The organism is Caballeronia sp. INML1, from assembly GCF_023631085.1.
GTDB lineage: Bacteria > Pseudomonadota > Gammaproteobacteria > Burkholderiales > Burkholderiaceae > Caballeronia > Caballeronia turbans.
The window spans coordinates 1-57,671 of record NZ_JALQDT010000048.1 but is presented as its reverse complement, the minus strand read 5'-3'; the positions used below and the strand labels follow the sequence as shown (position 1 = coordinate 57,671).

General features: G+C 64.1%; 45 protein-coding genes (1 of these 45 running past the window's edge). 25 read left to right on the top strand and 20 right to left on the bottom strand.

Going from position 1 to position 57,671, the window contains the following annotated elements; all coding sequences use genetic code 11:
- The 4 genes from folE2 to NCR38_RS14600 all read right to left on the bottom strand — a co-directional run.
- On the bottom strand, positions 1 to 41 hold the 5' portion of the coding sequence (gene folE2, locus NCR38_RS14615) for a GTP cyclohydrolase FolE2 (protein ID WP_061118304.1). Its footprint begins 766 nt before the window's first position; 41 of the gene's 807 nt are visible here — the first part of the coding sequence; its start codon is at positions 39 to 41; the stop codon falls past the left edge of the window.
- 146 nt (positions 42 to 187) lie between these two features.
- Positions 188 to 2,104, bottom strand: a complete 1,917-nt coding sequence (dxs, locus tag NCR38_RS14610) for a 1-deoxy-D-xylulose-5-phosphate synthase (RefSeq protein WP_061118305.1) — start codon at positions 2,102 to 2,104, stop codon at positions 188 to 190.
- An 85-nt stretch (positions 2,105 to 2,189) separates the two neighbouring features.
- The gene (locus NCR38_RS14605; protein WP_061118306.1) at positions 2,190 to 3,077 is read right to left on the bottom strand and encodes a polyprenyl synthetase family protein; all 888 of its coding nucleotides are present in this window, start codon (positions 3,075 to 3,077) and stop codon (positions 2,190 to 2,192) included.
- A complete protein-coding gene (locus tag NCR38_RS14600; protein WP_061118307.1) occupies positions 3,074 to 3,409 on the bottom strand; it encodes an exodeoxyribonuclease VII small subunit in 336 nt (111 codons plus the stop codon). The genes NCR38_RS14605 and NCR38_RS14600 overlap by 4 nt, the downstream gene beginning before the upstream one ends.
- Positions 3,410 to 3,720: 311 nt before the next feature.
- Here NCR38_RS14600 and NCR38_RS14595 point away from each other — a divergent pair, with 311 nt between their 5' ends.
- Complete coding sequence (locus NCR38_RS14595) at positions 3,721 to 4,827, top strand: aromatic ring-hydroxylating dioxygenase subunit alpha (protein WP_061118308.1); 1,107 nt, start codon at positions 3,721 to 3,723, stop codon at positions 4,825 to 4,827.
- Positions 4,828 to 4,928: 101 nt separating this feature from the next.
- A complete protein-coding gene (locus NCR38_RS14590; protein WP_061118309.1) occupies positions 4,929 to 5,798 on the top strand; it encodes a sulfurtransferase in 870 nt (289 codons plus the stop codon).
- 6 nt (positions 5,799 to 5,804) lie between these two features.
- Here the strand turns inward: NCR38_RS14590 and NCR38_RS14585 are convergent, their stop codons facing one another.
- From NCR38_RS14585 to polA, 3 genes are all read right to left on the bottom strand, one after another.
- On the bottom strand, positions 5,805 to 6,680 hold the full coding sequence (locus tag NCR38_RS14585; protein ID WP_061118310.1) for a dienelactone hydrolase family protein: 876 nt from the start codon (positions 6,678 to 6,680) through the stop codon (positions 5,805 to 5,807).
- 192 nt (positions 6,681 to 6,872) lie between these two features.
- Positions 6,873 to 8,237, bottom strand: a complete 1,365-nt coding sequence (locus NCR38_RS14580; protein WP_061118311.1) for an NAD(P)/FAD-dependent oxidoreductase — start codon at positions 8,235 to 8,237, stop codon at positions 6,873 to 6,875.
- A gap of 163 nt (positions 8,238 to 8,400) precedes the next feature.
- Positions 8,401 to 11,139 carry a DNA polymerase I gene (polA, locus tag NCR38_RS14575; RefSeq protein WP_061118312.1) on the bottom strand — a complete coding sequence of 913 codons (2,739 nt, stop codon included), beginning with the start codon at positions 11,137 to 11,139 and terminating at the stop codon, positions 8,401 to 8,403.
- 1 nt (position 11,140) lies between these two features.
- Here polA and NCR38_RS14570 point away from each other — a divergent pair, with 1 nt between their 5' ends.
- Together NCR38_RS14570 and NCR38_RS14565 are read left to right on the top strand one after the other, a co-directional pair.
- On the top strand, positions 11,141 to 11,890 hold the full coding sequence (locus tag NCR38_RS14570; protein WP_061118313.1) for a TIGR00730 family Rossman fold protein: 750 nt from the start codon (positions 11,141 to 11,143) through the stop codon (positions 11,888 to 11,890).
- A 326-nt stretch (positions 11,891 to 12,216) separates the two neighbouring features.
- Positions 12,217 to 13,062: a hypothetical protein gene (locus NCR38_RS14565; protein WP_143756333.1), complete on the top strand. Its 846-nt coding sequence runs from the start codon at positions 12,217 to 12,219 to the stop codon at positions 13,060 to 13,062.
- A gap of 48 nt (positions 13,063 to 13,110) precedes the next feature.
- Here the strand turns inward: NCR38_RS14565 and NCR38_RS14560 are convergent, their stop codons facing one another.
- The gene (locus NCR38_RS14560; protein WP_061118315.1) at positions 13,111 to 14,637 is read right to left on the bottom strand and encodes an AMP nucleosidase; all 1,527 of its coding nucleotides are present in this window, start codon (positions 14,635 to 14,637) and stop codon (positions 13,111 to 13,113) included.
- A gap of 232 nt (positions 14,638 to 14,869) precedes the next feature.
- On the opposite strand from NCR38_RS14560, the gene NCR38_RS14555 reads away from it, so the two are divergent.
- The 5 genes from NCR38_RS14555 to NCR38_RS14535 all read left to right on the top strand — a co-directional run bounded on the left by NCR38_RS14555 (position 14,870) and on the right by NCR38_RS14535 (position 18,315).
- Positions 14,870 to 15,280, top strand: a complete 411-nt coding sequence (locus tag NCR38_RS14555) for a hypothetical protein (RefSeq protein ID WP_061118316.1) — start codon at positions 14,870 to 14,872, stop codon at positions 15,278 to 15,280.
- Between the two features lie 118 nt (positions 15,281 to 15,398).
- Positions 15,399 to 16,367: a homoserine kinase gene (locus tag NCR38_RS14550; protein ID WP_061118317.1), complete on the top strand. Its 969-nt coding sequence runs from the start codon at positions 15,399 to 15,401 to the stop codon at positions 16,365 to 16,367.
- A 9-nt stretch (positions 16,368 to 16,376) separates the two neighbouring features.
- Complete coding sequence (locus tag NCR38_RS14545; RefSeq protein WP_061118318.1) at positions 16,377 to 17,198, top strand: BPSS1780 family membrane protein; 822 nt, start codon at positions 16,377 to 16,379, stop codon at positions 17,196 to 17,198.
- A 103-nt stretch (positions 17,199 to 17,301) separates the two neighbouring features.
- Positions 17,302 to 17,763 (top strand): MarR family winged helix-turn-helix transcriptional regulator, encoded by a 462-nt coding sequence (locus NCR38_RS14540; RefSeq protein WP_061118319.1) that lies wholly within the window; start codon positions 17,302 to 17,304, stop codon positions 17,761 to 17,763.
- A gap of 132 nt (positions 17,764 to 17,895) precedes the next feature.
- Positions 17,896 to 18,315, top strand: a complete 420-nt coding sequence (locus NCR38_RS14535; RefSeq protein ID WP_061118320.1) for an organic hydroperoxide resistance protein — start codon at positions 17,896 to 17,898, stop codon at positions 18,313 to 18,315.
- Between the two features lie 101 nt (positions 18,316 to 18,416).
- On the opposite strand, the gene NCR38_RS14530 is transcribed toward NCR38_RS14535, so the two are convergent.
- Both NCR38_RS14530 and NCR38_RS14525 read right to left on the bottom strand, forming a co-directional pair.
- Positions 18,417 to 18,590 (bottom strand): DUF3563 family protein, encoded by a 174-nt coding sequence (locus tag NCR38_RS14530; protein WP_086961054.1) that lies wholly within the window; start codon positions 18,588 to 18,590, stop codon positions 18,417 to 18,419.
- A 139-nt stretch (positions 18,591 to 18,729) separates the two neighbouring features.
- A complete protein-coding gene (locus NCR38_RS14525; protein ID WP_061118321.1) occupies positions 18,730 to 19,890 on the bottom strand; it encodes a PHB depolymerase family esterase in 1,161 nt (386 codons plus the stop codon).
- 332 nt (positions 19,891 to 20,222) lie between these two features.
- On the opposite strand from NCR38_RS14525, the gene NCR38_RS14520 reads away from it, so the two are divergent.
- On the top strand, positions 20,223 to 20,909 hold the full coding sequence (locus NCR38_RS14520; RefSeq protein ID WP_061118322.1) for a phosphatase PAP2 family protein: 687 nt from the start codon (positions 20,223 to 20,225) through the stop codon (positions 20,907 to 20,909).
- Between the two features lie 30 nt (positions 20,910 to 20,939).
- Here NCR38_RS14520 and NCR38_RS14515 read toward each other — a convergent pair whose 3' ends face one another.
- Positions 20,940 to 21,764 carry a TOBE domain-containing protein gene (locus NCR38_RS14515; RefSeq protein ID WP_061118323.1) on the bottom strand — a complete coding sequence of 275 codons (825 nt, stop codon included), beginning with the start codon at positions 21,762 to 21,764 and terminating at the stop codon, positions 20,940 to 20,942.
- 44 nt (positions 21,765 to 21,808) lie between these two features.
- Positions 21,809 to 23,347 carry a CHAD domain-containing protein gene (locus NCR38_RS14510; RefSeq protein WP_250477281.1) on the bottom strand — a complete coding sequence of 513 codons (1,539 nt, stop codon included), beginning with the start codon at positions 23,345 to 23,347 and terminating at the stop codon, positions 21,809 to 21,811.
- A gap of 173 nt (positions 23,348 to 23,520) precedes the next feature.
- Here NCR38_RS14510 and NCR38_RS14505 point away from each other — a divergent pair, with 173 nt between their 5' ends.
- Together NCR38_RS14505 and NCR38_RS14500 are read left to right on the top strand one after the other, a co-directional pair.
- On the top strand, positions 23,521 to 25,107 hold the full coding sequence (locus NCR38_RS14505; RefSeq protein ID WP_061118325.1) for an inorganic phosphate transporter: 1,587 nt from the start codon (positions 23,521 to 23,523) through the stop codon (positions 25,105 to 25,107).
- Between the two features lie 325 nt (positions 25,108 to 25,432).
- Positions 25,433 to 25,591 carry a DUF3309 family protein gene (locus tag NCR38_RS14500; RefSeq protein ID WP_040050372.1) on the top strand — a complete coding sequence of 53 codons (159 nt, stop codon included), beginning with the start codon at positions 25,433 to 25,435 and terminating at the stop codon, positions 25,589 to 25,591.
- Between the two features lie 83 nt (positions 25,592 to 25,674).
- Here NCR38_RS14500 and NCR38_RS14495 read toward each other — a convergent pair whose 3' ends face one another.
- On the bottom strand, positions 25,675 to 25,983 hold the full coding sequence (locus NCR38_RS14495; RefSeq protein WP_061118326.1) for a hypothetical protein: 309 nt from the start codon (positions 25,981 to 25,983) through the stop codon (positions 25,675 to 25,677).
- A 17-nt stretch (positions 25,984 to 26,000) separates the two neighbouring features.
- Positions 26,001 to 26,225, bottom strand: a complete 225-nt coding sequence (locus NCR38_RS14490) for a hypothetical protein (protein WP_061118327.1) — start codon at positions 26,223 to 26,225, stop codon at positions 26,001 to 26,003.
- A 267-nt stretch (positions 26,226 to 26,492) separates the two neighbouring features.
- On the opposite strand from NCR38_RS14490, the gene NCR38_RS14485 reads away from it, so the two are divergent.
- The 3 genes from NCR38_RS14485 to NCR38_RS14475 all read left to right on the top strand — a co-directional run bounded on the left by NCR38_RS14485 (position 26,493) and on the right by NCR38_RS14475 (position 28,027).
- The gene (locus tag NCR38_RS14485) at positions 26,493 to 26,765 is read left to right on the top strand and encodes a DUF2866 domain-containing protein (RefSeq protein WP_086961056.1); all 273 of its coding nucleotides are present in this window, start codon (positions 26,493 to 26,495) and stop codon (positions 26,763 to 26,765) included.
- A gap of 93 nt (positions 26,766 to 26,858) precedes the next feature.
- Positions 26,859 to 27,296, top strand: a complete 438-nt coding sequence (locus tag NCR38_RS14480; RefSeq protein ID WP_061118328.1) for an MbcA/ParS/Xre antitoxin family protein — start codon at positions 26,859 to 26,861, stop codon at positions 27,294 to 27,296.
- On the top strand, positions 27,296 to 28,027 hold the full coding sequence (locus tag NCR38_RS14475; protein WP_061118329.1) for an RES family NAD+ phosphorylase: 732 nt from the start codon (positions 27,296 to 27,298) through the stop codon (positions 28,025 to 28,027). The genes NCR38_RS14480 and NCR38_RS14475 overlap by 1 nt, the downstream gene beginning before the upstream one ends.
- A gap of 22 nt (positions 28,028 to 28,049) precedes the next feature.
- Here NCR38_RS14475 and NCR38_RS14470 read toward each other — a convergent pair whose 3' ends face one another.
- The 5 genes from NCR38_RS14470 to NCR38_RS14450 all read right to left on the bottom strand — a co-directional run bounded on the left by NCR38_RS14470 (position 28,050) and on the right by NCR38_RS14450 (position 33,710).
- Complete coding sequence (locus NCR38_RS14470) at positions 28,050 to 29,369, bottom strand: DNA topoisomerase IB (protein WP_061118381.1); 1,320 nt, start codon at positions 29,367 to 29,369, stop codon at positions 28,050 to 28,052.
- Positions 29,370 to 29,452: 83 nt separating this feature from the next.
- On the bottom strand, positions 29,453 to 30,190 hold the full coding sequence (locus NCR38_RS14465; protein ID WP_061118330.1) for a metallophosphoesterase: 738 nt from the start codon (positions 30,188 to 30,190) through the stop codon (positions 29,453 to 29,455).
- A 153-nt stretch (positions 30,191 to 30,343) separates the two neighbouring features.
- A complete protein-coding gene (locus tag NCR38_RS14460; protein WP_061118331.1) occupies positions 30,344 to 31,573 on the bottom strand; it encodes a cytochrome c in 1,230 nt (409 codons plus the stop codon).
- A complete protein-coding gene (locus NCR38_RS14455) occupies positions 31,570 to 33,165 on the bottom strand; it encodes a GMC family oxidoreductase (protein ID WP_061118332.1) in 1,596 nt (531 codons plus the stop codon). The genes NCR38_RS14460 and NCR38_RS14455 overlap by 4 nt, the downstream gene beginning before the upstream one ends.
- Positions 33,166 to 33,209: 44 nt before the next feature.
- The gene (locus NCR38_RS14450) at positions 33,210 to 33,710 is read right to left on the bottom strand and encodes a sugar dehydrogenase complex small subunit (protein ID WP_061118333.1); all 501 of its coding nucleotides are present in this window, start codon (positions 33,708 to 33,710) and stop codon (positions 33,210 to 33,212) included.
- An 85-nt stretch (positions 33,711 to 33,795) separates the two neighbouring features.
- On the opposite strand from NCR38_RS14450, the gene NCR38_RS14445 reads away from it, so the two are divergent.
- The 10 genes from NCR38_RS14445 (at position 33,796) to NCR38_RS14400 (ending at position 57,206) form a co-directional block, all read left to right on the top strand.
- Positions 33,796 to 34,452: a DUF1345 domain-containing protein gene (locus NCR38_RS14445; RefSeq protein WP_061118334.1), complete on the top strand. Its 657-nt coding sequence runs from the start codon at positions 33,796 to 33,798 to the stop codon at positions 34,450 to 34,452.
- A gap of 294 nt (positions 34,453 to 34,746) precedes the next feature.
- Positions 34,747 to 36,402, top strand: coding sequence for a glycogen synthase GlgA (glgA, locus tag NCR38_RS14440; RefSeq protein ID WP_061118382.1), 1,656 nt, complete (start codon positions 34,747 to 34,749; stop codon positions 36,400 to 36,402).
- A 347-nt stretch (positions 36,403 to 36,749) separates the two neighbouring features.
- A complete protein-coding gene (locus NCR38_RS14435) occupies positions 36,750 to 40,154 on the top strand; it encodes a maltotransferase domain-containing protein (protein WP_086961058.1) in 3,405 nt (1,134 codons plus the stop codon).
- A gap of 82 nt (positions 40,155 to 40,236) precedes the next feature.
- A complete protein-coding gene (gene treS, locus NCR38_RS14430; protein ID WP_409219287.1) occupies positions 40,237 to 43,635 on the top strand; it encodes a maltose alpha-D-glucosyltransferase in 3,399 nt (1,132 codons plus the stop codon).
- Complete coding sequence (gene glgB / locus NCR38_RS14425) at positions 43,622 to 45,847, top strand: 1,4-alpha-glucan branching protein GlgB (RefSeq protein WP_061118336.1); 2,226 nt, start codon at positions 43,622 to 43,624, stop codon at positions 45,845 to 45,847. Before treS ends, glgB begins: the two co-directional genes overlap by 14 nt.
- A 252-nt stretch (positions 45,848 to 46,099) precedes the next feature.
- Positions 46,100 to 48,325: a glycogen debranching protein GlgX gene (glgX, locus tag NCR38_RS14420; RefSeq protein ID WP_061118337.1), complete on the top strand. Its 2,226-nt coding sequence runs from the start codon at positions 46,100 to 46,102 to the stop codon at positions 48,323 to 48,325.
- Positions 48,326 to 48,390: 65 nt separating this feature from the next.
- Positions 48,391 to 50,289: a malto-oligosyltrehalose trehalohydrolase gene (gene treZ / locus NCR38_RS14415; protein WP_250477280.1), complete on the top strand. Its 1,899-nt coding sequence runs from the start codon at positions 48,391 to 48,393 to the stop codon at positions 50,287 to 50,289.
- Positions 50,286 to 52,502, top strand: coding sequence for a 4-alpha-glucanotransferase (gene malQ / locus NCR38_RS14410; protein WP_061118339.1), 2,217 nt, complete (start codon positions 50,286 to 50,288; stop codon positions 52,500 to 52,502). Before treZ ends, malQ begins: the two co-directional genes overlap by 4 nt.
- Entirely contained in the window at positions 52,499 to 55,441 is a 2,943-nt protein-coding gene (gene treY, locus NCR38_RS14405; protein WP_250477279.1) for a malto-oligosyltrehalose synthase, read from the top strand. Before malQ ends, treY begins: the two co-directional genes overlap by 4 nt.
- Positions 55,442 to 56,333: 892 nt before the next feature.
- Positions 56,334 to 57,206, top strand: coding sequence for a hypothetical protein (locus NCR38_RS14400; protein ID WP_250477278.1), 873 nt, complete (start codon positions 56,334 to 56,336; stop codon positions 57,204 to 57,206).
- A gap of 112 nt (positions 57,207 to 57,318) precedes the next feature.
- Here the strand turns inward: NCR38_RS14400 and NCR38_RS14395 are convergent.
- Positions 57,319 to 57,671: RHS repeat domain-containing protein (locus tag NCR38_RS14395; RefSeq protein WP_250477277.1), on the bottom strand; the 353-nt coding region annotated here is incomplete at its 5' end.

Below are 57,671 nucleotides of genomic sequence, written 5' to 3'. Positions count from 1 at the left end.
TGGACATCGGGCATCACGAAGGCGGGATTCATCTGATTCATTTGTTTTGTCCTTATGCGCCGCGCGTCCCGAATGACGCGAGCGGTTCGAAACGTTCAAGCGCACACGGCGCGGGACGATGCCCGCGCCGTGTGCCAAAGCGTTGATGCACGGCGCACCCCGAGCGCGCCGTTCGAGCGGTGCGTCGTCAGGCGACGCGCTTGGTCAGCTTCTCTGCGTGCGCGCTTTCGACGGCGTCGATGAAGCGCTCGCGAATCGACTTGACGATGCCAGCGGAGTCAAGGCCGACGCTCGCGAGCAGCTTGGCCGGATCGCCGTGATCGATGAAGATGTCGGGCAGACCGAGCTGCAGAACGGGCTTCACGATCGAGCTGGCGAGCAGCGCTTCGACGCACGCGGAACCCGCGCCGCCCATGATCGCGCCTTCTTCGATCGTCACGATGGCATCGTGCGTCGCGGCGAGTTCGCGCAACAGATCGGCGTCGACCGGCTTTACGAAACGCATGTTGGCAACCGTCAGATCCAGCTCTTCAGCCGCGGCGAGCGACGGCGCGACCATCGTGCCGAACGCGCAAATCGCGATGCGCTTGCCCGAGCCGAGCTTCTGCGACGACTCGCGGCGAATCTCGCCACGGCCGACGGGAATCGCGGTCATTTGCTTGACGGTTGCGACGCCGGTGCCCGCGCCGCGCGGATAACGCACGGCTGTCGGGTTCGGCTGCTGCAGCGCCGTGTAGAGCATCTGGCGGCATTCGTTTTCGTCCGATGCCGCCATCACCGTCATATTCGGGATGCAGCGCAGGAACGCGAGATCGTAGTTGCCCGCGTGCGTCGCGCCGTCCGCGCCGACGAGGCCCGCGCGATCGATCGCGAAGACCACTGGCAGATTCTGCAGCGCGACATCGTGAATCAACTGATCGTATGCGCGTTGCAGGAAGGTCGAATAGATGGCGACGACGGGCTTCATGCCGTCCGCCGCGAGACCGCCCGCGAACGTGACCGCGTGCTGCTCGGCGATACCGACATCGAAATAACGGTCCGGGAAGCGCTTCTCGAATTCGACCATGCCGGAGCCTTCGCGCATTGCCGGCGTGATGCCGACCACGCGCGAATCCTGCGCCGCGGCGTCGCACAGCCACTCGCCGAACACCTGCGTGTAAGTCTTCTTCGAAGGCGCCGTCGACGGCTTGATGCCTTCGGCCGGATTGAACTTGCCCGGGCCGTGGTACAGCACCGGATCGGCTTCGGCGAGCTTGTAGCCCTGGCCTTTCTTCGTGACGACGTGCAGGAACTGCGGGCCGCGCAGTTCCTTGATGTTCTGAAGCGTCGGAATCAGCGAATCGAGATCGTGACCGTCGATCGGCCCGATGTAGTTGAAGCCGAATTCTTCGAACAGCGTGGCCGGCACGATCATGCCCTTCGCGTGCTCTTCGAGCTTGCGGGCGAGATCGAGCACCGGCGGCGCATGACGCAGCACGCGTTCGACACCCGCGCGCGCCGCAGCGTAGAAACGGCCCGACATCAGACGCGCGAGATGGCGATTCAGCGCGCCGACCGGCGGCGAGATCGACATGTCGTTGTCGTTGAGGATGACAAGCAGCGGCACGTCGTCGGCGACGCCCGCATTGTTCATCGCCTCGAAGGCCATCCCCGCGGTCATTGCGCCGTCCCCGATCACCGCGATCGAATAGCGGTTGTCGCCCTGCAGCTTGTTGGCGATCGCCATGCCGAGCGCCGCCGAAATCGACGTGCTCGAATGCGCGGTGCCGAACGTGTCGTATTCGGACTCGGCGCGGCGCGGGAAGCCGGAAATGCCGCCCCGCTGGCGCAGGCCCGGCATCTGATCACGGCGGCCCGTGAGGATCTTGTGCGGATACGTCTGATGACCGACATCCCAGACGATGCGGTCATTAGGCGTATCGAACACATAGTGCAACGCGATCGTCAGCTCGACCGTGCCCAGATTGGACGACAGATGGCCGCCCGTCTGGGACACGCTGTCGAGCACGTAGGCTCGCAGCTCGTCGGCCAGCGGTTGCAGTTGGCGGCGATCGAGGGCGCGTAAATCGGCCGGATCGTCGATGGTTTTCAGCAAGTCGTACATCGTCGTCCCATTTTAGGAAAACTGGCGTGAATCGTTCGGCGCGATTATTGCTTATCGCGCCGTGGGGTTCGTCACGCGTTCAACATCAATTCACCCGGTTCACGACCAGGTCGGCAAGCTCGGCCAGGCGTTGGCCACGCGCGCCGAACGGCTGGATGGCGGCGTGCGCGTCGCGGCCGAGCTGCGCGGCCAGTTCGCGCGATGCATCGAGCCCGATGATCGACACGTAAGTCGGCTTGTCGTGCTGCGCATCTTTTCCGGCGGTCTTGCCGAGCGTGGCGGAATCGGCGGTGACGTCCAGGATGTCGTCGACGACCTGGAATGCGAGGCCGATCGCGGCGGCATAGTGGTCCAGCGAGGCGAGCGCGTCCGCGCCCGGATCCGTGCCCGCGAGCGCGCCCATGCGCACCGATGCGCGCAACAGCGCACCCGTTTTCTTGCGATGCATCGTCTCGAGCTCGGGGCGCGACAGCTTGCGACCGACGCTTTCGAGGTCGATCGCCTGGCCGCCCGCCATGCCGAGCGAACCGCTCGCGACGGCGAGCTCGCGCACCAGCGCGGCTTGCTGGCCATCGTCCAGACCATTGCGTTCGGCCGTCAACGCCACGAACGCCTGCGATTGCAGCGCGTCGCCGACGAGCAGTGCCGTCGCTTCGTCATATTGGATGTGTACCGTGGGCTTGCCCCGGCGCAGTGCGTCGTCGTCCATGGCGGGCATGTCGTCATGCACCAGCGAATAGACGTGAATCATCTCGAGCGCCGCGCTCGCCGCTTCCACGGCCGGCGCGCTCGCGCCGGTCAGTTCGCCCGCCGCGTGGACGAGGAGCGGTCTCACGCGCTTGCCGCCGCCCAATACCGCATAGCGCATGGCCTCATGCAGGCGCGCCGGCGCGATGTCCGTGTCCGGAAGATAGTGTTCGAGTGCCGTCTCGACGCGATCGAGCGTCGCGCGCATCCATTGTTCGAAGTTCATAGGTCGTCATCCCCGTTGTCGTTTGTCGCTCCGGCACCCTGGGTGGCGCGCTGTACCTCGGCGGGCAGCGGCTTGAGCGTCTCGCCATCGAGAACGCGTACCTGCTGCTCGACTTTTTCGAGCTGCTGTTGGCAAAAGCCCACAAGCGCCGCGCCGCGGCGATAAGCCGCAAGCGACTCCTCGAGACTCAGCGCGCCCTCTTCCATGCGCGCGACGAGCGATTCGAGTTCTGCCAGCGCCGCCTCGTAATTCTCCGGAAGCTGCGCGGCGTCCGCGCTTTGCGCGTCGGCGCCGGTATGCTCGCCTGTTTCCTGGACAGCGGTCTTCGCCATGAATCGTGGATGTGCAATTGAATTTTTGGAACCAAGTCGCACATTCTACGGCAAAAGACAAATTTTCGACCCGCATCCCGTCCGCGCGGAACGCCCAAGACTGCGTTGCGGGATTGTCCGCCGATCGTCGCGGACCGCGCCGTCCGCGCTCTTTTGCCTGGCGATCGCGAGGAACTCTCGCGACAATTTATACCCAAATCAAGACCTTAAGTACCCCAAGGAGGGGGATTTCGGTATAATCGCGGGCTCCCTAAATCGAATCTTCGATGGTTGGGTTGTTCACTGCTTTCACGTTTTCATCGGGAGTGGGAATGTCCAATCTGAGCAATGCATTGCAGCTGAATGCCATTCACAGTCAGCTGCCAGTCACGGCTTACTTTGACGAAGCGCTTCTTACGCGCGAAATCGACACACTTTTCAAGCAAGGTCCACGCTACATCGGGCACGAACTCATGGTTCCCGAAGCGGGAAACTATTTCGCGCTCCCCGGCGAGCGCGAAGGGCGCGTGCTCGTCCGTAATCAGCAGAACGATATCGAGCTGCTGTCGAACGTGTGCCGCCATCGCCAGGCGATCATGCTCAATGGCCGCGGCAGCGCGGACAACATCGTCTGCCCGCTGCATCGCTGGACCTACGATCTCAACGGGCAACTGCTCGGTGCGCCCCATTTCGCGGACAAGCCCTGCCTGAACCTCGGCAAGACTCCGCTGCAGAACTGGCAAGGCCTGCTTTTCGAATCGGAGGGCCGCAACGTCGCCGCGGATCTCGCGAGACTTGGCACGGCGCGTCATTTCGACTTTTCGGGCTTCATGTTCGATCACGTCGAAGTGCATGAGTGCAACTACAACTGGAAGACCTTCATCGAGGTCTATCTCGAGGACTATCACGTCGCGCCGTTCCATCCGGGACTCGGCAGCTTCGTGTCGTGCGACAACCTCGAGTGGGAATTCGGCGACTGGTACAGCGTCCAGACCGTCGGCGTCCACAAGAATCTGGAAAAGCCGGGCAGCCCGACATACCGCAAGTGGCACGACGAAGTACTGCGTTTCCGCAACGGCACGCCACCCGAGTTCGGCGCAATCTGGATGGTGTATTACCCCGGTCTGATGATCGAGTGGTATCCGCACGTCCTGGTCGTGTCGTGGCTGATTCCGCACGGCACGCAGAAGACGACGAACATCGTCGAGTTCTATTATCCCGAGGAAATCGCGCTCTTCGAGCGTGAGTTCATCGAGGCCGAACGTGCCGCCTATATGGAAACCGCGCGCGAGGACGACGAGATCGCCGAGCGCATGGACGCCGGCCGCCGCGCGCTGATGTCGCGCGGCGAGAACCAGGTCGGTCCGTATCAAAGCCCGATGGAATCCGGCATGCAGCACTTCCACGAGTTCCTGCGACATCAACTCGGGAGCATCTGAACGCGGTTCAGTCATCGAGAAAAGACGGGCTTTCGAGCCCGTTTTTTCTTTTAGACTATTGGCTCATCCCCGCATCAAAAAGCGCCGCTTCAGGAGCCGTCATGCCGCACACCCACTACACCACGCTCATCTCGGCTGCGAATCTCGCCGAACGGCTGGCCGCCGCGCCCGGCAGCATCCTCGTCTTCGATTGCCGCTTCGATCTCGCCGCACCCGAGTCGGGCGAAAAGGCCTACGCGCAAGGACATATTCCCGGCGCCCACTATCTCCATCTGGACCGCGATTTGTCCGGCGTCAAGACGGGCACGAACGGGCGTCATCCGCTGCCCGAACGCGCCGCGCTCGTCACGAAGCTCGCGAGCTTCGGCCTGAACGAGGGGCAGCAAGTGGTTGCATACGATGCGCAAGGCGGCATGTACGCCGCGCGTCTGTGGTGGCTGCTGCGCTGGCTCGGTCACGATTCCGTCGCGCTGCTCGACGGCGGCCTGCAAGCGTGGGAAGCCGCGGGCAATTCGCTCGACAGCGCCGTACCGGCGAAGTCTCAGGGCACGTTCAAGGCCGGCGCCCCGCTGCAGGTGACCATCGACGCGCAGGCGATCGAGCGCAGCATCGGCACGCGCGACCATCTGCTGATCGATGCCCGCGCCGCCGACCGCTATCGCGGCGAGAACGAGACGATCGATCCCGTCGGCGGGCATATCCCCGGCGCGCTCAATCACTTCTTCAAAAACAACCTGACAGCGGAAGGCCGCTTCAAAACCGCGCACGAACTGCGCGAAGCGTTCGGCTCGCTCGTCGGCACGACACCGGCGGACCGCATCGTGCTGCAATGCGGATCGGGCGTGACGGCGTGCCACAACGCGCTCGCGATGGAAATCGCGGGCCTGCACGGCGCGGCGCTATATCCCGGCTCATGGAGCGAGTGGAGCGCCGATCCGGGCCGCCCGGTCGCGACCGGGCCGAATCCCTGAACGTCGTTATCTGACGCCGTGCTCGCGGAACCACGCGAGCGCGCGCTTCCAGCTGTCTTCCGCATCGGCCTTGCGATAGCTCGGACGATAATCCGCGAAGAACGCATGCCCCGCGTCGTCGTAGACGACGAACTGCGAGTTCTTTGCGGGCGGCGGATCGTTGGCGAGCGCCTGTTTCATTTGCTCGATGGTGTCCTGCGGAATGCTCTGATCCTGCCGCCCATAAAGGCCGAGCACCGGCACCTTGAGTTCACTCGCGAGATCGAGCGGATTGTTCGGCGTCATCTCCGTCTTGTTGCCGACGAGCCGCCCGTAAAACGCGACCGCCGCCTTGAGATTCGGGTTGTGCTCCGCGTACAGCCATGAGTACCGCCCGCCCCAGCAGAACCCGATGACGCCCGTGCGCTTCGTATCGCCGCCGTGCTCGCCCGCCCATTTGATGGCCTGATCGATGTCGGAGATCACCTGCGAATCCGGCACTTTCGACACGACCTGCTCGTTTAGCTGCTGTATCGACGAATACGCCTTCGGATCGCCCTGACGCGTGAAAAACTCCGGCGCGATCGCGAGATAACCCTGCTTCGCGAAGCGCCGGCAGACGTCGGCGATATGCTCATGGACCCCGAAAATCTCGTGGATCACGATGATGACAGGCAGATGCGTCTTGCCCTTCGGTTGCGCGCGATACGCGGGCACGAGCGTGCCGTCCGCACCGCGTATGCCGATGGCGCCCGCTTCGAGCCCGTCGGAATCGGTATGAATGGTCTGGGCGGACACCGGCAGCACGGCGGCCGCGAAGCCGGTGCCGAAGGTCGCCTTGATGAAGGTGCGTCGATCGAACGGAACGTGCGGAACGAGGCTGTCGACTTCAGGGTCTAGCATGGAAAGCTCCCGCGGCGGAGCCGTCGCATCATGTTCGCGATCGAGTGCGACGGCGTGGATCCTCGGAACCGCGCGACGTGCTCGAGGCTGCACGCAGCGCGGCGCTGCACGACGAAGAACGCGCGCCGTGGATCGGGCGCGCCGCCCATTCTAAACAGCTTTGAACGAATGGCGCAGGCGTTCTATTCCGTGTCAGTGCAGCTTCACGCGCGGCGCGGTGGAGCGGCGCAGCCAGTGCGCGACCGTATCGAGCATCATGCGCGCATAGCCGTGCAGCGCGGCGATGTGCAGCCGGTAAAGCGACATGTACATGAAGCGCGCGAAAAGTCCTTCGATCAGCATGTTCCCGCCGATCAGCCCGCCCATCAGATTGCCGACGGCGCTGTAATGCCCGAGCGACACCAACGAGCCGAAATCGCGATATGTGTACTCGGGCAGCGGCTTGCCCTGCAACATCCGCTCGAACGATTTGAACAGAAAACTCGCCTGCTGATGCGCGGCCTGCGCGCGCGGTGGCACGTTGCGCTCGTTGCCGGGCCACGGACACGCGGCGCAATCGCCGAGCGCGAAGACGTGGTCGTCGGTTTCGGTTTGCAGCGTGCGGCGCACGACCAGCTGGCCGAGGCGGTTTGTCGGCAGACCCTCGAGACTGGCGAGGATCGCGGGCGCTTTGATGCCCGCCGCCCAGACCGTGAGATCCGCACGAATCGTCTTGCCGCTCGCCGTGCGGATCGCATCGCGCGACACCTGCGCGACCGTTTCGCCGGTCATGAGCTTCACGCCGAGCTTGGCGAGCAGTTCCGCCGTCGCGATGGACACGCGCTCCTGCAGCGCGGGCAGGATGCGCGGCCCGGCTTCGATCAGCACGATGCCGATATCGTGCTTCGGGTCGAGCTTGTGCAATCCGTATGCGGAAAGCACTTGCGCGGTATTGCGCAGTTCCGCCGACAATTCGACACCCGTCGCGCCGGCGCCGACGATCGCCACCTGGATGCGCGGCACCGGATCGACACCCGGCTCGTCCTCGCCGTTCTCCACGCCCGCCGCAACCGGTTCCGGCGCGAAGTGCTCCGCGCGCATGCAGGCCGCGATGAGGCGCTTGCGAAAAAGCTCCGCCTGACCGACCGTGTCGAGCGCGATCGAGTTCTGCTGCGCGCCTTCGACGCCGAAGAAATGCGTCGTGCTGCCGATCGCGATGACGAGCGTGTCGTACTCCAGCTCGCGCTCGGGCAGAAGCTCGCCGGCTTCTTCATCGCGTAACGCGCCGATCGTGATGCGCCTCGCCGCGCGATCCAGCCCGACGAGTTCGCCCTGCTGAAACTCGAAGCCGTGCCATAGCGCTTGCGCCGCGTATTCGAGTTCCTGCGTGAACGGGTCCATGCTCCCCGCCGCGACTTCGTGCAGGAGCGGCTTCCAGATATGCGTCGGATTGCGGTCGACGAGCGTGACTTGCGCTTTTGGCGGCGTCTTGCTATCCGTCGAGCCGAAACGGTCGCCGAGACGAGTTGCGAGTTCGAGGCCGCCAGCCCCTCCGCCGACGATAATGAAGCGATGCATGGAACTCTCCCTGTGCTTTTATATTGGATCGGCCTTCGTGCGTATCTTCCTCGATCGGCTCATTGTGCGTGAGCTTCAATGACAGTCACAAGCGCGTCACCAGCATGTCGGGCATATGCGACATCCGCCGCATATGCCTTGCGCAAAGAATTTCAGCGCGCGCTCAATGCGCTTCTTCCCAGTTGTTGCCGACACCGACTTCCGCCACCAGCGGCACCTTCAGCTTCGCGACGCCGCACATCAAATCAGGTAAGCGCTTCCTGACCTCGGGCAGCGCTTCCTCGGGCACTTCGAGCACGAGTTCATCGTGCACCTGCATGATCATCTTCGCGCCGATGCCCGAACTTTCGAGCCAGTCCTGCACCGCGATCATCGACAACTTGATGAGATCGGCGGCCGTGCCCTGCATCGGCGCGTTGATCGCGGCGCGTTCCGCCGCCTGACGGCGCGGCCCGCTGCCGCCGTTGATCTCGGGCAGCCACAGACGCCGGCCGAATACCGTCTCGACGAAGCCATTCGCCTTCGCGCTGATGCGTGTGTTCTCCATATACGCCGCCACGCCCGGATAACGCGCGAAATAGCGGTCGATATAAAGCTTGGCCGCATCGCGCGTGATGCCGAGATTCGACGCGAGCCCGAACGAGCTCATGCCGTAGATCAAACCGAAGTTGATGACTTTCGCGATGCGACGCTGATCGTTATCGACTTCGAGCGGCGTGACGCTGAACACTTCAGATGCTGTCGCGCGATGCACGTCCTCGCCTTCCTTGAACGCGCGCATCAGCGATTCATCGCCGGAAATATGCGCCATGATGCGCAGTTCGATTTGCGAGTAATCCGCCGACACGATCTTGCGGCCCGGCGGCGCGATGAACGCTTCACGAATGCGCCGCCCTTCGCCCGTGCGCACCGGGATGTTCTGCAAGTTCGGCTCGTTCGACGACAGGCGCCCTGTCACCGCGACGGCCTGCGCATAGTTCGTGTGCACGCGTCCCGTCGATGCATTCACCATGCGCGGCAGCTTGTCCGTATAGGTGGACTTGAGTTTCGACAGCCCGCGATGCTCGAGCAGCACCTTCGGCAACGGATAGTCTTCCGCCAGCTTTTGCAGCACTTCTTCATCGGTGGAAGGCGCGCCGCTCGGCGTCTTTTTCACGACCGGCAATTGCAGCTTCTCGAAGAAGATCTGGCCGATCTGCTTGGGCGAGCCGAGATTGAATTCGCCGCCCGCGAGTTCATAGGCTTGCGCCTGCAAATCGATTAGACGCTTGGCGATTTCGTTGCTCTGTTTATCGAGCCGTTCGCGATCGATCAGTACACCGTTACGTTCCATCTTGCGCAGCACGCGCGACGTCGGCATTTCGATGTCGCGATACACGTGCAACAGGCCTTCCTCCTGCGCCACTTGCGGGTAGAGCGCGTGATGCAGGCGCAACGTGATATCCGCGTCTTCGGCTGCATAGGCCGAGGCCTTGTCGAGCGGCACTTCGTCAAAACCGATCTGCGACGCGCCCTTGCCCGCGACGTCTTCGTACTTGATCGTCTTCACGCCGAGATGACGCAACGCGAGGTTGTCCATGTCGTGCGGCCGGTGCGACTCGAGCACATACGATTGCAGCAGCGTGTCGTGCTCGACGCCGCGCATTTCGATGCCGTAGTTGGCGAGCACCTGCTCGTCGTACTTCAGGTGCTGACCGACCTTTTTCTTCGATGCGTCTTCGAGCCAGGGCTTGAGCTTCGCGAGCACTTCATCGCGCGGCAACTGCTCGGGCGCATCCGGACCGCGATGCGCGACCGGTATGTAGGCCGCATGGCCGGGCTCGGTCGACACCGACATGCCGACGATCTGCGCGGTCATCGGATCGAGCGATGTGGTCTCGCTGTCGAAGGACGTGATCTCCGCTTCGTTGATGCGCTTGAACCAGGCGTCGAACTGCTCCCACGTCTGTACCGTCTCGTAGTGATGCACGATTTCGGTGACTTCCGCAGGCGGCGTATCGGTGGGGCCTTCGACCGCATCGGCGATGTCGATTTCGCGCAGCCACGTCTTGAAGCCATGACGCATGAACACGTCGCGCAGTTCGTCGCGCGACTCGGGACGCGTGACGAGCGTGCCGTCGATCGACTCGATCTGCGAAGTGAGGTCGCATTCCGTGTGCACGGTGACGAGCTTTCTCGCCATCGGCAGGAAGTCCAGAGCCTTGCGCAGATTGTCTCCTACCGCACCCTTGATCTCGCCGGCATGTTCTACGATGCCATCAAGGGTTTCGTATTGCGTGAGCCATTTGAGCGCTGTCTTGGGGCCACACTTCTCGACGCCCGGCACGTTATCGACGGTATCGCCGATGAGCGACAGATAGTCGACGATTCGCTCCGGCGGCACGCCGAACTTCGCGAGCACGCCGGCGCGGTCGAGCGTTTCGTTGGTCATCGTATTGATGAGGGTGACATGATCCGTCACGAGCTGAGCCAGATCCTTGTCGCCCGTCGACACGATCACCTTCATGCCGCGCTTCTCGGCAACGACTGCGAGCGTGCCGATGACGTCGTCGGCCTCGACGCCTTCGATCATGACGAGCGGCCAGCCGAGCGCGCGCACGGCGACGTGAATAGGCTCGATCTGTCTGGAGAGGTCTTCCGGCATGGAGGGCCGGTTGGCTTTGTATTCGGCGTACCAGTCGTCGCGGAAAGTCTTGCCTTTGGCATCAAATACGCACGCGCTATACTCTGCATTGATTTCGCGCCGCAAGCGCCGCAGCATGTTGATCATCCCATACAGAGCGCCGGTGGGCCCGCCGTCGGGGCCTCGCAAGTCCGGCATCGCATGGTAGGCCCGGTACAAGTAGCTAGAACCGTCGACCAATAGCAGGGTCTTACCTTCAAGACTTAGTTCTTCAGGCATTATGAACAAGAGAAAAGTGATTCCGAGTCTGCGATCACTCGCAGATCAAGAGCGCGCGACGGCCAAGAAGGCTCGCGCATCGTGGCAGATGTTCACGATTATGGCAGAGTTTATCGAGGCGACCGAGTACCTCTCGGAGATTCGCCCTGCCATCAGCATCTATGGTTCGGCGCGTCTGAAACCGGAGTCGCCGTACTATCAGCTCACGATCGAAATCGCGCAGAAATTCTCCGACGCGGGCTTCGCCGTCATATCGGGCGGCGGGCCGGGCATCATGGAAGCGGCCAATAAAGGCGCGCATGCGGGCAAGTCGCCTTCGGTGGGTCTGAATATCGAACTGCCGCACGAGCAATCGGGCAATCAGTGGCAGGATATCTCGCTGCGCTTCCGGCACTTCTTCACGCGCAAGGTGACGTTCGTGAAGAATTCGGATGCGGTCGTGGTGATGCCGGGCGGCTTCGGTACGCTGGATGAACTTGCCGAAGTGTTGACGCTGATTCAGACCAAGAAGTCGCGTCACGTGCCGATCGTGCTCGTCGGCGCGGAGTTCTGGGCCGGGCTGCTCGACTGGTTCAAGAACACGTTGCTTACCAACGGCGTGATCAGCCCGAAAGATCTCGATCTGATGCAGGTGATCGATGATCCGGATCAGGTGCTGGATGCCGTGTTGCGGTTCTATGAAGACCGCGAAGACTCGGTCGAGCAGCCGGCGGAAAGCAAGTCGGATGAGGATCGGATGTTTTATCTTTGACGCGGTAGCACCAACCGTGCGAAAGGCCGTGTGCGCACACGGCCTTTGAGCTTGAAATTGTTGTAGCGCGCTTCTCATATCCCGGCACCGCAATGCCGCGGCATCACACATTTCCACAAAATATAGTTATCCGAAATGTATCCTAGCGCCCCGCGCGGGCAGTTAGCCCTGCGTCTTGGCGCTCGCCATCGACACCCGCATACGACAACTGGCACCGGTCGATTTTTGCGTTTGTCGATAGCTTTCACTAATTAAATCTGGCTTTTCGAGATAGCGCCAATCGGAACGCCGTTGCCTTTGCCAGAAATGGCAAGCCCGGACCCAACATGAAACATTTGTCGAATCGACCATTGCGGCTAGCCGCCGCCGCAGCCATGGTCATCTCACTGCTCGCCGCCTGCGACCAATCGAAAAGCCCTTCGAATTCCGTACCAGCCTCCGCCCCCCAGGACGGCAGGATCGCGCTGCTCAAGGACATCTCCGGCGTATGGACTCCGACCGCGACTCCCGGCCTGACCACGATCTACTACGCGGATAATCGCTTGCAAATCCTTCAGGGCGACACGCCGCTGGCCGTCACCTTGGGCGACGTGGACCCCGGCGAGGGAACGGTCAACGTCAACACAGTGGCGCGCGGCAAGGAAGAGATTCTCACCATCCGCAAACAGTGGAACACCGACCACACCGCCTACAACCTGTCGATGACCGGCAGCGATGGTTACCAGGAGACACTTGGCTTCGTGCGTCGAGTCAGCAATGACGATATGAACAGGATCAGCAGGCTCACTGTGGCAAAGACGCCTGTGCCGCAGCCTTCGCAGCCCGTCGAAACATCGCCCGCTTCCACCGTTCCGAGCGATCGCGGCGTCATCGATATGTGGCTGGGCGGCATCGACATGAATCTGCGCTCGTGCCCCGGCTCGACGTGCGCGGCCGTCATCGTCGTGCCGAAAGATTCGAAAGTGAACGCCGACACGTCAACGATTCGCAACGTCACCGAGTCGTCGGGTGCGAATACGCCTTGGGTACGCGTCACTTACGAGGGGGCATACTGCACGCCGGCCGAACTGGACCAACAGACCGGCTGTACACCGTCTCACGGCACCGAAGCGCCTGTCACTGGCTGGATGAACTACAGCCGGCTGCTGGCGGCCCCGCGCGCGCAGCAATAAACGCTTGGCGGGCGGCATCTTGCGCCGCCCTCCTGTCATTAAGCGGCGTTACTGAAACGCCACCTCCGCGAAACTTCGCAACTTGCGGGAATGCAGCTTCGACAACCCGTTCTCGCGCAGCAATTCCATCGCTTTAACGCCGATCTGCAAGTGCTGATCCACTTGCGCTCGATAGAACTGATCGGCCATCCCGGGCAACTTCAGTTCGCCATGCAGCGGCTTGTCCGACACGCATAGCAACGTCCCGTACGGCACGCGAAAACGGAACCCGTTCGCCGCGATAGTCGCGCTTTCCATGTCGAGCGCCACCGCCCGGCTCTGCGACAGCCGACGCACCGGTTCGCGGTGATCACGCAATTCCCAGTTACGGTTATCGACGCTCGCGACCGTGCCCGTGCGCATCACGCGCTTCAGCTCGACGCCTTCGAGTTTCGTCACCTGCGCGACCGCGCGCTCCAGCGCAACCTGCACTTCCGCGAGCGCCGGCACCGGAACCCACAGCGGCAGATCGTCATCGAGGACGTGGTCTTCGCGCACATAACCGTGAGCAAGCACGTAATCGCCCAGACGCTGCGTGTTACGCAAACCCGCGCAGTGCCCGAGCATGATCCACGCGTGCGGCCGCAGCACGGCGATGTGATCCGTAATCGTCTTCGCGTTCGACGGCCCCACGCCGATGTTCACCATCGTGATGCCGCTGCCGTCCGCGCGCTTCAGGTGATACGCGGGCATCTGCGGCAGGCGCGCGGACGGCGTGCCTTCCTCGGGCTGTTCACCGAGATTCGCGTTGTACGTGACGACATCGCCCGGTTCGACGAACGACGAATACTCGCTGCGATACGCGCGCGTTTCCTCGTCGTCGGCGCGCGACATCATCGTCCGGCCGAGCTTCACGAACTCGTCGATATAAAACTGGTAGTTCGTGTACAGCACGTAATTCTGGAAGTGCGTGGGCGAAGTCGCCGTGTAGTGTCTCAGCCGATGCAGCGAGAAATCGACACGCGCCGCCGTGAAGAGCGCGAGCGGATGCGGCTCGCCCGGGCCCGGCTCGTACGTGCCGTTGACGATCCGATCGTCGAGCAGCGCGAGGTCGGGTGTATCGAAGATATTGCGCATCGCGAGCAGCCGGTCCCGATCGAGATCGCCTTCGAGATGAATGCCTTCGGCGAACGCGAAATGAATGGGAATGGGATGCGCGGACACGCCCACTTCGAGGCCCACGTGATGATTCTTCGTGAGCAGACGCAATTGCTCGCGATAGTAATCGCCGAAGAGATCGGGACGCGTGAGCGTCGTTTCATAGATGCCAGGACCCGCCACGAAGCCGTACGAGCGCCGCGAATCTATCTGCGTATTCAGTTCAGTACGCACGCGCACGAACGGATAGCACGCGCGGACGCGATGCGTGAAGTGCTCGTTGCGGCGATAGCGCGCGAAGGCGTCGCGCAGGAACGCGGTATTCGCTTCATAGATCGCGGAAAGGCGCGTGACGGCCGCGGCGGGATCCTCGAAGGATTCGGTCGGAAAATCGTTGGCGGGTGTGCCTTGCGTGCTCTGGGTCCGGTCGTTTGTCATGATCTTGTGTCTTTCTTCAAATGCCCTCGTAGTGAATCGACATTAACACGGAAGAATGCGCGAACCATGAAGTCCGTCTGCATGTGAGTGCGTGCGATCACACCTCGCAACACCTTTTTGGTTCGTGGAGTCAAATTTCGCGAAACCAGCGCAAAATAAGGCGTTGGCCCAGCGTGGATCACTGAGTCGGCAACCGTTTTGTTAGAATCCGGCCATCGCCTGGAGAACCATCATGAAGCCGCACCTTTGCGCCGCCGCCGCGGCAGTCCTCGCCGCAGCAAGCTTCTGCGCATTCGCGCAGCCGGCGCAGCAAGCCGCAAACGCGGCACCTCAACCGGCGACCCAGAAAATGTCGCCGGAAGAAGCCGCGGGCCTTCCCGATCTCAAATCCATCAATCGTCCGCCCGCGAATGTCAGCTCGAAAGTCGAGATTTCGCCGCCGCGCACGCCGAGTTATCACGAACTGAGCACCAACGGCACCGAAATCACCGAATTTCGTGACAAGGGCAAACCCGTCGAAATCGATGTGCATTCGAATTTCGGCACGCGCTACCAGATGAGCGCCCCGGCCGACACTTCGCCGCAAGTGCGTGACAACGGCAAGGCGAGCACGCGCCTGCCCTCGATCAACCTGCGTTACTGATCCCGTATCGCTCCCGGACCCGCTCCAGCCGGGCGGGTCGCGGCACCGTGGCTCCTCGCGCGGCGCCACCGTTCACAGGCCACTTCCTGGCCGTCCAACCTGACCGACGTTTTCCTGCATGGCCGTCTTCACTCCCGTCACCAACGCCGATCTCGGCGACTGGCTGCAAGACTACGATCTCGGCGATGTCGTCGAATTTCGTGGCATCCAGTCGGGCATCGAGAACAGCAACTTCTTTCTCACGACGACGCACGGCGACTACGTGCTCACCATCTTCGAGAATCTCACGGCGACGCAGTTGCCGTTCTATCTCGATCTGATGCAGCATCTGGCGTCGCATCGTGTGCCCGTGCCCGACCCGATGCCGCGCCGCGACGGCTCGCTCTTCGGCATGCTGCACGGCAAGCCGGCGAGCGTCGTGACGAAGCTCGAAGGCGCACCCGAGCTTCAGCCAGCGCCCGCGCACTGCATCGAAGTCGGGCAGATGCTCGCGCGGCTGCATCTCGCGGGACGCGATTTTTCGCAGCATCAGCCGAATTTGCGCAGCCTTTCGTGGTGGCAGGAGAAGGCGCCGTCGATCGTCGATTTCCTGAGCGGCGAGCAGCGCGACCTGTTTGAAAGCGAGCTTGCGCATCAGGCGGCGTTCTTCGGCTCGGCGGATTACGCGTCGCTGCCCGACGGCCCGTGTCATTGCGATCTGTTCCGCGACAACGTGCTGTTCGCTCCCGGACGCGAGCATGCGCGGCTGGGCGGTTTCTTCGATTTCTACTTCGCGGGCGTCGACAAGTGGCTCTTCGACGTCGCCGTGACCGTGAACGACTGGTGCATCGACCTCGCGACGGGCGTGCTCGATCCCGCGCGCGTCGACGCGTTGCTGCGCGCATATCAGACCGTTCGACCGTTCACGCCCGCCGAGGAGCGTCACTGGAACGACATGCTGCGCGCCGGCGCGATGCGCTTCTGGGTCTCGCGCCTTTTCGATTTCTATCGCCCGCGCGAGGCACAGTTGCTGAACGCGCACGATCCCGGCCACTTCGAACGCATTCTGCGCGAACGCGTCAAAGCCGCTTCTCAAGTCAACCGATAACCTAGCGACATGCGACTGATCGAAGTTCCCGCCAAGACCGGCTACGTGTGGTTCCGTCAGGGCATCTGGCTGTTCCGCCGCAACCCGTTTGCGTTTCTCACGGTGTTCTTCGCCTACCTGTTCGTGATGACGCTGATCTCGCGCGTGCCGCTCGTCGGCCCGCTCCTGCCATTGCTCTTCATCCCGGGCATCGCGGTCGGCTTCATGGCGGCGTGCCGCAACACGATCGCGGGCAAGCCCGTCTGGCCCACCATTCTCGTCGACGGATTCCGTTCGTACGGCAGCGTCGTCGCACGGCGGCTGCTGGCGCTGGGCGCGCTGTATATCGTCGCGATGGCGGTGATCTTCGCGTCATCGGCACTCGTGGACGGCGGCACGCTGCTCAGCATCATGATGGGCGATGGCCCGAGCGGCGATCCGGAAACGGTCGCCGCGAGCTTCAGCCCCCTCGCGGTGCTCGTCGCGATGGCGTGCTATATCCCGGTCGCGATGCTGTTCTGGTTCGCGCCGATCCTCGTCGCGTGGCACGACGTGCCGCCCGCGAAGGCGCTGTTCTTCAGCCTGGTGTCGTGCTGGCGCAACCGTGGCGCGTTCATTTACTACGGCGTGCTGTGGATCGCAATCGCGCTCGCGGTGTCGTTCGGCCTGACCGCGCTGATGCAGGCGCTCGGCGCGGGTCAGGAAATGGCGCTCGCGGTGCTGATGCCCGCGTCGATCATCGTCACGACTGCGCTGTATTGCTCGTTCTACGCGACCTATCGCGGCTGCTTCGGTGTGAAGTCTGCCGACTCGCCGGACATTCCAGACGCGCCCGGCACGCCCAACGCCTGAGCGATTGCGGCGGATCGAACGGGCACGGCGATTCTTCGCGCGTGAAGCATTGCACGTACACTAACCGCATCGGCCGCCCCGGCCTTCCCGCCGCGCCTTCGCCATGACTTCGCCCGACGCCTTGCCCGTGATTCCGCTCGAACTCGATGAGCAACTGTGCTTCGCGCTCTATTCGACATCGCTCGCGATGACGAAAGCGTACAAGCCGCTGCTGGAAAAGCTCGGACTGACATATCCGCAATATCTGGCGATGCTCGTGCTTTGGGAAGCCGACGATCTCACCGTGAAGGAAATCGCCGCGCGCCTCTCGCTCGATTCCGCGACGATGACGCCGCTGCTCAAACGCCTCGAAGCGCAAGGCTATGTCGAGCGCGTGCGTGGGGTGGAGGACGAGCGCCAGGTCTATATCCGCCTGACCGATGTCGGCCGGGCTCTGCGCCAGTCTGCCCAGGCGATTCCAACCGAAATCTACTGCGCGTCAGGCTCCGACATCGACGCGATGCTGCGCTTACGCGGCGATCTCGTGCGGCTGCGGGCCTCAATTAACGAATATCTGGGGCGCTAAATATGCAGCGATAGCGATTCGCTAAGCGGTCAATTGCGATATTTTAATTTTCACGCTAATAATTAGCGCGATATATTTACACCGTGGTGGACGCAATATCAATCTGACAACTGAAACCCACGGAGCGAAACGATGAGCATTCTGTACAAGGCAACGGCGACGAGCACCGGCGGACGCGATGGACGCGCGATTTCCTCGGACGAGCAATTGAACGTGAAACTGAGCGCGCCGAAAGAACTCGGCGGCTCGGGCGCGCCGGGAACGAACCCGGAGCAACTCTTCGCCGCAGGCTACTCAGCTTGCTTCCTTTCGGCGATGAAATTCGTCGCAGGCCAGCAAAAGCGCGCGGTTCCGGTCGAAACGACGGTGACGGCCGATGTCGGCGTCGGTCCGAACGATGCGGGCGGCTTCAAACTCGACATCGAACTGCGCATCGCGCTGCCGGGTCTCGATGCGACGGAGGCCCAGGCGTTGGTCAACGCCGCACACAAGGTCTGTCCGTACTCGAACGCAACGCGAAACAATGTGGACGTGCGCGTCAAAGTAATCTGATCCAGCGCGCGTACGAACGAAAATGCCGGCCCACAGGGCCGGCATTTTCACATCCGATTCGCACAACAACGCCGAACAATTCGGCGCCTGAAACTGATGACTTAGTTCGACATCCACGACGGGTGACGCGCGGTCGCCCGCTGGTCCAACTTCTTCATACGATATTCGAGATCGTAGATGTCTGTTGCTTCGGCGAGATAGGCGTCGTCGCGCGCACGATCGCGCTCGTCAGCGGTCTTGGTGAGAAACAGGAAAATGCGGCTGATCAGGAACATGGTGAACCTCGCTTGGATACTGGGGTAACTACCTATGAAGCCGATTATAGGGTAATCCCTGATCCAACACCAGCCCTATCTGCTAGAACACTGAAACTAAAGACTAATTTGCAACATTCGAAACGCCGGCCGGCGGCGTTCAGGCGACGAACGCATCGCGGGTAGCCTCGCTCGGACGTCGCTGGTGTTTGAAGAACTCCCACATGACCGCGGCGGAATCCGGTCCCTTCGACGAATGGAAAGCGACGGTATCGTCGCCACCGGCCCATGAGTGCCCGAGGCCCCGCACGATCGATGTCTTCACCACGCGTCGGCTGTTCTTGAAGTAGTCCGTCACGACGCCGTCCGGATGCGTTTCCTCGCGCGCTTCGCCCGCACGGCGATTGCCCGCGGCATCGATGAAACCGTTCAGCCGCAGAAACTGCTTCGCCAGTTGTGCGGCGTTCGCGGCCGTCACCACTGAATCCAGCTCACCGTGCACGATGATCGCCGGCATGCCGGGATATTCGCGCACGTCGACGGCGGCGTCGATCAGTGCGACGGGATCGCTTCGCGCGCCGCGACGCATCACATCCATTGCACCGATGGCCGAGCGCGCCTCGCCGAAAACCACGCCCGAATGCAGACCGACAGCAGCGAACACATGCGGATAACGCACGGCGAGCAACGCCGCGAGTCCTGCACCGGCAGACATCCCCGCGACATACACGCGCTCCGGATCCAGATCGTGCTGTTCGACGACCGCATTCACCAGCGACACGACCGACGCCGCCTCACCGCCGCCTCCGTTCCCAGAATCGTCATACCAGCGCCAACAGCGATGCGCGTGATCGTGCTTCGACTGCTCGGGGTACAGCACGGCGAAACCATATCTGTCGGCAAGCAGATTTATACGTGTGCCCTGCGCGAATTCGTCGGCATTCTGCTTGCAGCCATGCAGCATCACGACGAGCGGCATCGGTTCTGTCCCGGCTTTCGGCGGCATGTAGAGCGCGTAAGCCATGTGATTCACGAAACGGCCGGCCGTAGGCGGCGCCGAGTGATACGAGCGCGCCCATTTCCCGCGCGCCCAAGCCGACGCGCGCGGCCGCACTCGGGATTCGCGCGCAGCCGGGCGCGCGCTGGCGCGAGGCGCCCCAGCCGCTTTCGCGGCCGTGCCGGGCTTCAGTTTCGACTTTACGGTCTTGGCGCGTGCGGGCTTGGCCGCGGCGCGGGGCTTCGGTGTGCGAATTGCGTCCACCTGGCTGGTGACCAGACGTCTCAAGCCGCGCAGCCAGAGCTTGGTAAGGCTTTTTGACATTGGGCTGGGTCCTCCACAAACATGCAATCGGATGGCGCGGCGAAATCGCGCCCGTTGTGCGATGCACAATAACATCAAACCGGCTAGATGGCGCGCATCCTCGACTTACATGTCGGGATAAATTAACGTAATTTCAACAAAAAAGACGAACTTAAACGGAAGTTACCCGCTGTAACAAGCAGCTTTCTTTGCGGAATGTCGCATAATTCAGCATCTTCCCAAGCGTTATACTGAGGAGGATTTGCGGCGTCGTGTCAGAAGCGCTTTGAGCGGGGCCTGCCGTTTTCGTCGTGTCTGCCGCACTGCAGCAACCCTCATTCCCAAAAACATCTATGAACGTGGACTTTCCTTCTTCCGCCTGGATTTTCGTCACTGCGCTCGGCAGTGTCGGCGTCATGGGCCCGGTGGCGCTCATCGTCGCCGCGTGGCTCGCGCTCGGCTATCGCTGGAAATACGCAGGCGCCTGGCTCGCGTTGCTCGGCGCCGCGAGCGGCCTCGTCGCGTTGAGCAAGATCGCGTTCATCGGCTGGGGAATCGGTGTGCGTCATCTCGATTTCACCGGCATCAGCGGACACGCGCTGATGTCGACGGCGGTTCTGCCGGTCGCGATCTTCGTCGCGCTGCTGCCCGCGCGTGGCGCGATGCGCGCTATCGGCGTCGCGCTGGGGCTGGCGCTGGGCGTGTGGGTCGGCGTGTCGCGAGTCGTGCTCGACGCGCATTCCGTCTCCGAAGTGGTGGCGGGCTGCGCCCTCGGCGCGGTGGTCGCGCTCGCGTTCGTGTGGGCCGCGTGGCGCGCCGAGTCCGGCAAGCTCGCGCCGGCGCCCGTCGCCGCAAGTCTCGCGGCGGTCGTCGCGGCCTTGCATGGCGTGCCCGTGCCGACGCAGCACTGGATCACGGAAATCGCGCTCGGGCTGTCGGGCCACGAGCGTCCCTACGTGCGGGCGAGCTGGAAGGCGAAGATTTACCGCGCGCCGGATCGCCGCACCGAATTGCCGCCGGATCAACGCGCGGCCGCGTGACACGGCCGCCGGCGTCGCAGTGCGTGCTGCTTAATCGTTCACGCCGATGATCACGCTCGACGCCTTGATCACCGCCACGGCCGCCTGACCTTGCGCGAGCCGGAGCGTATCGGCGCTCTGATTCGTGATGATCGCGGTGATGGTGGTGCCGCCGTCGAGCGCCAGCGACACTTCCGCGTTCACCGCGCCCTTCGTCACGCTGGCGACCGTGCCGCGCAACTGATTGCGCGCCGACAGCTTCGCATTCGTGTCTTCCATCAGCATGACCCACGACGCCTTGATGAGCGCGAACGCGTCGCTGCCTTCCTTGAGCCCCAGCGCTTGCGTGCTTTCGTGCGTGACGACCGCGACGATCGTCTGGCCGCCTGCCAAGCCGAGCTCGATTTCATCGTTGACGGCACCACGCGTGATTTTCGTTACCTTGCCGGCCAGTTGGTTGCGCGCGCTCGTTTTCATCCCAAGTCTCCCGATCAGCTGCCAGTCATGGGCGAAGCCTTCGATCGCCGCGCCCGCCCGTTCCAAAAATTTTCGATGCTCGCGTTCGATGGCGCGGTACGTCTCGATGAGCCGCAGCGCGGCGGGCGTGAGCACCGTGCCCCCGCCGCCCCTGCCGCCGGTTGCGCTCGTCACGAGCGGCTCGCCGGCCAGGTTGTTCATGGTGTCGACGGCGTCCCACGCGGCCTTGTAACTCATGCCGACGGCCTTCGCCGCGGCGGTGATCGATCCCGAGTCCCGAATCGCGGCGAGCAGCCCGATGCGCGCCGCGCCGCCGAGCGTCTGAGTGCCGCTACGCAGCCATACGGAGCCGCCGAGTGCCAGCGGGTCGCGCACGTTCGGCCGTGCTGTTTTATTCATCTGTCGCCCTCTGTGGCCATGCGGGTCAATGAACGGGTGGCGGCTTATATCGACGCCTTCACACGCGGACGACGCATCGACCGAAGCAGCCGCTCGCCCTCCTGCGCGTCCTTCCTTGCCGACGCCGCGCCCCACGCCCGCGCGAACCCGCGCTGATAATCGCTGGCCTCCGGAATGGACGCGAGCCGGTCGGCTGCGACAGCCGCATCGTTCGCTTCGCCAAGTACCGTCTGCAGCTCGCCGAGCAGCTTCGCGGTGTGCGTGCGCGTGCGCCGCGACGTGACCGAGCGGAAAAATTCGAGCGCATAGCGCAGCCGCTTGGCATGAATGCGCACACGATGCCGCTCATGCGCTTCGAGCGACGCGAGATCGGGCACATGCGCGATGCGCCGGTAGTCCTTGCGGATGCGCTTTTCGGCATAGCTGACGAAGCGCGTCGGCGACGCGTCCTCTTGGGAGGCGAAGCGAGCGAGCCATTCGACGAACGCGAGCGTGAGACGCGCGTACCGCTTCGACGCGAGCGCATCGCGCACCTTGTCCCGCGCGACGCGGCGCTTCGCGTCGGCGGCGGCGATCAGCGCCTGCCAGCGCTCGGCGCTGTCGTCCGATTCCGCGTAGGCGGGCAGCGTCTTGTCGGTGAACACGTCCCAGTCGCGCGCATCGGCGAGCAGGTCGCCGAACCATGTGAGATCCGGCGCAACGCGCGTGTTCCAGGCATCGTCGACATAGCCGCGAAAAAGTTTCAGCAGTGTCTTCAGCCGCCGCTGGGCGACACGCAACTGATGCACGTGCTCGTCGCCTAGACCTGCGCGCGATGCGTCCGCGTTGCCGAACCACTGCCCGGCCACCGATGCCGCGTTGCCGAACCACTGCCCGGCCACCGATGCCGCGATGGCGACGAACGCTTGGCGGCGCGTCGCGGTGCGCGGAAGATCGAGCTTCGCCGCATGCACCGGCTGCGCTTGCGACGCGTGCTCGTCATCCGGCGCGATGCAAAAGGGCGCGGCGTCGAGCACCTCGCCCGCGACGCGGAAAACTGCATCGAGCGCACCGTTCACCGACGGCGCCGCGAGCCGCAATGCCGGCAGCGCCTGTACGGACGTTTCGAGCGTCGCGAGGATGTCCGCGCCGCTCGCATCGATGCGCCATTCGATGCGCTCCACTTCGACTTCGGGGGCCGGAACGTCAGGCGCCTCGCCGTCGGGCGTCGCGGCTGTTCCCGCGTCCACATGGCGATACGCCCTGGCGAGCGGTCCGTGCAACGCTTCATCGGCTTGCGCGAATTCGATCAGCGACGCTGTCAGATCCTCGCCCGCAGGCCGCGCGAAAGTCCGGTAACGCACGAAGCCGGGCATCGGCGCGCCTTCGGTCTGCACGGCGCACAGCGTGCGCGCGCCCTCCAGCGTCTCCACCGACAGCCGCCAGCCCGGCGCTTTCAGCGCGATCTCGCGCGCGGTGAGGCGCGTCGAGCGGGGCGTCGCGCCCGCGAACGCGGCGACACGCTGCAACGCCTCTGCGAGCACGCCGATGGACCCGTCGTCCGATCGAATCGCTTGCAGCGTTACCTCGACCCACATCGTCATGAAGTCTCCCGGAGCGGCTTCGCGCCGCCCGTCAATTCATACGAAAGGCTCATGTTTCCCGATTCATGAAATCGACACACGCTGCGGGAAACATGGCCTTTTGAGCGTCTGAAACGCTTCTCATCTGCTCTCCACCTTCCGATACCCCCGTGCAAGTCACCCAAGGACGCGACATGAACCAGATCGCCTTTCCCCAAGCACGAGAAGGACGCACGCTCGGGCAGCGGCTCGCGCTGCTGCTTTTTCTGATCGCCATCGGCGCGGGCGCCGTGTACTGCGTCCTGCATCTGCTCGAAGATCTCGCGCCGGTGCGGGAATCGTCGGTGTTTCCGTACATCCTGCTCGGCATCGCGCTGCTGATCGCGCTCGGCTTCGAATTCGTCAACGGCTTTCACGACACCGCGAATGCGGTTGCCACCGTAATTTACACGCACTCTTTGACGCCAAACTTAGCGGTTGTCTGGTCGGGCGCATGGAATTTCATCGGCGTGCTGATTTCGAGCGGCGCCGTCGCGTTCGGCATCCTGCAACTGCTGCCGGTCGAGCTGATCATCGGCGTGGGCAGCTCGCAGGGCTTCGCGATGGTCTTCGCGCTCCTGATCGCGGCGATCATCTGGAACCTCGGCACGTGGGCGCTCGGCCTTCCTTCGTCGAGCTCGCATACGTTGATCGGTTCGGTGATCGGCGTCGGCCTCATGAACCAGATGCTGCACGGCACGAACGGCACGTCGGGCGTCGACTGGACCCAGGCGATGTCGGTCGGCAAGTCGCTGCTGTTTTCGCCGATCGTCGGCTTCATTCTCGCGGGCTTCCTGCTCTACGTGCTGAAGCTCGTCGTCCGCGTGCCGGCGCTCTACAAGGAGCCGGAGAAGAACACCCCGCCGCCGTTCTGGATCCGCTGTCTGCTGATTCTCACCTGCACGGGCGTGTCGTTCGCGCACGGTTCCAACGACGGCCAGAAGGGCATGGGCCTCATCATGCTGATCCTGATCGGCACCGTGCCGACCGCCTACGCGCTCAACAAGGCCATGACGGCGGGCGAAACGCAGACCTTCGTCGCGGTGAGCCACAGCGCGTCCGATGTGCTGCAGCGCTACAGCAACGGTGTTTCGCCCGCGGCCGACGCACGCGGCCAGGTGGAGAAGTACGTGCAGACGAAGACACTCGCGCCGGACACGGTCGCGTCGCTGAAGGCGGTGGTCGGTTCGATCGAAACGCAGGTCCGGCCGAGCCAGACGATCGCCGACGTTCCGCAGGGCAACGTCCGCAATGTGCGCAATGAGATGTACATCGCGTCCGAAGCGCTGCGCATCATGGAAAAGCAGAAGGCGCCCGCATTCTCCAGGGACGATGACGCCGTGCTCGGCAACTACAAGAAGCAGCTCGACCACGCGACCAAGTTCATTCCGACGTGGGTGAAGGTCGCTGTCGCGGTCGCGCTCGGTCTGGGCACGATGGTCGGCTGGAAGCGCATCGTCGTGACGGTCGGCGAGCGCATCGGCAAGACACATCTGACGTACGGGCAAGGCGCGTCGGCGGAACTCGTCGCAATGCTGACCATCGGCGCCGCCGATGTCTACGGCCTGCCGGTCAGCACGACGCACGTGCTGTCATCGGGGGTTGCGGGCACGATGGCCGCGAACGGTTCCGGTTTGCAATGGCGGACCGTGCGCAGCCTCGCGCTCGCGTGGATTCTGACGTTGCCGGTGTCGATCGCGCTCGCTGGCCTGCTGTTCTGGGCGTTCCGCGGCATCTTTTGATCTTTCCGGCGATGACCTCGCGCCCGAACGCCCGTCGAAGGGCTTTCCAGCGCTGTGCAAGTTTTGCCGATCCCGCTTCGTTTCGCGTCTCCTTTTCGACAATCGTCTGCTCACGCTGACGATCCTTCGACACGCCGGCCGCCTTGTATCACGGTCTTTCGAGCCCACTGGCACGGCCATTGCTCTAGTGCTGTCGTCGATCGCAAAACTGATCGTGCCGGTGGCCGCGAGCCGCCGCTCCCCTGGCGCATGACTGTCGATGACGGTTGGGAGGCTGCGCCGGATGCCGATCCGTCCCGCGGTCATTTGAATAAGGAGAAGTCGAATGACGATCGGAACCATACTGCTGATCATCCTGATCCTGCTTTTGATCGGCGCCATTCCTTCCTGGCCGCACAGCCGCAGTTGGGGCTACGGGCCGAGCGGGATTCTGGGCGTCGTGCTGATCGTGGTGATCGTTCTGTTGTTGATGGGCCGGATATAACGCAGCGCGGCGTGTTCAGCCGCGCAAAAAAAGGGGCGCTCCGTCAGGGCGCCCCTTTTTATCATCCGTGCCTGTTCACGCGTTCAGACCCGCATCACCTGGCCGTTCGGCTCGATCTTGCGCGGAATGACCGGCTCGGCCGGCTTTCGCGACGCTGTCTTCGGACGCGGCGCCACGGACGGCTGCTCGATGGCGGCCTTGTCCGCGACCTGCTTCACTGAGGTCGCGCTCTTGTGCTTTTTCCTCGCCGCGGTCTGCGCGGCCGCGTGCGTCTTGCTCTTGCCTTTGACGGACTGTGCTTCGGGAGGATTCCAGACTTCCGTGTAGCGCTCAGCCGCGAAAAGCGACGACGAGCCGACCAGAAGAACGACGATCAGGAATACGCGCTTCAAGTGATTCGCTCCAACGGTTAGTGGCCCGCTCTGCGCGAGAGAATGGCGTCGAGCGACTGCTCGGATGTTTCCAGTTCGTGCAACGCGGCGTCGAGACGCTCGAGCGAGCGAGCGACGGACTGCCCGTCCTGGATGAAATCGGACTCGCCTCGTGTGGCGTCGAACGCCGCGTTGACCGCGCGCGTCGCGCGCATGAAACGTTCGAGCGCAGCCGCTTCGAGCGGATCGTTGCGTGGAATCATCGGCAAGCTCCCTGTTGCAGACAAGCTGTACGAATATACAGTAAGCCGCCGCCCCGGCAAACAGGCGATATGCGACGTGGTGAAAATGCCGAAGCCCCTCTTGACCTGCGCCCGCAGGACGTCGGGCGACATTTCGCCGCGCCTCGATGCGGCGCCGCTCGCGATTAAGTCGCCCTTAATTCTTGCCCGACACACTCGTCTCGCGATCCGGCTCAATTGCCGCCGCCCCGTATCGGACGGCCGGATCATCACCGTGAGGAATGTGCCATGTCAGCCAACACCGCCGCGCGCCGAAGCTTTGCCAATCTCGCACCGACGATGCGAAAACAGTACGCGCTCACGCTGCGCGAATGCCGCCTGTCCCTGCCGGTCGAACCGCCGTGGGGACCGGCTTATCGCATGGTCGAATGGGTGCTGAAGAACGATCAGCGCGTGCAGCGCCGTGTGCTCCCCGCCGATTGCACGCCCTCGCAGATCGCCGACGCGCTCAAATCCCACGTGCCCGGCCGCCGCTACGGTCCGACCGATGACGACGCCTGATCCGGCGCCGCGCGTAAAAACATTCATGGCATGCTTGTATTAATCCAAATGTGGACTAACATCTACAACAAGTTCCTTTGGAGACTTAACGACATGTCCAACGCCGCACGCGCCGAACACTCGCCGGCTCGCGCCCCGGCGCCGCGTCCGGCGCTCGATTCGAGCGATCTTTCCGCCGCCGGCTTACGCGCGTTCTTCAACATCGCCCGTGACTGGGAGCTATCGGCCGAAGAGCAGATCACGCTGCTCGGCTCCCCGGGGCGTTCCACCTTCTTCAAATGGAAGGCCGCGCCGCAATCCGCGCGGCTCGGGCGCGACACCCTGGAGCGCCTCTCGCTGATTCTCGGCATCTACAAGGCGCTCCAGATCCTTTTGCCGGACCCGAAAGCCGCCGATACCTGGATCCGCCGTCCCAACGCCGCGCCGCCCTTCGGTGGACATCCAGCGATCGACCGCCTCCTGGCGGGCAATATCAGCGATCTCGTCGCCGTGCGCCAATACCTCGACGCGATGCGAGGCGGCTGGGCGTGATGGGAATTGCATTTCGCAAGGACACATCGAACTGGCGCGAACAGTGGCCGCACAGCCTCATCGGCTGGTCGCCCGCGTATCGCGTGATTCCCACGCGTTTTCCCGCCGTCAACCTGTTCGACCGCGTCGCCTCGCCGCAGGATTTCGAAGCGCTCTATGCGCTCGAGGCGATGACCAACGACCGCCTGCGCACCGAAATCGGCGAACTCGATCTCGTGCCGCCGGACGAACGCTGCTTCGGGCCGGGCTGCGGGCCGATCATGGCCGCGTTCACGCATTTGAATCCGAACGGCAGCCGCTTCTCCGACGGCAGCTACGGCGTGTTCTATTGCGGACGCGAACGGCAGACCGCGATCGCTGAAACGCGCTATCACGCCGGGCTCTTTCTCGCGGCGACGAACGAGGCTCCGCTACGCCAGCAGATGCGGCTCTATACGGTGATGGCGCACGGCGAAGTCGTCGATCTGCGCGGCGACGCGATCGAGCGGGCCGGCCTCGATGCGCGCATTCTCGCACCGGACGACTACGGCCCGGGCAAGGCGCTCGGACGCGCAGTGCGCACGGCGAGCGCGCCGGGAATCGTGTATCCATCGGTGCGCGATCCGCAAGGCGAATGTCTCGCCGCCTTTCGCACGACGATGCTGCGTGATTGCCGGCACGCGGCGTATCTGGAATACAACTGGAACGGCGAGGCGATCGATTATGTCTTCGAGCTGAACCAGGTCGGCTGAGCGGGCAAACGTTTCACACGCTTCAGCGGATCGCTATCGCCGTCTCGGTCCGCGTGCGCGCGAGCTTCTTCGACGCCGGGCGCGCAGCCTTCCCCGCCGGCTTCTTCGCGACATGCTCCAGCGCCTGCGATGCCGCGTTCTTGCCGCTCGCCTTGAGCCCGCCGGCGCGCGCCTTGCGGCTCGATTCCGAGAGCAGCCGGGTCAGGCGCGTGTCGTTCATCGCCTCGCCCTTGCGGTTCTTGCGGGCCGCCTCGCGCGTGCGGCGTTTCGCTTCCTTCTCGAGGAAGATGGCGAGCGCGGCCTCGTCGGTCCTGAGTCCGCGGCGGCGCGACGCGGGCATCGTCTCGGCAAGCTCGCCGGCCTCGAATGCGTCGATCACGGCAGGATGCACATAACATTTGCGGCATACGGCAGGCGTATTGCGCAGCAGTTGCGCGACTTCCTTGATCGTGCCGACGACATGCCTGCGCGCCTCCGTCACGGTCTCCCATTTCAGCCGCCTGAGCGCCGCGAGCGCGAACACGCTGCCGGCCCACGTGCGATAGTCCTTCGCGGTGAAGTCCGCACCCGTGATCTCGCGCAGATAATCGTTGATGTCGGATGAAGAGACCGAGTGGCGCGTGCCGTCCGCATCGAGATACTGGAACAGATCCTGTCCCGGCAAGTCCATGCACCGCTTGACGATGCGCGCAACCCGCGCGTCGCTCACCGCGACATCGTGCTCGATGCCGCTTTTGCCGCGGAACCTGAACCTCAACGTTCCCGCCGACACTTTGAGGTGGCGCTTGCGCAACGTCGTCAGCCCGTATGAGCGGTTCTCGCGCGCGTATTCCTCGCTGCCCACGCGAATGAGCGTCGTGTCGAGCAAACGCACGACGGTCGCGAGCACCTTGTCGCGCGGCATGCCGTCGAGCGACAGATCGCGCGTAACGCGCGCACGCAGCTTCGGCAGCACGACGGAAAACGCGAGCATGCGCTCGTACTTGTTGGCGTCGCGGGTTTCGCGCCACTGCGGGTGATAGCGATATTGCTTGCGCCCGCGCGCATCGCGCCCCGTCGCCTGGAGATGTCCGCGCGAGTCGGGGCAGATCCAGACATCGGTATAAGCGGGCGGAATGGCGAGCGCATTGATGCGGCGAATCTCGGCTTCGTCATCGATTCGCTTGCCTTGCGTGTTGAAGTACGCGAACGCCCCGTCGATCCACTCGCGCGTGTAGCCGCGCCGCGAATCGTCCATGTAGCGCAGGCCCGGCGGCAAATCCTCGGGGCAGCCCTGCAAGGCGCCCGTCCGTGCGTCGCCGGATCCGCCGCCTGTCTCGTCGCTCGTTCTCGTTCTCGCCACCGCGCGCCTCGCCTGATTGACGTTCGATTCATGGCGAAGCACCGAGCAACGCGCGTGCCGCCTGCGCGAAGCCGTGGCGGACGTCAGGGCAGCGCAAGCTCCCGCGCGCCCTCGGAGGCGGCCCAGCGCTCCTTCACGGACCAGCGCTCTTCGGTGCCGGCCTGAACGATCGTGAGACGGCCTTCCGGCGCGAACGCGCACGTATCGATGTAAATCTGCGAGCCGATCTGCTTCACGGCGCGCGTCGGCGTATGGCCGCAGTAGGTCGGCGACAGCCCGAGCTGTTGCTGCGGGTCCGCCTGACCGAGCGCGAGGGCGCGGCCCCACAGAATCTGCGTGCGCACGTCTTCATGGAAATCGCCGGCGTCGAGTTCGGCGTCGTTGCCGAAAAACTCCGCATGCAGCACGTTGAAGCGCCGTTCACCTTCGCCGACGATGCGCACGAGCGGCAACTTCGCGAGCCGCGCCGCGAGCACGGCGAGTTGATCGTCGGGAATCGCGTCTGCCCACGCGCCGCCGATCGCGTACCACGACTGACGGCGCATCGTGCCGGTCGCGACCGAGATCAGCGAATCCTCGTGATTGCCGAGCACGGGATAGAACCACGGCTTGTCGATGAGATCGATGGCCGCGCGCGAGTCGGTGCCGCGATCGACCAGATCGCCGACGGAGAACAGCCTGTCCCGCGCACCATCGAAGCCGATTTCGTGCAGAAGATAGCGCAGCGCATCCATGCAGCCATGCAGATCGCCGACCACGAAATCGCGGCCGATATCATTGGCGGGATGCCTGCAAACGATAGGATAGGTAGGACCATTCATGCGCCGATGATAGCGCTGCTCAATGACAAGGTGTGAGGCCTGGCTCGCTTTTGCAAGCAATCTGCAAGCCGCATCGACACTCGTTACACGGGCGTTACCGGCGCGCTGGATACGCGCGTAAAAGCTGCTGCGCGCCGTCGATTCAACCCGTATTTATTGCGCTATCGCGCGCAGCCGCGCGACCGTTTTTGCATCGGTCGTTGCGCGTGGATCACCGAACTGGCGCGTGATGAAGTTGGCCAGCGCCGCGATCTCTTCGTCCGTCAGTTGCGCGCCGAACGCCGGCATCTGGGCATGGGCGTCGCGCGTCTGACGATTCACGCCGTGCAGGATCACGAGGACGAGATTGTTCGTCGTCGCGATGCCAAGTGCGCCGGTCACGCTGTCGTGCACGAGTGAGGGAAACGACTTGCCACCCTCGCCCGTCACGCCGTGACAACTCGCGCAGGCGGCCGCGTAGAGCCGTGCGCCGTCGCTGTCGAGCGCCGTGATGTCCGTGCGTGCCGGCCGACCGAAGCTCGTGCGCACGCGCGCCGCCTTCACCGCGACCGGCGGCACGGCGCGCAGATACGTGATCATCGCGCGCAGATCGGCGGTCGTCATAAATTGCGTGCTCGTGGCGACGACCTCCGCCATCGGTCCGAGCGCGTAGGCACGGCCGGGCGCCGCGCCCGTCGACAGAAAGCGCAGCAGTTCGTCGTCGCGCCATGCGCCGATGCCCGCCACGCGTTCGGGCGTGAGGTTGCCTGCCTGCCAGCCCGCGATCGTCGCGCCGCCGAGCCGCTCACTCCGGTCCAGTCCGCCGAGCCAGTTGCGCGGTGTGTGGCACTCGCCGCAATGCCCGAGCCCCTCGACGAGATACGCCCCGCGATTCCACTCCGCGCTCTTCGACGGATCGGCAACGAAGCGTCCCGGCGAAAAATTGAACAGATTCCACAGCGTCATCAGCCAGCGCTGGTCGAAGGGAAACGAGAGCGCGTTGCGCGGCCTCGCGGTGCGCACGGGCGGCACGGTTGCGAGCCAGGCGCGCATCGAGAGGAGATCGGCGTCCGAAAGCAGCGTGTACGCGGTGTACGGAAACGCGGGATAGAGCCGCTCGCCGTTGCGTCCGATGCCCTCACGCATCGCCCGGATGAACTGCGCGTCGGTCCATGCGCCGATGCCCGTTTCCCGGTCGCTCGTGATGTTCGGCGCATACACGTTGCCGAACGGCGTCGCGATCGGCCTGCCGCCCGCGAACGGCCGCGCGGGATCGGCGGTATGGCAGCTCATGCAGCCGCCCGCGCGCACGAGATACTCGCCTTGAGCGGCTTTGGTTTGCGCGTTGGCAGGGCTGAGCAGACAAGCCAGGAGGACGAACACGCCCGTGAATCGCGCGTTCATCGCAACGACGTTTCGATCGTGCCGGCGAGCCGCAGCGCGAGCGCCGCGATCGTCAACGTGCAATTGACCGAACCGCCCGCGGGCATCACCGCGCTGCCGGCGATGAAAAGATTCGCATGATCGTGCGCGCGGCATTCGGCATCGACGACGGCATCGCCCGGATCGCGGCCCATGATCGCCGTGCCCATGATGTGGCTGCTCGCGCCGAGCGAATCGTCGTATTCGATCTCGGTGCCGTCGAACATGCCGGCAATGCGACCGAACAGCGCGCGCGTATCGGCGGCGCTCTTGCGCACGTAGTCGTCGATCGCATAGGCGATTTCCGGACGCGGCAAGCCGAGCGCATCCTTTTGCGCCGACAGCGTCACGCGATTCGCGCCCGATGGCAATTGCTCGTGGAAGCTACCGAACGTGAGCCTGCGCGCGCACTGCTCGCGGATCTGCCGGTCGAGTTCGCCGCCCGTCAGCCCTTTGCCGAGCAGGTTCCAGGTGACGGCGAGCGTGGGCGCCGCGTTCGACAGATGCAGCTTCTTCGCCGCCTGCTGCGCGCGAAACGGCCCGTCGCGAAAGTCGACGATCGAGCTCATTTCCACCGGCCCGCGCCCCGGCCACAGCGCCTCGTTCGCGAGAAAGCTCACGCTCGCGCCGGGATGATCCATCAGGTTACGTCCGACCTGATCCGAGCCATTGGCGATGCCCTTGGGATAGCGCGCCGACGTCGACATCAGAAGAAGCCTGGGCGTTTCGATGCCGTTCGCCGCGATCACGAAGCGCTTGCCCGTCACGCGCGTGCTCTGGCCGTTCGGGTCCTTGTAATGGATCGCGACGATGTCGCCGCGATCGTTGGCCTCGACGCGATACGCGACTGCCTGCGCGATCAGCGCCGCGCCCGCGCGCTCGGCTTTGTCGGCATGCGTGGCGGCGTGGTAAAGCGCGCCGATCGGGCAAATCGGCATGCAATTGTTGTTGCCGCAGCACGCGGGGCGCGCGTCGTATGGGCGGCTATTGCGCGCCATCGGCTCGGGCACGACGCGCAACGACTGCGCGCCGAGCACGTCCGCCACACGCCGGTCCATCCATGAGAGCGGCAGCGCGGTCATCGGATAAGGCGTCGAGCGCGGCGAGCCGAGATCGAGATCCGGGCCCGCAACGCCCAGCTCGACTTCGGCCTGACCGTACCAGGGCTCGAGCGTCTCGTAGGGAAACGGCCAGTCGCGCCCGACGCCGTACAGCGACTTCACGCGAAAATCGGCGGGCAACAGACGCCAGGCGGCGCCCGCCCAGTGCCACGTGGTGCCGCCGACGAGCCGCAGATATTGCGGTCGATACGGGGTCGTGCCGCGATCGATGAGATATGCGCCCGGATTCATCGGCTCGGGGCGAGGCGCGTGACGCAGAAGCGGATATGGCGCGCACAGGTCGCGCTTGTCGGCGACGCGGCGAAAGTTGTCGACGATCTGCCAGCGCGCGAGACGCGGCCCCGCTTCGAGCAGGATCACCGACGCGCCCGCCTTCGCCAGCCGATACGCGACGAGACTGCCCGCCACGCCCGATCCGACGACGACCACATCCGCCGAAGTGGAACCCGCCATGCGCGCGCCTTTGTCCTTGGTCGTGATGCCTGCGCGCCGGCCGCTCAGGGCTTGCGCGCCCAGTCGGCGGGCTCGCCGCGGCAGTATGAGGGAATCGTGAGCATGTCGCCGACGGGATCGAACATCAGTGCGCGTTCGTACGCAACGACCTCGACATGCGGCGGCTCGCCGACGACGCCGAGATACCACGCACGCATCACCGCACCCACCGTCTTCGCGAGCTCGGGGCGCGTGGTTTCCAGCGCGGCCGTGATGACGTCGGTCGGTGTGCCGCCGTGCGTCGCAATCCATTGGTCGAGCGCGGCGATCTTCGCGGCGAACTCGGGAACGTGCCGGACGAGCGCCGCATGCACGCGGTCGGCCAGAAGCGGATCGAAGCTCGTGCGGCCTGTGAGCCTCGCCGATACCGCGACGAACGCATCGAACCCGGGCGCGCGCGACTGCTGTTGAGCGCGCGCAGGCAGCGACGCCCACGCGGCGAACGCGCACCCGCCCGCCACGAGGCCCCGCCGCATCGCGAACGACACGCGCTCGGACGTTTTCATGCGCTTTCCTCAGCTTGCCGAAAGGTGACCGGGCAATAATCGCAGGCATCGAGCGAAGGCTGGCTCTCACGCGGATAGAAACGAAATGAAGCAGATTCTCCCGCCCGTTCTGCGCTACCGGCCGCGCGCCCTGGTCGGCCTCCTGATTGGTTGCGTCGTCGCCGCTTTGGTTCCGGCGCACGTGCGCCCGACCGCGCGCGCGCTGATCGGCTGGGACGCGGCGGTGTGGCTCTATCTCGTGCTGATCTGGCTCAAGATGGCGACCGCGCGCCAGAGCGACGTGCAGGCGCTTGCCGAACGCGAGGACGAAAACGCCGCGACGGTCCTGATGGTCGTGAGCGTCGCGGCACTCGCGAGCATCGTGGCGATCGTCTTCGAGTTATCGACCGCGAAGAACCTGGGCGCGGGAGCGGTGCTGCATTACGTCCTGACCGGCGCGACGATGCTCGGCGCCTGGCTCCTGATCCCGACGATGTTCACGCTGCACTACGCACGGCATTACTATCAGTCGCCCGATAACGATCCCGCCCTCAGGTTTCCCGACCGGCATCTGAAGCCCGATTACTGGGACTTCCTCTACTTCTCCTTCACCATCGCGGTCGCCTCTCAAACCGCCGACGTCTCGCTTGCATCGACATCCGCGCGCCGCACCGCGCTCGCGCAGTCGGTCTTGTCTTTCTTCTTCAATCTCGCGGTGCTCGGGCTCTCGATCAACATCGCCGCGAGCATGGTCGGCGGCTGAAACGACGCTGTCACGCGCGCTCCATAAGCTCTTCGGATACGCCGTGTAAAAACGCGACGCACGCCGCTGTCAGTTTTACACGCGGCACGTTCGTGCAGCTTCGTGCCTGGCCGGCGCCGTGCGCCGGCGGTCTCGGCATGCCATGGCCGCACACGAATGTGCTGCACCGCACATGCACGCGCGCGCGTGGCACAGCGATTGCTGAATTGCGCCAGCTATTTCAGACGAAACCTCGATCAGCGCTCGCATGCGCGGCTTGCCGTCCGCGCGTTCCTCTTGCTCAGGAGCCCCACTTTGCCTTTGAATGTTCTGCTGGTCGCCTCCGAAGCCGTCCCGCTCGCCAAGACCGGCGGACTCGGCGACATGGTCAGCGCCTATGCTGCCGCGCTGCGCGAAGCCGGCGTCGACGCCACCATCCTGCTCCCCGCCTACCCGAATGCGATTGCTCAGGCTGAAGGTCTGAGCAAGGTGGGCACGCTTACGGGCCTGCCCGGTGGCGATGCAGCACTGTTGCGCGGCCGCATGCCCGATACCGGCGTGCCGGTGTTGCTGCTGCGCGCCGATGCGCTCTATGCGCGCACCGGCCTTTATCAGGATGCGCAGGGCCGCGACTATCCGGACAACGCGATCCGCTTCGCGATGCTCTCGGCGGCCGCCGTCAAGATCGCCGAAGGCGTGCGCGGCGTGAAGAAGCCCGACGTCGTTCATGCCCACGACTGGCATACCGGCCTGACGCCGCTTCTGATGAAACACGCGGGCGTGCACGCGAAGAGCGTATTCACGATCCACAATCTTGCATTCCAGGGCAACTACGCGCTCTCGCTTGGTGCGTCGCTCGGCGTGCCGCAAAAGTGGCTCGTGCATGCGTTGAGCGATCCGAAGAGCATCGAGTTCTATGGCGCGCTGAGTCTGATGAAAGCGGGCATCGTGCACGCCGATCGCGTGACGACCGTCTCTGAAACCTACGCACGCGAAATCCTCACGCCGCGCTTCGGGCATCTGATGGAAGGCGTGCTGCAAAGCTGCGCGGACAAATTGGTGGGCGTCGTCAATGGCATCGACGAACAGACGTGGAATCCCGCCACGGACCCGCTCATCGAACGCAACTATTCATTCGACGACATGCGCGGCAAGCACGCCTGCAAGCGCGCGCTGCAACGCAGGTTCGGCCTGCCCGTCGATCCTTTCGCGCCGCTCATGGCAATCGGCAGCCGCATGACCGGCCAGAAGCTCGCCGATGTCGCGCTCGAAGCGCTGCCCCGGCTGCTCGAGAAACATCCGCGCCTGCAACTCGCGGTGATCGGCAAGGGCGAGGCGTATATCGAGGCGGGCTTCAGGAAGCTCGCGCAGGAATGGCCGGATCGCGTGGGCGTGTATATCGGATATGACGAACGGCGCGCGCATGCCTTGCACGCGGGCGCGGATCTCCTGTTGCACGGCAGCCGCTTCGAGCCGTGCGGCCTCACGCAGATGTATGCCATGCGCTACGGCACGCTGCCGATCGCCTCGCGCGTGGGCGGCCTCGCCGACACCATCGTCGATGCGGCGCAGAACGCGGAACATGACGTGCGCGACGTGCTGCGTCCCTCGGCGTATCTGCGCGACGGCACGCACGACACGCCCATCGCGTCGATCGCGGCACCGCGCGCCGCACATGCGCCTACGGGCTTTCTCTTCGACGGCGAACGCGCCGACGATGTCATCGACGCCGCGAGCCGCGCGCTCGATGCCTACATGCGTCCGCAAGTGTGGCGCGCGCTGCAGCGCAACGCGATGTCCTGCGATTTCGGATGGAACGAAGCCGTGACGACGATGGTCGCACTGTACGTCGGCCTGAGCGACGCGCGCCCGAGCCGCTCGACGTTGCGCACGCGCCGCGTTCCCGAGCTCATGCAGGCAACCGCGCCCGCGCAAGTGCAGGACGCGCGTTCGCTTGCGCGCACCGCATGAGCATACGCGGCGCAGTTGTTCCATAGTAGTGCCTTGATGCAAAGCTGAACCGGGCACTCGCCGGGCGAGGCACGCAAACTGCTGCCTCGCCCCGTGCGAACCGAAGGAAATCACTTGGGATCGTGGCGCCTACCGTGAGCGTGACCAGCGCACGATGCACGGTGCATCGCGACAAGCGGCCAGGCCGGCGTCGATTCACGCGGCGCCAGGGTGTAATCTGAGTTCCGCCTGACGTCCGCGCGATTCCGTATGTGCGGACCGGCTCTTCAGCAGTTTGGCCCGTGAGCGTGATCGCGATTGATGCCCGCATCCCCGCCACCGCAGGACGACTCTGGAAAAGACGAACGATGGAAAACCATCAAGCTCATCATGCGTACGCGCCGCGTATCTACTTCATCGATCCCCTGCTCGTCGGCCCGCTCGCGAACTGGCCCGCCCAGTTCGAGCACGCGGCCGCGCTTGGCTTCGATCACGTCCTGATCGGCTCGCCATTCATGCCCGGGAGCAACGGGCATCGCGAGGCCGTCGCGGATCATCATCGGCTGCATGCCGTTTTCGAATCCGATATGAGCGCAGCCGATGGCCTGCGCCAGCTCGCCGACGCCGCGAAGAAGCACGAGCTCACGCTGCTTGTCGATATCGTGATCGACCGCGTGAGCGCGGAAGGCGGCCTCTATCAGGACAACAAACACTGGTTCCAGCCCTTCGAGAGCGCCGATGCGCGGCTCGATCCGCGCAAGCCGCCGCGTCAGCGCGATGTCGCGCGGGCGAACTTCGCCGATGGCGAGGCCGCGCATCATCTGACCGAATGGTGGGCACGCGAGCTGAACCTGCTCGCCGATGCGGGCGTGGGCGGCTTTCGCTTCGATTCGCCGCACGCGGTGCCGGCGCACGTATGGCGCAGGCTCGGCGCCGCGGTGCGCGAGAAGCATCCCGAGACACGCTGGCTCGCATGGACCGTGGGCGTCACGCGCCATGATCTGCACGGTCTCGCCGATGCCGCATTCGATGCCGTGTTCGCCTCGACGCGCTGGTGGGATTTCAAGAGCGCGTGGCTCTTCGACGAGCACGCGGCACTGTCGCGCATCGCATCGCCGATCACGTTTCCGGAAGATCCGTTCGGCACGCGGCTCATCAGCGATCTCTCCGATACGAGCGACACCGCGCTCGTCGAACGCGCGTACACACGCGCGCTCGACACCGCCGCCGCGCTCGGCACCGGCATCATGGTGCCGATGGGTTTCGAGTATGGCGTCGGCCTGCCGATGTCGCCGCAATATGGCATCGCAGCCGAATACGAGCGGGCGAAGAACGAGAAGCGCATCGACCTCACGGCGCGCGTCAAACGCGCGAACGACTTGCAGCGCAACGTCGGCACGCTGTCGAGCGTCGGTGAACTGCGGGCGCTGACGGGCGCGGGCACGCCGTACGCTGCGTTGATCCGCGCGGATGGCGGCGATTTGCGCCATAGCAACGACGCCGTGCTGGCCGTGATCAATCCCGATCTCGTCGCGCCCGTGCATGTCGATACGCTGCATCTGCTCGAATCGGTGCCGGGCAACTACACGCGCTTTGCGCTCATCGACGATTCCATGGGCAAGGCCGAACGGCTCGCGCCGTTTTCGCTCAGGGCGGGCGAAGTGCGGCTCTTTCGCGCCGAGGCCGAGCCGTTCATCCTGCTCGCGCAGCCGCAGGTGAAGCGCGGCGCGAAGGCCGCGGACAAGAAAGCGGTGACCGAGGCAATCGCCGCGCCGCGCGTCTCGATCGAAAGCGTGACGCCTTCGGTCGATCATGGGCGCTTTCCGGCCAAGCGCATCGTCGGCGAGGCAGTGGAGATTCAGGCCGCGATCTTCGCGGAAGGTCACGACAAGATCGCCGCCGCCGTGCAATGGCGCGCCGCCGACGAAACCGTCTGGCACGAAGCGCCGATGCGCGCCGTGCAGCCCGCCGGACTCGATCTGTGGTCCGCGCGCATTCCGCTCGAACGCGTGGGCCGGCACGAATTCGTCGTCATGGCGTGGCGCGACGATTACGCGTCGCTCGTCGATCACATGCAGAAGAAGCTGAAGGCCGGGCAGACCGTCGAGCTGGAAGTCGAGGAAGCGAAGCATCTGTTCGCGCTGATCCTCGCCGAAGTCAAGACCGCCGACGACGCCGACAGCAACAGCGCCCCGCTCGACGCGATCGTCAAGGAGTTCACGAAAGCCGACGACGCGCGCAAGCTCGAACTCACGCTCGCGCCGGCGACCGCGAAGGCCGTCGCAGCCGCGCGGCATCGTCCGTTTCTGTCGCGCGATCCGGTCGTGTATCGCGTCGATGCGGAACGCGCCGCCGCGCGCTTCGCGAGCTGGTACGAGATCTTCCCGCGCTCGATGAGCGACGACGTGAACCGCCACGGCACGTTCATCGACGTGATCGGCAAGCTGCCCCGCATCCGCCAGATGGGCTTCGACGTGCTCTACTTCCCGCCGATTCATCCGATCGGCGTCGCGAACCGCAAGGGCAAGAACAACACGCTGACGGCAGGTCCCGGCGATGTGGGCAGCCCGTATGCGATCGGCGGCAAGGAAGGCGGACATACCGCCGTGCATCCGGAACTCGGCAATCTCGACGACTTCAAGCGCATGCTCGAAGCCGCGCATGAACATGGTCTCGAAATCGCGCTCGATTTCGCGGTGCAGTGCTCGCCCGATCATCCGTGGCTGAAGGAACATCCGACATGGTTCGCATGGCGTCCCGACGGCACGCTGCGTTATGCGGAGAATCCGCCGAAGAAGTATCAGGACATCGTGAATCCGGACTTCTATGCGCAGGACGCGAAGCCCGAGCTATGGATCGCATTGCGCGACGTCTTTCTGCACTGGATCGCAGCGGGGGTGCGCATCTTCCGCGTCGATAATCCGCATACGAAGCCGTTCCCGTTCTGGGAATGGGTGATCGGCGACGTGCGCGCGCGTCATCCCGACGTGATCTTCCTGGCCGAAGCGTTCACGCGGCCGCGCGTGATGAATCGTCTTGCCAAGCTCGGCTTCTCGCAGTCGTACACGTACTTCACGTGGCGCGAGAGCAAGCGCGATTTCATCGACTACATGCACGATCTCACGCAAACCGACGCGAAGGAATTCTTCCGCCCGAACTTCTTCGTGAATACGCCGGACATCAATCCGCGCTTTCTGCAAAGCTCGGGGCGTCCGGGCTTCGTGATTCGCGCGGCGCTGGCGGCGACGTTATCGGGCTTGTGGGGCGTGTACAGCGGCTTCGAGCTTTGCGAGTCCGCCGCGCTGCCGAACAGCGAGGAGTACCTCAACTCCGAGAAGTACGAAATCAAGGCGTGGGACTGGAATCGTCCCGGCAACATCGTGACCGAGATCACCGCGCTCAATCGCATTCGCCGCGCGAATCCCGCTCTGCAGACGCATCTTGGCGTGAACTTCCTGCCCGCGCATAACGATCACATTCTGTTCTTCGAGAAGGCGAATTCGTCGCGGGACAACGTCGTGCTCGTCGCGATCAATCTCGATCCGTTCAATGAACAGGGCGCGGACATCGAGTTGCCATGGCAGACGCTCGAGCGCTGGGGCGTGCGCGAGGGCGATGCACTCACGGTCGAGGATCAGGTGACGGGCGAGCGATTCGAATGGCGCGGACGGCGTCAGCACGTTCGTCTCAATCCGCATTCGCTGCCGTTCGCGATCTGGCGCATTGCGCCGACGTGGGGCTTGCCGAAGCCGCAGCCGGATGCAGAAGGATGAATCCTCAGTAGCGAACGAGAGCACACCCATTACAAGGGCGAATAGCGATGCATTCAGCCCATAAGGACATTGGAGCGAAACCGTGGATACAAGGGTGAAGCGCAACAAGAAAGCCTCGATTCTCAGCGACGATCCGCTCTGGTACAAGGACGCGATCATCTATCAGGTTCACATCAAGTCTTTCTTCGATGCGAACAACGACGGCATCGGCGATTTCCCCGGCCTGCTCGCGAAGCTCGACTACATCGCGGAACTGGGCGTCGATGCGATCTGGCTGCTACCGTTCTATCCATCGCCGCGCCGCGACGACGGCTACGACATCGCCGATTACCGCAACGTGCATCCGGACTACGGCACGCTCGCGGACGTCAAGCGCTTCATCCAGGAAGCGCATGCGCGCGGCATACGCGTGATCACCGAGCTCGTCATCAATCACACGTCGGATCAGCATCCGTGGTTTCAGCGCGCGCGGCATGCGAAGCCGGGCTCGAATCATCGCAACTACTACGTTTGGTCCGATACGGACAAGAAGTACGAAGAGACGCGCATCATCTTCATCGACACGGAGCCGTCGAACTGGACGCACGATCCGGTCGCGGGACAGTACTACTGGCATCGCTTCTATGCGCACCAGCCCGACCTGAACTTCGACAATCCCGCGGTCATCAAGGAAGTGCTGTCCGTGATGCGCTTCTGGCTCGACATGGGCATCGACGGGCTGCGGCTGGATGCGGTGCCCTATCTCGTCGAGCGTGAAGGTACGAACAACGAGAACCTGCCCGAGACGCACGCGATCCTGAAGAAGATTCGCGCGACCATCGACGCCGAGTATCCGAACCGCATGCTGCTCGCGGAAGCGAACCAGTGGCCGGAAGACGTGAAGGAATATTTCGGCGATGAAGACGAATGCCATATGGCGTTCCACTTCCCGCTGATGCCGCGCATCTACATGTCCATCGCGAGCGAGGACCGCTTTCCGATCACCGACATCATGCGGCAGACGCCCGATCTCGGCACGACGAATCAATGGGCGATCTTCCTGCGCAACCACGATGAACTCACGCTCGAAATGGTCACTGACTCCGAGCGGGACTATCTGTGGAACACGTATGCGAGCGATCGCCGCGCGCGCCTGAACCTCGGCATTCGCCGGCGTCTCGCGCCGCTCATGGAGCGCGATCGCCGCCGCATCGAACTCATCAACTCGCTGCTGCTGTCGATGCCCGGCACGCCCGTCATCTATTACGGCGACGAGCTCGGCATGGGCGACAACATCCACTTGGGCGACCGCGACGGCGTGCGCACGCCGATGCAATGGTCGTCCGATCGAAACGGCGGGTTTTCGCGCGCCGATCCCGAGCAACTCGTGTTGCCGCCGGTGATGGGTTCGCTCTACGGCTACGACGCGGTGAACGTCGAATCGCAAAGCCGCGACCCTCATTCCCTGCTGAACTGGACGCGCAAGATGCTCGCTGTGCGTCGCTCGAAGCATGCGTTCGGACGCGGCACGATCCGCTTCCTGCGGCCCGCGAATCGCAAGATCCTCGCGTATCTGCGCGAGCTCGAAGGCGAGCCGCCGGTTCTGTGCGTCGCGAACCTTTCGCGCGCGCCGCAAGCGGTGGAACTCGACCTGTCGGAGTTCGATGGATCGGTGCCGCTGGAAATGACCGCCGATTCGCCGTTTCCGGCCATCGGCAAGCTCACGTATCTGCTGACCTTCCCGCCGTACGGCTTTCTGTGGTTCCAGTTGTGCCCGGGCAACATGCGGCCGGCGTGGGCGCAGGCGCCCTCGGAGCAATTGCCCGAATTCGTGACGATGGTGATTCGCGCGGGACAGACGGGACCAACGCCCGAGAACGTGCGTCTGCTCGAATCGGAAGTGCTGCCGAATTACCTGAGCAAGCGCCGCTGGTTCGCGTCGAAGGATCAGAAGCTGCATGGCGTGCGCCTCGCCGCGCTGACGACGATCGAAGGCGCGGGCTTTGCCTTCACCGAGATCGAAGCCGATGTCGGCGATCATTGCGAGCGCTACGTGCTGCCGCTTTCCATCGCGTGGGGCACCGAGACGACTTCGCCGCTCTACATGCAGCTCGCGCTGGCGCGCGTGCGCCGCAACCGCAACATCGGGCATCTGACCGATGCGTTCGCGGTGCCGCAGTTCACCTACGGCGTGATGCGCAAACTGAAGGAACGCGCGGTCGTGCCGACGGTGCAAAAGAGCGAGATCCGCTTCATTCCCACCGAGCGCCTCAACGAGCTCAACTACTATCCCGCCGATCTGCCCGAGATCCGCTGGCTCGCGGCCGAGCAGAGCAACAGCTCGCTCGTGATCGGCGACAAGGTCGTGTTGAAGCTCGTGCGGCGTGTCGTCGGCGGCATTCATCCCGAAGCGGAAATGAGCCGCTATCTGACGAAGCTCGGCTATGCGAACACCGGCCCGCTGTATGGCGAAGTCGTGCGCGTCGATCCGCAAGGCGTGCCGCATACGCTCATCATCCTGCAAGGCTTCATCGACAATCAGGGCGATGCGTGGAACTACGCGCTCGATTATCTGCGCCGCACCGTCGATGAACTCGCGGTCGCGGTGGAACCGGAGGACCATACGCCGGAGCGCGATGCGCAGGCGGAAGGCTTCTCGGGCTACGGCAGCATCGCGGGCATCATCGGCAAGCGGCTGGGCGAATTGCATGTCGCGCTCGCGTCGCCGACCGAGGACGAAGCCTTCACGCCGCAGCGCGCGACGCCCGAGGACGTGAACGGCTGGATCGACGGCACGCTGAAGCTGCTCGAATCGGCGCTCGACATCCTTGCGCAAAAGGTCGGCGAGTTCAATGAGCACGACCGCTTCCTTGCGCAGAGCCTGCTCGATCGCCGCGCCCTGCTCGTCGATGCCGTGAAGAAACTCGTCGCGCCCGGCGCCGATGCGCTGTGCATCCGCATCCACGGCGACTTCCACCTGGGCCAGGTGCTGATGGCGCAGGGCGATGCGTATCTGATCGATTTCGAAGGCGAGCCCGCGCGCCCGCTCGAGGAGCGCCGCAGAAAGACGAGCCCGCTGCGCGACGTCGCGGGGCTGCTGCGTTCGCTGTCGTATGCGAGCGCGGCCGCGCAATCCACGACCGAGAACGCGCCCGCCCAGACGGCGGATCGCAAGCGCGCTCTCTTCGAACGGCTGCGCGCCTTCGCCGAGGAGAGCTTCTTGCGTGAGTACACGGCGGCGATCGCATCGTCGCCCGAAACGATCGCGGCCGAAGACGTTTTCGAAGCGTTGCTCGATCTCTTTCTGATCGAAAAGGCCGCTTACGAAATCCGCTACGAAGCAGCGAACCGGCCGACCTGGATCGGCCTTCCGTTGCGGGGTCTCGCGTCGCTCGCGAGCCGCTTGCTGGGCGATACGGGCGAGCCGCCCGCTCCGGGCACGCGCCCCGTCTTCGGAGCAACCAAGGACAATCCGGATGGAACCCACCATGAACAATCGTAGCGATCCGGCGGATTCCAGGAATCCCGCGCACGGCCTGAATCCGCTCGACATCGACGCGCTCGTCGAGGCCCGGCATCCCGACCCGTTCTCGATGCTCGGCCTGCATGAAACCGATCGCGGGCATGTCGTGCGCGTGTTCCTGCCGGGCGCATCGTCGGTGAGCGTGACGGATTCGGGCAGCGGCGAGCACATCGGCTCGCTCGCGCGCATCCACGATGCAGGGCTTTACGCGGGCTTCGTCGAGAGGCCGACGGCGTATCGCCTGCAAGTCGACTGGCATGGCACGCCGCAAGAAACGCACGACACGTACTCGTTCGGCCCCGTGTTGTCCGATGAATGGCTCGCGCGCCTCTCGCACGCGGATCCATATGCGGTGCTCGAGTGCCTGGGCTCCCGGCCGGTCACGCACGGCAACGTCGCGGGCGTGCGCTTCGCCGTGTGGGCGCCGAATGCGCGGCGTGTGTCCGTGGTCGGCGACTTCAACACATGGGACGGCCGACGTCACCCCATGCGCCTGCGTCACGACGCGGGCGTGTGGGAACTGTTCATTCCGGGCATCGGCGCGGGCACGCGCTACAAGTACGAGATCGTCACGCGCGACGGCCACACGTTGCCGCTGAAGGCCGATCCCTGTGCGATGCAGAGCGAGAAGCCGCCTTCGACGGCATCCGTCGTCGCGGATGCGGATGCGATCGATCATTACGCCTGGACCGATGCCGACTGGATGGCCACGCGCGGCGGCAAGCAGACGCCGCAATCGCCGATCACCATTTACGAGGCGCACGCCGAATCGTGGCTGCGCGTGCCCGAGGAAGCCAATCGCGGCATGAACTGGCACGAGCTTGCCGAGCGCCTGATTCCGTATGCGAAGGGCATGGGCTTCACGCACCTCGAATTCATGCCGATCGCGGAGCATCCGTTCGGCGGTTCGTGGGGTTATCAGCCGCTCGGGCAGTTCGCGCCGTCCGCGCGCTTCGGCACGCCGGAACAGTTCGCGGAGTTCGTGAACCGTGCGCACGAGGCGGGGCTCGGCGTGATCATCGACTGGGTGCCGGCGCACTTTCCGAACGACGCGCACGGTCTCGTGCAGTTCGACGGTACGCCGCTCTACGAACATGCGGACCCGCGCGAGGGCTACCACCAGGACTGGAACACGATGATCTACAACCTCGGCCGCAACGAGGTGAGCGCGTTCCTGATCGCATCGGGGCTTGCGTGGCTGAAGCGCTATCACATCGACGGCCTGCGCGTCGATGCGGTCGCGTCGATGCTCTATCGCGACTATTCGCGCAAGGCGGGCGAGTGGGTGCCGAACATCTATGGCGGGCGCGAGAATCTCGAATCGATCGCGTTCCTGAAGCGGTTGAATCATGAAGTGCGGCAGATTCCGGGCGCGATCACGGTGGCGGAGGAATCGACCGCATGGCCGGGTGTGACGGCGAGTGTCGAGAGCGGCGGCCTCGGTTTCGATTTCAAGTGGAACATGGGCTGGATGCACGACACGCTGCATTACATGCAGGAAGATCCGGTTTATCGGCAATATCACCATCATCTCTATACCTTCGGGATGGTGTATGCGTATTCCGAGCGGTTCGTGCTGCCCTTGTCGCACGATGAAGTGGTGCACGGCAAGGGATCGCTCATCAACAAGATGCCGGGCGACCGCTGGCAGAAATTCGCCAATCTGCGCGCGTATTTCGGCTTCATGTGGACGCATCCGGGCAAGAAGCTCTTGTTCATGGGCGGCGAATTCGGGCAATTCGCGGAGTTCAATCACGATGAATCGCCGCACTGGCATCTGCTCGACGATTCACTGCATGGCGGCTTGCAGAAACTCGTGCGTGATCTGAATCATCTTTATACGAGCGAGCCTGCGTTGCACAAGCTGGACAGCGATGCGCGCGGCTTCGAGTGGATCGTCGGCGATGACAATGCGAACAGCGTGTATGCGTATCGGCGCACGGATGCCGAGGGGCGCGATCTGGTCGTCGTGTGCAATATGACGCCGGTGCCGCGGCTGGCTTATCGAATCGGGTTGCCGCGGCGTGGGCGATGGAGCGAGGTCTTCAACTCCGATGCTTCGATTTATGGCGGGTCGAATACGGGGAATGGAGGGGTCATTCATACGGATGACTATCCGAGTCATGGGAGGGAGCAGTCGGCGGCGCTGACGCTGCCTCCGTTGGCGACGATCGTTTTGCGGGCGGATTGACGGGCTGCGTTTGGGTGGCCGGCGCCGGACTTCGGGTTGCGCGTCCGGTCTGATTGCGTTGCCCGTTTGCGGGGCAATTGGCAAGCGCACGCTGAAAAGCCATGCCCACCGGTGTAGCTGGCCCAGTAGCAAAACACTACCGAACAGACACAAATCAAACTCCCAACAACCCCAAACCCCATCAAAACAAAGGCATAAACTGATACCCCAACCCGCCGAACCGGCGAAAGAAGGCAAAAAAGGACGCGCCACATGGCAAATGCACTCCCCGAAAAGTTACTCCCGGGCGCCCCCTACCCGCTCGGAGCCAACTGGGACGGTCTGGGCGTGAACTTCGCGGTGTTTTCATCGAATGCACATCGCATCGAGGTATGTCTCTTCGACAGCACCGGCCGCAAGGAACTGATGCGCTTCGACCTGCCCGAGTGCACCGATGAAATCTGGCACGGTTATCTGCCCGGCGCGCATCCGGGCACGGTCTATGGTTTCCGCGCGCACGGCCCGTATCAGCCGCAGCAGGGGCATCGCTTCAATCCGCACAAGCTTCTGCTCGATCCCTACGCAAAAAAACTCGTCGGTCCCTGGCGCTGGTCGGACGCGCTCTTCGGCTATCGCGTGCATTCGAACCGGCTCGACATGTCAGTCGATCGCCGCGATTCCGCGCCCGCGATGCCCAAGTGCATCGTCACCGACGACGCCTTCGACTGGTCGCGCGACGTGCGCCCCGACACGCCCTGGGGCGAAACCATCGTGTATGAGACGCACGTGCGCGGTGCATCGATGTTGCGCAACGACATCCGCCAGCACGAGCGCGGCACCTTCGCGGCGCTGTCGTCGCCGTGGTTCATCGAGCACTTGCAGAAGCTCGGCATCACCGCCGTCGAGTTCCTGCCGGTGCATGCGTTTCTGAACGACCGCTTCCTCGTCGAGCGCGGCCTCAGGAACTACTGGGGTTACAACACCGCCGCGTTCTTTGCGCCGGAGCCTTCCTATCTCTCGACACATCGTCTGAACGAAATGCGCATCGCCGTGCGCCGGTTGCACGCGGCGGGCATCGAAGTATTTCTCGACGTCGTCTACAACCACACGTGCGAAGGCAACGAACTCGGACCCACGGTCTCGTGGCGCGGCCTCGACAACGCGAGCTATTACCGCCTGATTCCCGGCGACGAACGCCACTACATCAACGACACCGGCTGCGGCAATACGCTGAACCTGTCGCACCCGCGCGTGCTGCAGATGGTGATGGATTCGCTGCGCTACTGGTGCACCGCGTTCAACATCGACGGCTTCCGCTTCGATCTCGGCGTCACGCTCGGCCGCGAGGGGCATGGCTTCGATCCGGGCTCGGGCTTCTTCGATGCGGTCCGTCAGGACCCGGTCCTCTCCACGCGCAAGCTCATTTCCGAGCCGTGGGACATCGGGCCGGACGGCTATCAGGTGGGCAATCATCCGCCCGGCTTCGCTGAATGGAACGACAAGTATCGCGATGGCGTGCGACGTTTCTGGCGCGGCGATTCAGGCATGCGCCCCGATCTCGCCGCGCGCCTCACCGGTTCCGCGGAGCTCTTCAATCGCCGCTTCAGGAAGCCGTGGGCATCGGTGAACTTCGTCGCGTCACATGACGGTTTCACGCTCGCCGATGTCACCGCCTATTCGCACAAGCACAACGAAGCGAATCAGGAAGGCAACAACGACGGCCACAACGAAAACTGCAGCGCGAACTGGGGCGTCGAAGGCCCGACCGACGACCCCGCGATCCTCGGCGTGCGCGCGCGTCTCGCCCGCTCGATGATCGCGACGACACTGCTCTCGCTCGGCACGCCGATGCTCCTCGCCGGCGACGAATTCGGCCGCACGCAGCACGGCAACAACAACGCCTATTGCCAGGACAACGAGATTTCCTGGCTCGACTGGGACGCGGCGGCAAGCCCGAAAGGCGTCGAGATGACGGAGTTTGTCGCAAGAGTTATTGCACTGCGCAAAAACTACCCGGTTCTGCGCGAAACCCGCTTTCTTTACGGCGACCGCGAAGTGCTGCCGGGTCTCTACGATGTAAGCTGGTTCGATGAACGCGGCACCGCGCTTTCGATCGAAGCATGGCAGGACCCGGAGGGCCGCGCGCTCACGCTGCGGCGCGCCGGGCCGGGCGTCGATGGCGAAATCGACGTGCTGCTCATCATGTTCAACGCATCGTCGCAATCGCTCGTGTTCACGCCGCCCGCGCCGCACTTGGAATGGAACGTGCTCCTCGATAGCGCGGAGCCCGACTCCGTCACGCGGCCGCTCGTCGGAAGCGAAATCGAGGTGGCCTCGCACAGTGTCGTGGTGATGCTGGCCGAGCCCACCGGCGAGGCGGACTGGCAGGCGGTGTGGATGGCAGGCGCGCATCAGGGGCCGCGTCTTCTGACGGCGCTGCCGCCCGATCCCGGCACGTTGCCGTCGCATCGCGAGCCGGAAATCGACTCTCCGCACTGACGCGCGCAACCCGTTCACCCATCGCGGAACATCGTCGAAACAGCAGCACATACAGGCAGGAAATCATGTCCGAACGTCCGATCGATCCGCACAAGCATCAACATGCGTATTGCCTTCCTTTCGGCGCTCATCTGACGGGCGCCGCACGCGAGAATCCGCGCACGCGTTTCCGTTTCTGGGCGCCATCGCGCGATGCAGTGCAAGTCGAAATCCAGCGTGCGGGCGGCACGCCCGAACGTGTCGACATGCAGCCGACCGGCGACGGCTGGTTCGAAGCCGAGGCCGATGGCGGCGCGGGCACGTTGTATCGCTATCGGCTCGACGACGATCTCGCGGTGCCCGACCCCGCTTCGCGTTTTCAGCCGCAGGACGTGCACGGCCCGAGCGAAGTCGTCGATCCGCGCGCGTATCGCTGGACGCACACGAACTGGCACGGCAGGCCGTGGGAAGAAACCGTGCTTTACGAACTGCATGTCGGCGCGATGGGCGGCTTCGCGGGCGTCACCGCACGTCTGCCCGAACTCGCGCAACTGGGCGTGACGGCCATCGAACTGATGCCGCTCAACGATTTCTCCGGTACGCGCAACTGGGGCTACGACGGCGTGCTGCCCTACGCGCCCGATTCGGCGTATGGCCGTCCCGAAGACCTGAAGAAGCTCATCGATACGGCGCACGGCCTCGGCCTGATGGTCTTCCTCGACGTGGTCTACAACCACTTCGGCCCGGACGGCAACTATCTGAACGCATACGCGAAGACCTTTTTCCGCGAAGGCGTGGACACGCCTTGGGGCCCGGCGATCGACTTCGAGCGCCCGCAAGTGCGCGACTTTTTCTTCGACAATGCCCTGTATTGGCTCAACGAATACCGTTTCGATGGCCTGCGGCTCGACGCGGTGCATGCGATCAACGACGACGAATGGCTGCGCGAGCTCGCGCATCGCGTGCGCAGTTCGGTCGAGGCGGGCCGTCATGTGCATCTCGTGCTGGAGAACGAGCACAACACGGCGAATCTGCTCGAATCGCATTTCGACGCGCAATGGAACGACGATGCGCACAACACGTTGCACGTGCTTCTGACCGGCGAAGACGAGAGTTACTACGGCGCGTATTGCGACAAGCCGATCGAGAAGCTCGCGCGCGTTCTGAAGGAAGGCTTCGTGTATCAGGGCGACCCGTCGCCGATACACGACGGCAAGCCGCGCGGCGAAAAGAGCGCGCATCTGCCGCCGACGCGCTTCGTGATGTTCCTGCAGAACCACGATCAGGTCGGCAACCGCGCGATGGGCGATCGCCTGCGTTCACTCACCGACGACGAATCGCTCTTCGCCGCGACCGGCCTCCTGCTGCTGTCGCCGCAGATTCCGCTGCTCTTCATGGAAGAGCAATACGGGTCGAAGCAGCCGTTCCTGTTCTTCACGGACTATCACGACGAACTCGCCGATGCGGTGCGTGAAGGCCGCCGCAAGGAATTCGCGAAATTCTCCGTGTTCAGCGACGAAAAGCGCCGCGCGCAGATTCCCGATCCGAACGACGCGAAGACCTTCGAGGCGTCCTCGCCTAAGCTGTCGGACAAGCAGGACGAAGAGGACCGGCTCGAATGGCTGCACTTCTACCGCTCGGCGCTCACGGTGCGCGCGAAGCTCGTGACGCCGCGTCTGAAGGGCGCGAAATCGCTCGGCGCGGACGTGCTCGGCGACAAGGCGCTCGTCGCGCGCTGGAAGCTCGGCGACGGCGAGACGCTGAGCGTCGCGCTCAATCTCGGCGAGAGCGCCATCGCGCTGAAGGAATGTCCACCGGGCAAGCTCGTCTTCGAGACGCCGGCGCGCGCGCAGGATCGCGCGCGTGACGGCGAGCTCGGCGCCCGCACCTTCCTCGCCTGGCTCACCGGCGAGGTGAACGAATACGCGATCGCGCACGATGCGCGCCGCTTCGAACCGGCATCGGCCGAAGGAAAACGCTCGTGAGCGCCGCCGCAAGCAAGACGAACAGCGCCCGCGCCGCGCGTCCCGTGAGCAGCATCGAGGCGCTCGCGGAACGCGCGGGCTTCGAGATCGAATGGCAGGACGCGCACAAGAACACGCAGCGCGTGCCGGAGACGACGCTGCGCATCCTGCTCGAAAAGCTCGGCCTGCCGTGCGGCAACGCCACGCAGATCAGGCAGAGCATGGCCGCCGTCGATGCCGAAATGAGCGGCCGCAAGCTGCCGCCGCTCATCACCGCCGAAGTGGATCGCGGCATCGCGCTGCCGGTGTCGGCGGCGAAGTCGGGCGCGCGCTATCGCATCGAACTGGAAAGCGGCGCGGTGATCGACGGGCGCTTCACGTCGCCCAAGGGCGAGATCGCGCTGCTCTCGCCGATCGCGGAGCCGGGCTATCACACGCTCGTCATCAACGACCATCGCACGACGCTCGCGGTCGCGCCGGCGCGCTGCTACACGATCGACGATGCGTGGCGCGCGCTCGGCGAAGACACGGCGGCGGCGGACACGGCGCCGCCGCTCTGGGGTGTCGCCGCGCAGGTGTACGGCCTGCGGCGCAACGGCGATGGCGGCATCGGCGATTTCACGGCCCTGGCGTCGCTTGCGACGCAAACCGCGAAGCGCGGCGGACATGCCGTCGCGATCAGCCCCATGCACGCGATGTTCAGCGCCGAGCCGAACAAGTTCAGCCCTTATTCGCCGTCGTCGCGACTCTTTCTGAACGTCGCCCACGTCGATCCGGCCGCCGTCCTCGGCGCGCCGGCGGCGCGCGCGGCGATCGAGAAGACCGGCCTCGCCGGGGAACTCGCCGAACTCGAAGGCCTTGCGCTCATCGACTGGCCGCGCGCATCGAAAGCGCGTCTCGCGATTCTGCGCGCGCTCTTCGATACGTTCTCCGAAGACCGCGACTCGCTCTTCGCGAAGGACTTCGCCGCGTTCGTCGAGAAAGGCGGCCGCCCGCTCGAAGATCACGCGCGCTTCGAAGCGCTGCAGGCCGTGCAGATCGCGGAGAACGGCGAAGGCCACTGGCGCAACTGGCCCGAAGCATTGCGCGATCCGCGCAGCGCCGAGGTGACGGCGTTCGCGAACGCCAATCGGCGCGAAGTCGAGTTCCATCTTTTTGCCCAGTGGCTCGCCGCGAAGGGACTCATGCACGCGCAGCACGCCGCACGCGATGCGGGCATGGCCGTGGGACTCGTCGCGGATCTCGCCGTCGGATGCGACAGCGCGGGCAGTCATGCCTGGTCGTATCGCGACGAGATGCTGACGGGCGTGTCCGTCGGCGCGCCGCCCGATCTCTTCAACCAGGCGGGGCAATCGTGGGGCCTGACGACGTTCTCGCCGCGCGCGATGCGCACGCAGGGCTTCGCGGCGTTCATCGACATGCTGCGCTGCGCGTTTGCGCGCGCGGGCGGCATCCGCATCGATCACATTCTCGGCTTGCGCAGGCTCTGGCTCGTGCCCGACGGCGAAAGCGCGAAGGACGGCGCATATTTGCGCTATCCGCTGGAGGATCTACTGCGGCTCATCGCGCTGGAATCGTGGCGGCATCGCGCGATCGTGGTCGGCGAGGATCTCGGCACGGTGCCGCCGGGCTTCACCGAGCGCTTGCAGGAGCACGGCTTGCTGGGCATTCGCGTGCTGTGGTTCGAACGCGAAGTGAATGGGCCGGGCTTCAAGCCGCCGCGCGAATGGGACAGCGGCGTCACCGCGACGACGACGACGCACGATCTGCCGACCGTCACCGGATGGTGGCGCGGCGAGGATATCGTGTGGCGCTCGAAGATCGGCCAGACGACGGCGCGCGCCGATGGCCGCGACGCCGTCGAGGCGGCGCTCGAGGAGCGCGGCGCGGATCGCGAGCAATTGTGGCGCGCGTTCCAGGATGCGGGCATCGCGCCCGGCGACGTGGATGCGCCCGACATCGACAATGCGCCCGTGGATGAAGCGCTCGCCTTCGTCGCCGCGACGCCCGCGCCGCTCGTCACGTATCCGCTCGAAGACCTGCTTGCGCTCGCGGAGCAGCCGAACCTGCCGGGCTCGATCGACGAACATCCAAACTGGCGAAGGCGGCTCGTTCTGCCCGTCGACGAACTGTTTCTCGACGATGCCTTTGCGGACCGCCTGCTCGCCGTCGATGCCGCGCGCAAGCGCTCCGTGCAACCGAACGAACACACATCGAAACCCGAAACACCATGACCGTACCGCGTTCCACGCTCAGGCTTCAGCTTCACAAGGGCTTCACTTTCGACGATGCCGCCGCGCAAGTGGACTACTTCGCGCGGCTTGGCGTGAGTCACGCCTATGTGTCGCCGATCACGACGGCGACCGCCGGCTCCACGCACGGCTATGACGTCGTGGACTACACGCAGGTCAATCCCGAACTGGGCGGCGAAGAGGGTCTGCGGCGCTTCGTCGAGAAGCTGCGCGCGCACGAGATGGGACTCATCGTCGATATCGTCCCGAATCACATGGGCGTGGGCGGATCGGAAAACGCGTGGTGGCAGGACATTCTCGAATGGGGCCGGCATGCCGCGCATGCGCGCTTCTTCGACGTCGACTGGCATTCGCCCGATCCCGCATTGCGCGGCAAGGTGCTCGCGCCGTTTCTGGGCGGCGCCTATGGCGATGAACTGCAGAGCGGCAACATCCGGCTCGCGTATCGCGCGGACGAGGGGCGCTTCGTCATCGAGTATTACTCGAACGTGTTCCCGGTTTGCCCGGTCGATTATCCCGCCGTGTTTCAGGAAGCGCCGGAGCTCGCGCAACGCTTCGCCGGCCTGACGACGCAGCCCGCCGATCAGCCGCGCGCCGCCGATGCGCGCACCGCGCTCGTCACGATCGCGCAGACCGAGGGCGGCCAGGCCGCGATCGAGGCGATCCTCGCCGCGCACGCGCCCGATACGTCCGCGGGCCGCGACCGGCTGCACCGGCTGCTCGAGCGGCAGCATTACCGGCTCGCGTGGTGGCGCACCGCCGCCGACGAAGTGAACTGGCGGCGCTTCTTCGACGTGAGCACGTTAGGCGGCGTGCGCGTCGAGCGGCCCGAGGTGTTCGAGGCGTCGCATGCGCTCGTCTTCAGACTCTTTACCGAAGGTCTGATCGATGGCGTGAGAGTCGATCACGTCGATGGACTCGCCGAGCCGCGTGAATACTGCCAGCGTCTGCGTGCGCGGCTGGAAGAGTTGTCGGAGGAGCGGCCCGAGGCGTTGCGGCACGGTAATGGGCGCACGTATTTCGTCGTCGAAAAGATACTCGCGCGCGGTGAGCCCTTGCGCCGGGACTGGCAGGTCGACGGCACGACCGGTTATGACTTCATGAACGACGTGGGCGCGCTGCTGCACGATCCCGCGGGCGCGGAGCCGCTCGCCGCGCTGTGGGCCGAGATCACCGGCAAGAGCGAGCGCTTCGCCGACGAAGCGCTCGCCGCGCGCCGCAAGATACTCGCGGAGAATCTGTCGGCCGAACTGGATCGCGTGACGCGTGCGCTGCATCGCATCGCGCGGGATGCGCACACCACGCGCGATTTCACCTTCACGTCGATCAGGCGCGCGGTCGCGGAGCTGGTCGTGCAGTTTCCGGTGTATCGCGTCTATCCGGTGAGCGGCGTGCGCAGTCCCGAGGACGAACGCTTCTTCTCCCAGGCGCTCGAAGCCGCGCGCGCCGTGCTTGCGCGCGCCGATCATGTCGTGCTCGATCAGGTCGCGCAATGGCTCGGCGGCAAGCTGCCCGACGAAGCGCCGCCGCAGGCCGAGCGCAATGAACGCACCGAGCGTCCCGAGCGCGGCCGTGATCGCGCCGTGGAGCGCAATCGCGAACGCGATCGCAATCAGGCGCCGGCGGGCCAGACTCCGCCGCCGTCGAGCGGTGCGCAGCGGCGCGCGGCGCAGACGCTGTTCTCGCAACTGACTTCGCCGGTGGCGGCGAAGGCCGTCGAGGATACGGCGTGTTATCGCTATGGACGCCTCATTTCGCGCAATGAAGTCGGCGCGGATCCGGGCGAATTTGCATTGTCCGTCGATCAATTTCATGCGTGCAATCGCGAACGCTTCGACGCCTTTCCGCACGCGATGCTTTGCACGGCGACGCACGATCACAAGCGCGGCGAGGACGTGCGCGCACGCATCGCGGCCTTGAGCGAGATCCCCGATGAATGGGCCGCGACGCTCAGGCAGTGGTCCACATTGAACACGCCGCTGCGTCGCGGACCGAGCGGCGGACATGGCGAAACCGGCGATGTGCATGACTGGGCGCCGGGACCGGCCGCTGAGGCGATGCTGTATCAGACGCTGATCGGCTGCTGGCCGCCGACGCTCGCGCCCGACGACGAAGCGGGCGTTCATGCGCTCGCCGAGCGTGTGGCGGGCTGGCAGTTGAAAGCGCTGCGCGAGGCGAAGTTGCGCACGAGCTGGTTCGCGCCCGACGAAGCGTATGAGAACGCGTGCAAGGACTTCTTGTTCGATATCGTTGCGCCGCAGCGGCGCAACGGCTTCCTGCAGGAGTTGTCGGCGTTCGTCGCGCGCATCGGGCCGCTGGGTGCGATCAACAGTTTTCAGCAGACGCTGTTGCGATTGACGTCGCCTGGCGTGCCGGATCTTTATCAGGGCACGGAGCTGTGGGACTTCAGTCTCGTGGATCCCGACAATCGGCGGCCGGCGGACTATGAATTGCGCCGGCAGTGGCTCGCTGAAGTCGAAGAGAAAGGACCGCCTTCGGAGCAACTGGCGAACTGGCGCGATGGGCGCGTGAAACTGGCGCTCGCGCGGCGGGCTTTGGCTTTGCGCAAGCATTGCGAGTCTTTGTTCGCTCAAGGCGAGTATGTGCCGCTTCACGTGCAAGGCGAACATGCGGATCGCGTGATCGCCTATGCGCGGCATGCAGGGAGCGCGTTTGCGATCGTGATTGCGACGCGGCTTGCCGCGCCATTGTTGGGCGTTGGGCGTGATGTGCCGCTCGTCGAGCCGGAGCGATGGGGCGATTCCTTCATCGTGCTGCCCGAGGCGCTTCATTCTCGCGCGTTGTTCGACTGGCTGAGCCCGAATGCGCCCAAGGCCGAAGGCGAGAGGTTGTTTTTGCGCGATGCGCTTGGGGTTATGCCGGTGGCTTTGCTGGTTGAGGAAGGTGTACCGACGCCTTAAGGAGGAGCGTTCCTTCCCCTTCCGGAATCCTGTATTCGCGTCGGTTTATCAGCGCTGCCCCGGGGCGGGCGGCAGTCACTTTTTTGCTGCTGAAAAGAAAACCTGTAGCGTCGCGCTAATCGAACACTCTTCCCCACCGGGAACCGCCTCGCCGTCCACGACAACGCTTTGCGCTTCCCGCAGCACGCGGACGTTCATTCGCGCGTGCGCGACTGCTTACGCTGCGTAGCGTATCGACCAGGCCATCGGGAAAACGGCGCGGGCGCAACGCGCCTCAAACCTGCCCAGCGGTGTCGGACAAACATTCGCAAAAACAAGCCGCGTTCGCGTACGCCTCGCACGAGTGCATTACAAACAAGATTCGCTCGCACCGGTCGCATGGTCTCTCATCCAAGCATATGCGGCAGCCCCCATCTGCCGATCGGGCAGAGTCGGTCGAATAACGATGCGAACCGGATTCGCTGATACGCCGCCCCCATTCGCGAATGGAACGATCGAAGATATCGTGCCCTTGTACACGAGTTCTAATCTTCCAAGATCAAGAGAGAGATTGTGTACTTGTCGGGCTTTAGCAGGCCGTCGAAATATCCCTTCGTGAGCGCGCGCCTATTCAATCGAAAGAGCAGCGAATTGATTTTACGAGATATCCAATTTTTCGCTGCTTATCGTCCGTGTTTCTGGCCTAAAGGTTTCCCCGTCTCCATCCTGAAAAGAATCTCGCATACGTTTCGCCGGTCGAATCGGAGCCTCACGATTCGACCGTTCTAGCAGCGCGCGGGCTCCGAGCCCCTCACTCGGCTTGCCCGCTGCGCTCGAACGATAGGACACCTCCCTACCTGAATGACACATCGCGTCGACCGCCTCGGCGGAAGGTCTTTCTTAAAACGAAGAAATGAATAATTGGCATCCCACCAATCCGGTCGAACGCCGCTTCATGGCCGTTCACGATGACTGGCTAAGTTTTGCAAAAGACAAGCAAGCTCAATTGCTTTATTGGCATACCAGCGAAGCCGACCAGCGCATGCTCGCGGCTTACATTCAACGGCAAGACAAGCTGTCCAGCGCCGTATTGCGCCCGCAATCGAGCTTCGAGGATGCGAACCAATACGCTGGCGCCGTGGCCGATGAGATCGTCGCCTGGTACGAGAGCGGCAAGGAAGGCTCGATGGCGAACGGCATCACGGCGGACTGGACGCCACCCTCGCGAGATCGCAACGAAGCGGCGACGCCGTACCTTCTGCGGCTGACCGGCAGCCTGATGCGCCATCACCCCGAAGTGTTTCCCCAACTGGTGCTGGTTCTCGAACCCGAGCCTATCCGCAAACCCGCCGATTTCGAACGCTGGCTAGACGAACTGCTTGGCGGGCTCGAACGCAACGCATGGCAAACCGAGCGCCTGCGGCTCGTGCTGACCGGGACCGACGCCAACCCGCTGCCATGGCTCACGAAGCAACGCCCACATCAGGCGAAAGTGCTGCACGGCCGCTACCACATGGAGGCGTTGCCACGCGAGCTGGTTGCCGAATCCGACGAACGCGGTCCCGACGCTGACTTTCGACGGTTGTTTGTCGCACTGAACGACACGATCACCAACGGCACACCCGCGCAACTCGAAACACTGCGCTCGCAAGCGCTGGCGATCACGAAGGCGCAGACGTGGGCCGAAGCATCCGCCTCGCGCACGATGCGCGCGGCAATCTGCTGCGCCGAGAAGCGCCCGGTGAAGACGCCACGACTTATCGCTGGGACGCCAAGAATCGTTTGAGCGCGTGTCATTTGCCCGGTTCGCGGGACGTGCTTTGCGAGTATGACGCGCAAGACAATCTGATCCGCTATACCGACGAAGCCGGTCAACTCACGAGCTATACCTATTTCGGTCAAGGGCGGCTGTTCTCGAACTCCGCGAGCCGACCGAACGCATCCCATGTGAAGCGCTGCACGCCGGTTTGGGTATCGTGGCGCTCGGTAAGCTGTCCCGCCGCATCGAGCCACCAACGTGCGCCATTGTCATGCTGCACCTGCCGCCCGCGCTCGTTCGCGTGCTGGTGGTGGAAACGATCGCCTTGCCTGTCATATACGAAGTGCCGCAACGTCTGCGCAGGGTCTGTATGCGCCACGATGCGCCCTAACGGATCGTAGCGATAGCGGTCTGCGCCAAGCCGCGAGTCGTCGCGCTCGGTGAGATTGCCTAGCACGTCGTAACGGTAAGCGACCTGATCGACAGTCTGTG

Coding starts and splice junctions, on each gene's coding strand:
- dxs (WP_061118305.1), bottom strand. CDS start 2,104: ATGTACGACTTGCTGAAAACCATCGACGATCCGGCCGATTTACGCGCC.
- NCR38_RS14605 (WP_061118306.1), bottom strand. CDS start 3,077: ATGAACTTCGAACAATGGATGCGCGCGACGCTCGATCGCGTCGAGACG.
- NCR38_RS14600 (WP_061118307.1), bottom strand. CDS start 3,409: ATGGCGAAGACCGCTGTCCAGGAAACAGGCGAGCATACCGGCGCCGAC.
- NCR38_RS14595 (WP_061118308.1), top strand. CDS start 3,721: ATGTCCAATCTGAGCAATGCATTGCAGCTGAATGCCATTCACAGTCAG.
- NCR38_RS14590 (WP_061118309.1), top strand. CDS start 4,929: ATGCCGCACACCCACTACACCACGCTCATCTCGGCTGCGAATCTCGCC.
- NCR38_RS14585 (WP_061118310.1), bottom strand. CDS start 6,680: ATGCTAGACCCTGAAGTCGACAGCCTCGTTCCGCACGTTCCGTTCGAT.
- NCR38_RS14580 (WP_061118311.1), bottom strand. CDS start 8,237: ATGCATCGCTTCATTATCGTCGGCGGAGGGGCTGGCGGCCTCGAACTC.
- polA (WP_061118312.1), bottom strand. CDS start 11,139: ATGCCTGAAGAACTAAGTCTTGAAGGTAAGACCCTGCTATTGGTCGAC.
- NCR38_RS14570 (WP_061118313.1), top strand. CDS start 11,141: ATGAACAAGAGAAAAGTGATTCCGAGTCTGCGATCACTCGCAGATCAA.
- NCR38_RS14565 (WP_143756333.1), top strand. CDS start 12,217: ATGAAACATTTGTCGAATCGACCATTGCGGCTAGCCGCCGCCGCAGCC.
- NCR38_RS14560 (WP_061118315.1), bottom strand. CDS start 14,637: ATGACAAACGACCGGACCCAGAGCACGCAAGGCACACCCGCCAACGAT.
- NCR38_RS14555 (WP_061118316.1), top strand. CDS start 14,870: ATGAAGCCGCACCTTTGCGCCGCCGCCGCGGCAGTCCTCGCCGCAGCA.
- NCR38_RS14550 (WP_061118317.1), top strand. CDS start 15,399: ATGGCCGTCTTCACTCCCGTCACCAACGCCGATCTCGGCGACTGGCTG.
- NCR38_RS14545 (WP_061118318.1), top strand. CDS start 16,377: ATGCGACTGATCGAAGTTCCCGCCAAGACCGGCTACGTGTGGTTCCGT.
- NCR38_RS14540 (WP_061118319.1), top strand. CDS start 17,302: ATGACTTCGCCCGACGCCTTGCCCGTGATTCCGCTCGAACTCGATGAG.
- NCR38_RS14535 (WP_061118320.1), top strand. CDS start 17,896: ATGAGCATTCTGTACAAGGCAACGGCGACGAGCACCGGCGGACGCGAT.
- NCR38_RS14530 (WP_086961054.1), bottom strand. CDS start 18,590: ATGTTCCTGATCAGCCGCATTTTCCTGTTTCTCACCAAGACCGCTGAC.
- NCR38_RS14525 (WP_061118321.1), bottom strand. CDS start 19,890: ATGTCAAAAAGCCTTACCAAGCTCTGGCTGCGCGGCTTGAGACGTCTG.
- NCR38_RS14520 (WP_061118322.1), top strand. CDS start 20,223: ATGAACGTGGACTTTCCTTCTTCCGCCTGGATTTTCGTCACTGCGCTC.
- NCR38_RS14515 (WP_061118323.1), bottom strand. CDS start 21,764: ATGAATAAAACAGCACGGCCGAACGTGCGCGACCCGCTGGCACTCGGC.
- NCR38_RS14510 (WP_250477281.1), bottom strand. CDS start 23,347: ATGACGATGTGGGTCGAGGTAACGCTGCAAGCGATTCGATCGGACGAC.
- NCR38_RS14505 (WP_061118325.1), top strand. CDS start 23,521: ATGAACCAGATCGCCTTTCCCCAAGCACGAGAAGGACGCACGCTCGGG.
- NCR38_RS14500 (WP_040050372.1), top strand. CDS start 25,433: ATGACGATCGGAACCATACTGCTGATCATCCTGATCCTGCTTTTGATC.
- NCR38_RS14490 (WP_061118327.1), bottom strand. CDS start 26,225: ATGATTCCACGCAACGATCCGCTCGAAGCGGCTGCGCTCGAACGTTTC.
- NCR38_RS14485 (WP_086961056.1), top strand. CDS start 26,493: ATGTCAGCCAACACCGCCGCGCGCCGAAGCTTTGCCAATCTCGCACCG.
- NCR38_RS14480 (WP_061118328.1), top strand. CDS start 26,859: ATGTCCAACGCCGCACGCGCCGAACACTCGCCGGCTCGCGCCCCGGCG.
- NCR38_RS14475 (WP_061118329.1), top strand. CDS start 27,296: ATGGGAATTGCATTTCGCAAGGACACATCGAACTGGCGCGAACAGTGG.
- NCR38_RS14465 (WP_061118330.1), bottom strand. CDS start 30,190: ATGAATGGTCCTACCTATCCTATCGTTTGCAGGCATCCCGCCAATGAT.
- NCR38_RS14460 (WP_061118331.1), bottom strand. CDS start 31,573: ATGAACGCGCGATTCACGGGCGTGTTCGTCCTCCTGGCTTGTCTGCTC.
- NCR38_RS14455 (WP_061118332.1), bottom strand. CDS start 33,165: ATGGCGGGTTCCACTTCGGCGGATGTGGTCGTCGTCGGATCGGGCGTG.
- NCR38_RS14450 (WP_061118333.1), bottom strand. CDS start 33,710: ATGAAAACGTCCGAGCGCGTGTCGTTCGCGATGCGGCGGGGCCTCGTG.
- NCR38_RS14445 (WP_061118334.1), top strand. CDS start 33,796: ATGAAGCAGATTCTCCCGCCCGTTCTGCGCTACCGGCCGCGCGCCCTG.
- NCR38_RS14435 (WP_086961058.1), top strand. CDS start 36,750: ATGGAAAACCATCAAGCTCATCATGCGTACGCGCCGCGTATCTACTTC.
- glgB (WP_061118336.1), top strand. CDS start 43,622: ATGAACAATCGTAGCGATCCGGCGGATTCCAGGAATCCCGCGCACGGC.
- glgX (WP_061118337.1), top strand. CDS start 46,100: ATGGCAAATGCACTCCCCGAAAAGTTACTCCCGGGCGCCCCCTACCCG.
- treZ (WP_250477280.1), top strand. CDS start 48,391: ATGTCCGAACGTCCGATCGATCCGCACAAGCATCAACATGCGTATTGC.
- treY (WP_250477279.1), top strand. CDS start 52,499: ATGACCGTACCGCGTTCCACGCTCAGGCTTCAGCTTCACAAGGGCTTC.
- NCR38_RS14400 (WP_250477278.1), top strand. CDS start 56,334: ATGAATAATTGGCATCCCACCAATCCGGTCGAACGCCGCTTCATGGCC.